Raw genomic sequence first — 57,671 nt, forward strand, 5'->3', positions numbered from 1 at the left:
TCGATACCATCTTCGCCGCGCAGTCGATGGCCAAGCTGCTGACCAGCGTGCTGGTGATGCAGCTGGTCGATGAGGGCAAGGTGGATCTGGATGCACCGGCCAGCCGCTACGTGCCGGACTTGCCCGCCGCATGGCAGGCGATCCGTGTGCGTGATTTCCTCAACCACAGCTCCGGTATCGGCGAGTACTACGAGCGGGTGGACAACCGCTGGGTGAGCAAGGGCTACAACGGCCTCGCACCCGATCTCGCCGCCGCACTGAAGGTCGCTGGTTCGGCGCCGATGCAGTTCGCCACCGGCAGCCGCGTGCAGTACACGCAGGCCAACTATCTGGTGCTGACCGCCTTGCTGCAAACGCATTACGGCAGGCCCTACCCGGCGATCGCCCGCGAACGCATCCTGCAGCCGTTGAAGATGGCCAGCACCTCGTGGGGTGTCGCCAGCGTGCCAGCCCAGCGCGCGGCCGTGCCGTACATCGGCAAGGATGGGCAGCTGCAGCCGGCCAACGAAGACCCGTGGCCGGACTACGGCTGGGGCCATGCCGATCTGCAGACCAGCGTGGGCGACATGAACCGTTTCCTGCAGGCGCTGGCCACCGGCAAGCTGCTGCGTACGGCAACACTGGAAAAGCTCTGGCAGCCGCAGAGGCTGACCGATGGCCGCAGCAATTTCTTCTCCACCGGCTGGGATACCACGCGCAGCGATGGCTACACCCAGGTCGGTCACGACGGTGGCACCCGCGTGCGTGCGCGGCTGGCGTACAAGGACACCCTGGCCAGCGGCTACTGGCTGTTCGTGTACCTCACCAACGGCAGCGCCCGCAACGTCTGGTCGAGCACCCTGGTGGAGAGCACGATGGCCGTCGCCGCACCCAAGGTGTTTCCGCACGCTGCGCTGTCCGAACGCCTGATTGCCTATGCGTTGGACGATGATGCAGGGGCTGCACAGGCAATGCGGGCCTGGTTGCGCGACGACCACGGCATCAGCGGCAGCGAGCTGGAACGTGCGATCAACAGCGATGGCTATGGCATCCGCGAGGGCCTGGGCGCGCGCAGGGCGTTGAAGGTATTCGCCCTCAACACCGAGCTGTATCCGGATTCGGCCAATGTGTGGGACAGCCTGGCCGAGTGTCATGCGGCATTGGGTGAGACGGATGTCGCAGAGCGGCTGTATGCGAAGTCGAAGGCGCTGGCGAAACCGTCTTTGTAGAGCCGAGCCGATGCTCGGCTTCGTAAAAAAAGCAGCCGAGCATGGGCTCGGCTCTACAGGTGCACCTGCCCCATACGCCGGTGATGGGTGACGTGGCGCCGTCGACCTGTTAACTTGCGCGCCACTTTCGTGGTTTACAGCATTTCCGCATGTCCCTCTCGTCGTACCGCCCCACCCCGTCGCTGCTGATTCTGGCCGTTTCCTTCGGCCTTTCCTCCACCGCCGCCGCGGCCCCGCAGGCCACCACGCTGGACGCGGTGCAGGTCACCGCTGCCGCCGATGCCAGCGCCCAAGCGCGCGAAGCGCTGAAGCGCGTACCCGGCGCCAGCAACGTCATCGACGTGGCCAAGGCCGACAGCCGACTGGCCAGCAGTGCCGATGTACTCGCCTTCCAGCCGGGCATCAGTGCGCAATCGCCCGGCAACGAAGGCACCAAGGTCTCGATCCGTGGCTCGGGCATCAATCGCGGCCCGGGCGCACATGCCTCGGGCATCGCCGTATCGATCGACGGCCTGCCGTTGACCGGCCCCGGCGGCACGCCCTACGAACTGCTGGAACCGCTGTGGCTGTCGCGGGTAGAGGTGCTGCGCGGGGCCAACGGCTTCGAGCGCGGCGCGCTGGCGCTGGGCGGTGCCATCGACTATGTAAGCCGCAGCGGCCGTGATTCGGCCGGCGTGCAACTGCACTACGAAGCGGGCAGCCGTGGCTACCAGAAACGCGGCATCAGCTGGGGCGGTGTCAACGGAGATCTCGATTACTTCCTGGCCTACACCGATACCGAGTTCGATGGTTATCAGCGCCATGCGCGCGGCGACGGCAAGGGCGCGATGGCCAACATCGGCTGGCAGATCACGCCCGACCTGCAGACGCGTTTCTTCGTTCGCTACCGCGAAACCAATCACGAAACGCCCGGTCGCTTGACCCGCGATCAGATCCGCAACGATCCGCATGCGGCGAACGCGGCCAACCTGGCCATCGATGCGCGCCGCCCGCAGCCGGGCAGTACCTGGGTCGGTAATGTCACCACGCTGCAGATCGATGAGGACGCCTCGCTGCAGGCCGGGCTGGTCTATCACACGTATCCGATGGACTTGAACGAAAGCCTGTACCGCCAGCAGCTGGACTACGCCAACCTCAATGCCACGCTGGACTACCGCCACCGCCACCGGCTGTTCGGCCTGGACAGCCAAACCACGATCGGTCTGCGCGTCACCCACGATCTGGACGCCGATGTGCGCGAGTCGCTGCGCTTTGCCAGCAACGGCTATGCCGCCGGTACGCGCACGCGTGACTTCCGCCACCACGGCACCGACAGCACACTGCACGTCAGCAATACCCTCGCCTTCAATGACCGCCTGCGCATGCAGACCGGGCTGGCACTGATCAACACCCGCCGCGATGTGCAGGTGACCTGGCCGAGCAGCGGCGGCCGCCTGCGCGACCACGACTGGGACTACGCACCGCGACTGGGCTTCACCTGGCAGCACAGCGCGCAGACCCAGTGGTTCGGCAACCTCAGCCGCTCGGTGGAAGCGCCGCATCCGTGGTCGATGATCTGGGGCTCGAACCAATACTTCGGGCCGGGCAATGGACCGTCCAGCGGCCGCCAGCGCGCGCCGGTACCGATGCAGAACCAGACCGCCACCACGCTGGAACTGGGCGCGCGCGGTAACACGGCGCTGGGTCGCTGGGAACTGACCGGCTACTACGCGCACGTAAACCACGAACTGCTCAGTGTCGAACTGCAACCGGTGCCGAACCTGTTCATCGCCGAGAACAACGCCAGCCCCACCGTGCACCGTGGCATCGAAGCCGGTCTGGACAGCACGCTGTGGCAGGCCGCGCCGGGGCGCCTGTCGTTGCGCCAAGCGTACACCTTCAGTGATTTCCGTTACCGCCACGACGCTCGCTTCGGCAGCAACCGCCTGCCGGGCCTGCCGCGCCACAGCTACCAGGCCGAGCTGCGCTTCGATCATGCCTCCGGCCTGTACGCCGCGCTGAACACCGAATACGCCTCGCGCATCGCCGTGGACTACGCCAACAGCTACTGGGCCGACAGCCACGTGATCTTCGGCAGCCGCATCGGCTACGACGCACCCGGTGGCCGCTGGCAGGCGTGGGCGGAGATGCGCAACCTCGGCAACCGCCACTACGCGGCCACGGTCACGCCGGGCTACGACGACGCCGGCAAGGATGTCGCCCGCTCCACGCCTGGCGAAGGCCGGGGCATCAATGCAGGCGTGCGCTGGCGTTTCGACTGATCGCCCCGGGCGGCGCCGGGTGTGATCCGGCGTCGTCGTTTCAGCCACTTCGACGACGTACCCGGCAGCGTCCCACCGCGCGAACCATCGCTGGCGCGAGCTGCTGCATGCGCTTGTGCTTGTCAGCGTGCGGGCGCAGCTGCGCGTTCGCGTTGATTCTAGCGTGCAGGTGGCGCGACGGCCCTGAGCAGCTGCGCGGCGACCTGGTCAAACGGAGCAATATCCTGCAGCGCGCGGCACATCGCCACCGCGCCTTCCACGCTGGCAATCACCAGGCTGGCCAGCTCACCCGCGGCGGCTGGCGCATGTCCTTCGGCGACGAGCGCGGTGGCGAGATGATCGTGCCAGCGCGCGAACACCTCGGCAGCTGCTGCGCGGGGTTGGCTCGGCACTGCGTCCATCGGTTCCTCAACGGCAGCGGCCAGCACCGGGCAACCCGCGCGGAACCCGGAGCGCAGCAGGCGCTCGCGCCACATCGCCAGGAACTGCTGCAGGCCCTGCACTGCGCCGCCCTTCAGCAGCGCCACCAGCAGCGCTTCTACCTTGTCGCCGGCCACAAGCGTGGCGCGCGCCAGCAGCTCCTGCTTGCCGCCGGGAAAGTGATGGTAGGTGGAACCCAGCGGCGCTTCGGCCAGCTTGGTCACTTCACGGATGCTGGTTGCGTTCAGCCCGACCCGAGCCAGCATCTGCGCGGCGGCATCGATCACGCGCTGGGGAGCGTCGGAAGTTCGCGGACTCATGGCTGCGCCTTGCTAAGACAGTCGTCATAGACTAGCGTACCGTCGATTCTATAACACTCGTAATAATCATGAATCTCTGGTTCCGCCTGCTCCATCTGCTGCTGTGCAGTCTGTTCCGGCCCAGGCTGGAGGCGCCTTTCGGCGTGTCGCGGCTGCAGTTCCGGGTGCTGCCCAACGATCTGGACAGCAACCTGCACATGACCAACGGCCGCTACTGGAACATCTTCGATCTGGGCCGGTTGGACCTGATCCTGCGCATGGGCCTGGGCAAGGTCGCGCTGCGAGAGAAGTGGGCCCCGATCGTCGGTGCCGGCACCATCCAGTTCCGCCGCGAACTCCGGCCATTCCAGCGCTTCACCCTGGAAACACGCCTGGCCGGCTGGGTCGGCACGCGCGTGATCATGGAGCAGCGCGTGCTGGTCGGCGACGGCCAGAAGATCGCTACGCGTGCCCTGCTGGTCACCGGCATTTATGATCGCCGCGCACGTGCATTCGTGGGCATGCAGCAGATGATGGACGCCATCGGTTCGCCGTTGCCGCCCTCCCCCGCACTCAGCGCCGCCGCCGAAGCTCTGCTGGCTGCCGACGCCGCGCTGAAGCGCGACGACGACTGACCTTCTGCCAGCACTACCCGACCTGCGGCATGTTCTTGGTCACGCAGTGGATCCCGCCGCCGCCCCCGGCGATCGCATCGATGTCGACCTGCTCGATCGACCGGCCCGGATACAGGTTCTGCAGCAGTTCGCGGCACTGCGCGTCGGCACGTCCATCGCCGAACTGCGGTGCGATCACCGCACCGTTGATCGGCAGATAGTTGATGTAGCCCAATGCCAGGTCCGCGTTGTCACGTGTATGTACGTTGTCGCGCGGGTGCAGTGGAGGTGGCAGGGTATGCACCTGCAGGTGGCGTCCTTCGGCGTCGGTGGCCTCTCTCAGTATCTGCAGATGCGTGCGCGTCACTTCGTAATCGTAGGAGCCGGGATCGTTGTCGAGGTTGGCGATCAGGACTCCGGGGCGTACGAAGCGTGCATAGAAGTCCACGTGCGCGTCCGTGATATCACGGCCGCGGATGCCTGGCAGCCAGATCACCCTGCGCAGGCCGAGCTGATGCTTCAACTCCGCTTCGATCCCGGCGCGCGACCACGCCGGATTGCGGTTTTGGTTTACCCAGCAGCTCTCGGTGAGTACTGCGGTGCCCTGCCCATCGACCTCGATGCCACCGCCTTCGCCGACGAGGTCACTTTCCAGCAACGTCGCGCCCGTGATACGGGCAAGCCACGGTGCCACCCTACCGTCATTGCGCGCAGTCTGTTTTCCACCCCAACCGTTGAAGTTGAAATCGACCAGGCCCAGGCCCCCCTTGCCATCGGTGACAAAGCAGCCGCCGTAGTCGCGGACCCAGATGTCGTCCAGCGGGACATCGAGAAACTCGATGTTGTCGCGGCCGCACCGATTCTGCGCCTGCGTCCGCTGCGCCGGGCAGCACAGCACGGTGACCGGCTGGTAACCGGCGATGGTGCGCGCCAGGCGTGCGATCGCGTTGTTCACCGCGTCGGCCTGCGAACCCCACACGCGAGGTTGCGCGGCGAAAGCCAGGAACACCCGCTCCTGCGGGCCATGCTCGTCCGGCATGCGCCAGCCCGCCGGGCCAGCAGCAACGGCGCACTTGGCCATCCCGGTCACGCCCATCGCAGTGACACCGCCTAGGGCGGCCGCACCGGCCAGTTGGCTGAGGAAACCACGGCGGGTGGACATGTTCGGCTCCGGACGAAATGGGATGGCTCATGCTGCGCTTGCCATTCAATAAGCACAAACGATAGATTCAGCCGCATTATCAACACTTTTACTTATCAATCATGCTCAAGCACTGGCCCTCGCTGACCGCCCTGCGCGGCTTTGAAGCCGCTGCACGCCTTGGCAGCTTCCATCGCGCTGCGCAGGAACTGCACCTGAGCCAATCCGCCATCAGCCAGCAGATCCGCGGACTGGAAACATCACTTGAGCAGCCGCTCTTCTTCCGGCAAGGTCGCAGCGTCACGCTCACCGATGCCGGCATCGATCTGCTGGAGACCACCCAGGCCTTGCTCCGCAGCTTGGCCAGTGGCGTCCGCCGGCTCGACCAGTACCGCAAGCCCAATCAACTGATCGTCAACACCAGTCCCGCATTCGCCAGGCACTGGCTGGTGCCGCGCCTGGCCGACTTCCGCCGCCAGCACCCGCAGGCCGATCTGTGGCTGTTGACCAGCGAGAACGCGCCGGACATGGGCACGCAGACGCTGGACATTGCCGTACGCAACGACCTGGAGGCACAGGCGCACTGCACGCACCGCGTGCTGCTGCACGATCGTCTCTATCCGGCATGCCACCCCAGTCTGCTGGACGTACCGGTGGCGCAACGGCCTACCCTTCATGGCGAACGCGAAATGGACTGGAGCCAATGGCAGGTCCAGGGAGGTGTCGACGTCGGCCAGCGTAGCGACGGCCTGAACTTCTCCGAGCCTGGACAACTGCTCGACGCAGCCTGCCAGGGCCTGGGCATCGCCTTGGTCAGTGAACTGCTGGCCACAGCTGCGCGCGCGCAGGGGTTGTTGCAGCCGCTGGACGATGCCCGCGTGCGCGGGCCCCGCTGGAGTTGGCTGCTGCACGACGACAGCGCGCGCGATCCGCTGGTGATCAGCTTCTGCGAGTGGCTGTTGGGCGCCCTGCCTGCCACGCCATCGCGCTGACCATCACCGAGCGGCGCGCCTCGCCAGCGCCTGGTTGATCGCAGCCTCGGCCAGCGGTGCCATCACCGCGTAGCCTTTCGTGGTGGGATGCACGCCGTCGCCGGCCAGGTCGGCATCCAGACCGCCCTGCGCGTTGGCCAACGGCGTGTGGTAATCCAGGTAGACCAGCTGTTGTTCGTCGGCATGGCGTTTCAGTGCACGGTTCAATGCGCGCACCTTCGCGGCGGGCTCGATACCAGGCATCCAGGGGTACTCGCTGACCGGCAGCACCGAGGCCAGCACCACGCTGATGCCCTGCGCTTTCGCCAGCGCCACCATCGCCTGCACGTTGTCTTCGATCATCGCCTGCGTGGCCTGGCCGGTATTGCCGGCGATATCGTTGGTGCCGGCCAGGATCACCACCACCTGGGGATGCAGCGCAAGCACATCCTGCGGGAAGCGCACCAGCATCTGCGCCGTGGTCTGGCCCCCGATGCCACGATTGAGATACCCCTTGCCGGGGAAGAAGGTGGCACTGCCCTCAGCCCCCCAGCCTTCGGTGATCGAGTCGCCGTAGAACACCACGCGTGGGTGTCCGGGCCGGGCAGCAGGCAGGGCTGCGTTGGCGTCACGATAGCGCTGCAGCTGTGGCCAATCCGCCAGACGCTGCTGCATGAAACGGACTTCGTCCGGCCGCAGCTGGTTCACTGGCCGCGTCAGCAACGGGTTGATGGCGGGTGCATCGGCCGCGCTCACGCCGCCGGTCATCGCCAATGCCAGCGCGATGGCGCCGGCCGTCAAAGGAATGCGCATGCCGATCTCCCGTAGCGTTCTGTTCCGCACTCAGCGTGCCGCAGCGCGCGCGGCCACGCCAGTCACCTTCGCCGGCATCCACATGCCCGGCGTCCAGCCACTGGCCGCCAGGATCGCCTTCGGATCGTCCTGTTCGATCAGCGCGCGCACCGCTTCGCGCTTGTCCCTGGCCTGGAGGTAGTAGGCCTTGGCGATGCGGTAGCCCACCCAGCAGCCCAGATCGTAGGGCGCGTCGGAGCCGGGCGTGTAGTTGTACAGCCAGGGCGACAGGTCGGTACTGTCCAGGTCCAGCGCGAATGCACTTTCGATGTGCACTTCCCTGCCGCGGGTCCATGCCGCGTGGCGTCCGTTGCCGACGTTGCCGGAAACCAGTTCGGTGATGAACTCGGCCACGCCTTCGGCCAGTGAAAGGCGCAGCACCGTCGCACGCGGATCGCCCTGCTCGAAATCGATCGCACCGGTCTGCTGGATGTGCACGTACTCGTGCGCGATCACGTGCACGAAGCGGTCCTGCACATTGGGGTTCATGAAGTCAGCCGCGCAAAGCGCTTCCAGCCCGATCAGCACGCCTCCCGGATGGGTCAGGCCGACCGGGCGGCCGCGCCCGACCATGATCGCGACCGGTGGAAACCTCGCCTGCGGATAGATCGCCTGCAGATTGGCGAACACCTGCACCAGCCGCTGGCGTACCGCAGGCAGTTCATCCAGGCAGGTCCGGCCGTTGGCGTACATCGCAGGGTCGCGACGCATGGCGTCGGCGATGCGCTCGGCGGTGACCCGTCGCCGGCTCGCGAACTCGCCCAGGCTGGGCGTCCCTTCGGCCAAGTACTGCGCCAGCTGCGCCACGCTGGGCTGACCATCGGTTGCGTCGTAAAGAGCATAGAAGCGGCTGGCGTCGGCAATCAGGATCTCCGGCCCGGGCGCTGCACCATGGGCCACGCCGGCCGTCCCGGCCAGCGCCAGGACAAGCAGGCCACGCAGGGAAACGAACATCGATCCGTCCTTGGTGGAGACAATGCCAGGCAGGCAATCTATCACTGCGCCCGCCTCGCCGCAGCAGGCGGGTGCGGCCGTTACGCCCCTGTGCCAGACTCACCCCGGCATCTGCCATGGATGATGGCGCACCGCACGATGATGATCGTTCCCGCGTACTGGGCCGAAGCCCGCCTGCAGGCCCGTTTCCGCGGCCGGCCGGTGGTGGTGCGTCGCTTCGGATGGTCCGACACAAGCCCTGCCGATGCCCAGGCACATGCCGAGCGCCGGGCCAACGAAGCGCTCAATGCCATCCTCGCCGGGCAGGCACTGCCGCGCCGCGAGGTCCGCAGCAACTATGGCGTGGAAGGCGTGCCGATCCGCGAGCAGATCGTGCAGCGCGATGGCGGCGTTGTGATCACCCGCAACAGCTACGGTGCGCTCTGCCTGAACACCCCGGACGTGCTGTTCGCCGACATTGACCACCCGCAACCACCGGCAGGATGTGTGATGCCCGTCGTCATCGCGGCGGCCCTGCTGCCCGCCGTCGCCCTCATCGGCACCCTGCTCTGGCACTGGCTGGTGGGGCTGGTACTGGGCGTGGCAGCCGTGGCTCTGGTGAATACCGCGATGCTGATGCAACGCAGGCGTCGCCTGGCCGCCGCCGGTGGCGCCGAGGGCGTGGCCCTGCAGCGGGTTGCGGACTTCAGCAGGCAGCATCCGGACTGGCATCTGCGCGCGTACCGGACGCCGGCCGGGCTGCGGATACTGGCCATGCATGCCACGTTCTCCCCCGGCGACGAGGCGCTGCAGGCGTTCTTGGACACACTGGGCACCGACACGCTGTACGCGCGCATGTGCCGGCTGCAGCACTGCTTCCGGGCCCGGCTGACACCGAAGCCATGGCGTGTGGGCCTGAAGTACCGCATCCGCCCGCCCGCCGCCGCGTGGTCGGCCGAGCAGGCCGACAATCCGGACCGACTGGCCTGGATTGCGGAGTATGAAAGCAAGAGTGACGGCTTCGCTGCCTGCGCCTATCTGCGCAGCTTCGGTGACACCACCCGGGTACATGCCAAGGCCGAGCATGTGCGCGACCTGCATGATCGCCTCTCGCACGCGCAGGACCGCCTGCCACTGGCGTGAGCGCGGATGGCCAGGCAGCGCTCTCCACGGACAACTTCCCTGCTGGGGCGCCTGTCCGGCCGCACCGCGATCGACCTGTCGCTATCGAGTCTGCACCGTTGATCGCAGAGCATCCGTGGATGATCAATCTGCGGTGTCCTTGCGCAGCGTCCCACAACGCAGCGCCTCCTGGGCAATGTCGTCTCGTAATCTGTTCTGCAACCAGCCGATCCTGAAACGTTCGCGGCTGGGTTCCCCCGCAGGCAGCAGCGCCATCAGTGCATCGCTCAATGCCGGACGCCACTGCTCCTGCGCGCCTGCCAGAACGTGCTGGTCGAAGTTCGTCGATGACACGCGCTTCCATGGCAGCATCATTGCGTACTGGGAAGTGGACACCAGCACGGTTTCCGGGCGGCCCGGACGGCTTACGACCACGGTCATGCTGGGATGGTCGTCAGTCCAGAGGCCGCGGAAATGCGCTGCAACGCGCTCCTGCAGACCATGCCCGGCCAGCGCCCGGCGTGCCCAGGCCTGCTGCTGGGCGAACGAGCATCTGGCCGGCGGCGTGCTGCGCAACTGTGGATCCAGCTTCAGCATGGTTGACCGGTCCATACGCGAAGCAATCAGATCCACCGTGGCATCCCGGGTCAACGGCGCTGCCTGCAGCGCAGCCTCGAACGCTGACATCGCGCCGAACGGCAGCAGCTCCGGCACCCGCGGTTGCACGTCGGGCGGGTCAACCACCTGTACACGGGTGGTCACGCCGTAGGCATCGCGCCGGATGACCCAGCGCTCAGATACGGAACCCCAGCCAGACCGGTCGTACGTGACGTGCACGCTCATCGGCCGCTCGACCGCCATGGCCACAGGAGAAACCAACAGCGGAGCGAGCGCCAACATCCATGCCTTCATGTGACTTCCCCGGCTCTGTACTACAGCAGCCGACCATGGCTCGGCTCCACAGGATGCAGGAAGGCCGCCCGAGGGCGGCCTTTCCATTCCTTACTTGGCGTTCTTCACGTAGGTGTCGAACCAGTTGAGCATCTCCGCCACCAGCTGCTCGTTCGACTCCAGCGCCGTATACCAGTGCGGCTCGTTCGGCAGCATCACCAGGCGGGTGGTGCCGCCGTTGCCACGGATCGCCTGGTACAGCTTGCGCGACTGGAACGGCTCGGTACCCGGATTGGCATCGTCCTCGCCATGCACCAGCAGCAACGGCAGCTTGATCTTGTCGGCGTAGAAGAACGGCGATGCCTTCAGGTAGACATCCTGTGCCTGCCAGACCGAACGCCGCTCGTTCTGGAACCCGAACGGAGTGAAGGTCTTGTTGTAGGAGCCGCTGGTCGCCACGCCCGCCTTGAACAGGGTGGTATGCGCGATCAGGTTCGCGGTCATCAGGCCGCCGTGGCTGTGGCCGGTCACGCCGATCCGGTTGCGATCCACCACGCCCATGTCGACGGCCTTGTCCACGGCCGCCTTGGCATCGGCTTCCAACTGCTCCAGGTAGGTGTCGTAGGCGTTCCTGGGATCACCGACAATCGGGAACGAGGCATTGTCGATGATCGCGTAGCCGGCGAGCAGCATCAGGCGGTACGGCTGCAGGCGGGTGAACGTCTGCTGCGAACCGGAAACCTGCCCGGCCTGCGCGGCATTGGCGAAGTCTGCCGGATAGGCGTAGAGGATGGCCGGCACGCGCTGGCCTTCCCGGTAGCCGGGCGGCGTGTACAGGGTGAACGACAGGTCCACGCCGTCGGCGCGCTTGTAGGTCACCAGCTGCTTCTTGATCTGCCGCACTTCAGGCGTGGGGTCGACCAGCTTCGTCAGCGCCGTCGCGGTGGAGGTGTACTGCGCCTCGCCCTGCTTGGCGTCCGCCACCGCATCGCCCTGCTGGCGCAGGAAGGCGTTCGGCGGGTCCATCACCGACTGGTGCCACGTCAGGTAGCGGCCCGGCGTATTGCTGAAGCCCAGGAACTGCTCGTAGGCATCGGCATCGCTGCGGAACAGGCGCTCACTCTTCAGTGTGGACAGGTCCAGACGGTCCAGGAACGGGCGATCCCCCTGCGGCGAAGCGCCCTGCCCGCGCAGGAACACGTACGTCCCCTCCTGCCGCACCACAGGTGCGCCATTGGGCAGGCGCTTGAACACCAGGTTGCCCGGATCGCCGTACAGCTCGTCGCTGGACATGTCCCACAACAGGCGGCCCTCCTGCCGGGGCTTGTCCACATCGACGATGCGGGTCTGCACCCAGTGCCGGTTCTCGTCATTCTCGAACTGGAACGACACGGCCGGGTCCGCCGTCCAGGCAATGCCTTCGAAGCGCTGCGCGGTACGCGCGATCTCCACCGGCTTGCCGGTGAACGGCGCCTTGAGCATGAGCACGCGGTCACGGTGCGGCACACTCACTTTCCAGTCGCCCTTGTCCAGTGCTTCGGCATACACCAGCGTCGCCGGATCGGTGGAGCGCCAGTCGAAACCGCGCGGCCCCTCCGGCACGCCGTGCACCGGCACGCGGTCGGCCAACGGCAGGCGGGCGATGGGGGTCGTGCGCCCACTGCTGACATCCAGTACCGCAACGTCGTTGGCGAAACGCTGGTAGGTAACCGCGTGCGAGAATGGTGGCTTGATCGACTCGGTCAGCACATGAACGCCGTCTGGCGCCGCACTGACATCGTTGTAGATGGCCGGCTGGCCGACCGTTCGCACGGTGCCCGCCGCGGTATCCACCACCGCCAGCTGCGAGGCCCCGTAGTAGGCGAACAACGCTTCATCATGCACGCTGGTCAGCGTGTCGCGTGCCTCGTAGGTGCTGCTCTCGCCACTGCTGCCGAGCGACTCCTGTGCATCGGGTCCGGTCGGCACGCCGCCAGTGGACGGTGCCGCCCCCTGGTTGGCCGGTACCAGCTTCACCAGCAGTGTCTGGCTGCCACCCAGCCACTGCACGGTGCTGCCGAAAATCGGGTTCAACTGGACGTTCGGTACCTGCTTGACCTGACCGGTGGCGGCATCGCCCACCCACAGCTGCACGCTGGTCTCGACCGCATTCTGGAATGCGAAGTGGCTGCCGTCGGCCGACCACAGCGCGCCACCGGCACAGCCCTGGGGCAGGTTGACCCGGGTCTGCTTGCCGCTGCCGATCTCGACCAGGGTGAAATCGGCCACGCAGGCCGGTATGCCATAGCCTCCGGGCGTGTCATGGCGGCTGCGGTTCTTCGGCTCCAGGCGCACGCCGGCCAGTTTCAGGTAGGGCTGCGCCACCCGGCTGATCGACGGATAGGTCTGCGCGGTGGTCAGCAACAGACGCTGGCCACTGGGGTCCACGTTCGGCATTGGCGGCGGCGGTGCCTTCAGCACCTTCAGCAGATGCTCCGGCGGCTTGGCATAGTCGGCCCATGCCGGGCCTGCAGACAACAGCGTGACGGCAACGACGGCAATGGCAGCCGCCAGAGAGGTACGACGGATGAGCATCCTTATCCCCTGGTAGTGTCGGGCTGCCCGCGAAGCGGGCATGCGCCGAATCTAGCACCGCCCGGCCCGCGTTCAATGGGCCGGATGGGCTAGTCACCGGATAAGGCAAAGCGCAGGCCGGGCCACTACTGCCGGGCGTGCAGGTCCCAGGTGGCCAGATAGTCCGGGTCCACGACGATCATCCCGGTGGAGCGCATGCAGTACTCGCCCGGCTGGGCTGGCAGGTACTGGTCGAGCATGGGCGGCAGGTAGCGCTCGTGGCCATCGTTCTCGTCGGCAAGCACCACGCCTTCGAACGCGCTGATGCGCAGCACCGTGCCGGCATACTGCTCCAGCCCTTGAACCTGCCCGTCACCGCCATAACGGGTCACGCCCACCAGCACTACCTTGCCGATCATTTCTTCGGCCTTGGCATCATCCAGAGGCGGCAGTGCCGCATTCAGTTGGTCGCTCATCCCTGTACCTCCGCATCTGGTGGAGACATCGTGGAGCAGGATCCGCGCGGCGTTTCGGCGAACGCCATGGGCAGGATGTTGCCCGCGCCGTCCGGAGGATCGTGTGAAGCGTGGCACGTTGCGCAGCGTGCATTCAGCATTGCCTGCGTTGCGTCGGCATGCGCGGCGTGCGCTCTGCGGCGCATGCGATGCAGCACCGCATGCCACGCTAGAATGCGTGCATGCGCACCGTGAATGCTCTTCGTTACATTACGCCCCTGCGGGAGGGCGGCTCCCTGCCGGCCGTGGTCGAGACCGACGACGACGGCATGGCCGTGCTCAAGTTCCGGGGTGCGGGCCAGGGTCCCAAGGCCCTGATCGCCGAACTGATCGCAGGTGAAATGGCCCGTACCCTGGGCCTGCCGATTCCCGAACTGCTGTTCGTCGAACTGGACAGCGAGTTCGCGCGTACCGAACCGGATCCGGAGATCCAGGAACTGATCCGCGCCAGCGAGGGCCTGAACCTGGGCCTGGATTACCTGCCCGGCGCGATCAACTACGACCTGGCGGCCATGCCGGTGGACGCCGACCTGGCCTCGCGCATCGTCTGGTTCGATGCGTTCACCAGCAATGTCGATCGCACCACGCGCAACCCGAACCTGATGGTGTGGCACCGCCAGCTGTACCTGATCGACCACGGTGCAGCGATGTATTTCCACCACGACTGGGCCAACGCCGGCGATGCCTGCGAAAGGCCGTTCGTGCTGATCCGCGACCACGTGCTGCTGTCGTTCGCCAGCCGCATCGCCGAGCTGGATGCCGAGCTGGCGGCTCGCCTGACCGATGCCGAGATCGAGCGGATCGTCGGCCTCGTGCCAGACAGCTGGCTGGTCAACGAGCCGGCGTTCGACAGCGCTCAGGCCTACCGCCAGGGCTACATCGACTATCTCAAGCATCGCCTGAAGGTGCGTGCGGTGTTCGTGCAGGAGGCCATCCGTGCCCACGCTGCACACGTATGACTATGCGGTCATCCGCGTTGTACCGCGGGTGGAGCGCGAGGAATTCATCAACGTCGGGGTGATCGTGTCCTGTCCCGGTGCGCGTCATCTGGAAGCGGCGATCGAGATCGACCCGGCACGCCTGCAGGCGTTCGCACCGGCGCTGGACCAGCAGGCGCTGCAACCGTGGCTGGATGCCATCGTGGCCATCTGCCGCGGCGATGCCACCGCCGGCCCCATCGCGCAGCTTCCGGCACGCGCACGCTTCCATTTCCTCACCGCCAAACGCAGCTCGATCGTGCAGATGTCCAGCACGCATGTGGGCCGCACGGCCAACCCGGCGGGTGTGGTCGAACATTTGATGACGAAGATGGTACGGGTGCCGCAGTAACACGGCAGCCCGCCACTACCGCGCAATCGCGGCGTCCTGCAGCGGCCAGCGACACCAGCCATGGGGATACTCGCCCACCTGCCCGGCCAGCCCCGCACTGACCGGGTGAGCGAGCACCTGCCGGGCCCGCACAGGCAACGAAACATCATTGTCGATCACCTGATCGAAATAGCCGGCCTGCCAGACCGCTCCGTTGCGGCCACGATGGCGGTTGATCAGGAAGCTGCTGCGCGCCTTGAAGCGCTGTACGCAGTATCCGGGTGGATGGCCACGCAGCTGCGCCAGCCAGCGCACATGGTCGGGCATGACAAGCCAGGCCAGCGAGGTGGTCAGCCCCTCGCGGTCCATCGCAGCCAACAGCTGCATCGCGACATCCGCATGCGCCGCGTTCTCGAACAGGCGCTGCCGATTGCAGCAGGTCAAGGTGAGCAGATGGACATTGCCCATGATGGGCTCGCGGCTGACAGGGTTCGACAGGCTGGGCATGCGCAACAGCGTGCCCGCCGGCACACCGCTGTTGCATCGGTGGACACCACGTCATCGGGTGGGAAATGGCCGCTTCCGGGAATCGGCGGACAGGCCCCGCCGCGAACGATGCTCAATGTTCGGGCAGGGCAAACGCCATCACGTAATCGCCGGGACGGGTCTCCATGAAGTGATGGCCTGCCGCGACGATCACCACGTACTGGCGTCCCCCCTGCTCGTAGATCATCGGGGTGGCCTGGCCCCCGGCAGGCAGCCTGGCATGCCACAGTTCCCGGCCCGTCTTCAGATCGATGGCGCGCAGCAGATCGTCGGTCGCGGCGGCGATGAACACCAGGCCGCTGGCAGTGATCACCGCACCACCATTGTTGGGCGTTCCGATCTCGATCGGCAGGCCGGAGCGGATGCCGAACGGGCCGTTGCCGCGCGCGCTTCCGAACGGCCGGTCCCACAGCAGCGTGCCCGTGCGCAGATCGATCGCGCGGATGCCGCCATACGGCGGCTGTTTGCACGACAGGCCGGTCAATGGCAGCCGCCATCCTGCATTGACGTCGATGGCATACGGCGTACCCATCTGCGGGTCGCCTGCCCCTTCGCCAGCGCCGCGGTCGGCGCGGATCTGCTCACGCGGCAGCCATCCCCGCCGGTCGGCCTCGGCACGCGGTACCAGCCGGTTGTAGTTGGGCATGTCGTTGTAGTTGGCCACGATCACGCCCCGACGGGTATCGATGGCCACGCTACCCCAGTCCGAGCCGCCGTTGTAACCGGGATACTCGATGGAATGGCGATCACTGGTGGGCGGCGTGTAGAAGCCCTGGTAGTGCGCTCTGCGGAACTGGATGCGGCAGACCAGCTGATCGATCGGCGTGATGCCCCACATGTCACGCTCGGTCAACGGCTGCTCGCGCCGCAGGGTGTGATAGAGCGAGAACAGCTGCGTCGGCGAGCGCTGCTCCGGTTCCACGCCGCCCTGCGGAACCCTGCGCTCTTCCGCGGGTGTCAGCAGCCGGCCGTTGCGCCGGTCGAGGATGTACAGGTCACCCTGCTTGGTCGGCAGCAGGATCGCGGGCACCTTGCCTGCCGCGGTCGGAAAATCGATCAGGCTGGCCTGCGAACCGAGGTCGTAGTCCCAGACATCCTTGCGTACGGCCTGGAAATGCCAGACCGGCTTGCCGGTGGCCACGTCGAGTGCCACCAGCGAGGTGGCATAGCGGTTCTGCTGCTCGCTGCGCGAGCCGCTCCAGTAGTCGCCGGCGGCATTGCCCAACGGCAGGTAGACCAGGCCCAGTTGTTCATCGCCGGTGGCGGTGGTCCACGTGTTCGGCGTACCCCGGGTATAGACCTGCTCGCGGGGTGGCGGACCGGTGCGCTCGGGCCGCTCCATGTCCCACGCCCAGCGCAGCTTGCCGGTGATCGCGTCATAGGCCTGGATCACGCCGGAAGGCGCGTCACGGCGCTGCCCGTCCAGCACCTGGTGGCCGGTGACGATCACGCCGCGCACGATGGCCGGCGGCGAGGTGATCGAGACATAGCCCGGCGGCACCTCGCCCATGTCGAGGGTGATGTCGATCTGGCCGTTGTTGCCGAAATTGACGCACGGCCGACCGCTGTCGGCATCCACTGCGATGATGCGTCCGTCCAGCGTGCCTTCGATGACGCGCGCCCAGCAGGCAGGCCGCGCGCCCGCCGCCGCGCCCGGTCGAACGCTGGGAGGTGGCAGGGGCAAGGCGAGATCGGCAGCCACATCCGCCAATGCCGCATCGGCGAACACCGGCACGGCGGGCTGCTCGTAGTAGGACACCCCACGGCAAGCGGCGGTGTACGGAATGGAGGCGTCCTTCACCTTTGGATCGAACTGCCACAGCGCCTTGCCGGTGCTGGCCTCGAGGGCGATCAGGCGGTTGCGTGCCGTGCACAGGTACAGCCGGTCGCCGATCTTCAACGGCGTAGTCTCGGCCCCCCAGCGCTTCTTCGGCAGGTCGCCGGTGCGGAACTGCCAGGCCAGTTGCAGGGTAGCCACGTTGGCGGGCGTGATCTGCTGCAGCGGCGAGAAGCGGGTGGCGGCGTTGCTGCGGCCCCAGGCGGGCCAGTCACCCTCGGCGGGCTGGTCGGCCGGCTGCAGGCCGGTGGTGTCGCGGGTCGGCTCCAGGCCCGCGCTGAAGGCTGCTTCCGGGAACGGCGCATGGCCATCCACGCTGCCGTGCGGACTGAACGCCAGGGCAAACGCGCCGACGAACACCAGCAGCAACACGGCGGCGATGCTGCGCGACAGCCGTTTGGACAGCGGCGCGCGCAACGTCGGCGTCAGCAGCGCCAGAACGATGCCCAGCGCGGTGACCAGCCCCAGCCGTGGCACCCAGCGCCAGTAATCGCTGCCCGATTCCCACCCCGTCCACAGCAGCGTGCCGACGAACACCAGCGCGTACAGCAGCGCACCGCTGCGACGGTTGAGCCACAGCAGAATGCCGCTGGCCAGCAGGCCACAGCCGGCGATGAGGTAATAGGCCGAGCCCCCCAGCTGGAACAGCCATGCACCCAGCCCGCCGATCACCAGGCCCAGGATGACCAGCAGCAGCGACAGGACCGTGACCAGGGGGTGGCGGCGCACGGGCGCCGGCGCGGACTGCGGCGTGGCGGACATCGTCGATCTCCGGGAGCAGCATGCTGCCCTTATCCCACCGCCGCCGTGAAGCGCGTGCGTATTCCATGCTCCCGCATACGACGACGCCGGCACGGGGCCGGCGTCGTCGGGTACCTCGTCAGCGCGACCGGATCACTCCTGCGCGGCATCCTCGCTGCCGGTGGCAGCCGGGGCGCCTTCGGCCGTGGCCGGGGCGACCGCGGCCACCTCGTCCTCGTCCTCGTCGATCGAGGCATCCATGCGCTCCACCGCCTGCAGCTTCTCGTCCTTGGACAGGCGGATCAGGGTGACGCCCTGGGTGTTGCGGCCCACGCGGCTGATTTCCGAACCGCGCGTGCGCACCAGCGTGCCGCCATCGGAGATCAGCAGCACTTCATCGCTGGAGCCCATCAGCACCGCGGCGACCAGCTTGCCGTTGCGCTCGGTGGTCTGGATGCCGATCACGCCCTGGGTACCACGCCCCTTGCGCGGATAGTCCGGCAGCGGGGTGCGCTTGCCGTAACCATTCTCGGTGGCGGTGAGGATGTACTGCAGGTTGGCGTCGTCGGCACCGTCGATCACCGCATCGCCATTGGCGACCGCTTCCTCGATACCGTTGTCGTCCTCGTTCTCGTCCTCGGCACCACCGGCACTCTCGGCCACGATCAGGCTGACCACTTCCTCGCCGGGCGGCATCCTGATGCCGCGCACGCCGGTGGCGGTACGGCCCATCGAGCGGACCTTGTCCTCGCCGAAACGCACGGTCTTGCCGTTGGAGGCGAACAGCAGGATGTCACGCTCGCCATCGGTCAGGCCGACGCCAACCAGCGCATCGCCCTCGTCGAGGTTGATCGCGATCTTGCCGCGGGCCAGACGGAAGGCGAATTCGCCCAGCGGGGTCTTCTTGACCGTGCCGTTCTTCGTGGCGAAGAACACGAACTGGCCATCGGCGTATTCGCGCACCGGCAACACGGCCTGTACGCGCTCACCCGGTTCCAGCGGAATCCAGTTGATGATCGGCCGGCCGCGTGCGTTGGAGCCGGCTTCGGGCAGCTGGTACACCGGCAGCCAGAACACCTTGCCCGAACTGGTGAACGTCAACAGGGTGTCGTGCGTGTTGACCAGCCACAGCTGTTCGATGAAATCCTCTTCCTTGGTCGCCGCCGCGCTGCGGCCACGGCCGCCACGACGCTGGGCGCGGTAGGCGCTGACCGGCTGGCGCTTGACGTAGCCGGCGTGCGACAGGGTGACCACCACGTCTTCCGGGGCGATCAGGTCGAGGATGTCCAGGTCTTCTTCGCTGTGGCGGATCTCGGTGCGACGCTCGTCGCCGAACTCGGCCTTGACGCTGACCAGCTCCTCGCGGATCACCTGCAGCAGGCGATCGGGATCTTCCAGGATGTGGATCAGACCGGCGATCACTTCCAGCAACTGCTTGTACTCGTCGGTCAGGCGATCCTGCTCCAGCCCGGTCAGGCGGTGCAGGCGCATTTCCAGGATCTGGGTGGCCTGGATCTCGGTCAGCTGGTAGCCGCCCTCGATCAGGCCCACGCCCTTGGGCAGGTCCTCCGGGCGCGAGGCCTCGGCACCGGCAGCACCCAGCATGGCCCCGACCAGGCCCGGCTCCCACAGGCGGGCGAGCATGCGTTCGCGCGCCTCGTTGGGATTGGGCGAGGTCTTGATCAGCTCGATCATCTCGTCGATGTTGGCCAGCGCGACGGTCAGGCCTTCCAGCACGTGGGCACGGGCACGCGCCTTGCGCAGCTCGAACACGGTGCGGCGGGTGACCACCTCGCGACGGTGGCGGACGAATGCCTCCAGCATCTGCTTGAGGTTCATCAACTGCGGTCGGCCATCGACCAGCGCCACCATGTTGATGCCGAACACCGATTCCATCTGCGTCTGCTGGTACAGGTTGTTCAGCACAACCTCGGCAGATTCACCGCGCTTGATCTCAATGTAGATGCGCATGCCGTCCTTGTCGGACTCATCGCGCAGCTCGCTGATGCCTTCGATCTTCTTTTCCTTGACCAGCTCGGCGATCTTCTCGATCAGACGCGCCTTGTTCACCTGGTAAGGAATTTCAGTGACGATGATCGATTCGCGGCCGTTGTCGGCCACTTCGATATCCGCCTTGGCGCGGATGCGCACGCGGCCACGGCCGGTACGGTAGCCGGCGACGATGCCGGCGGTGCCGTTGATGATGCCCGCGGTCGGGAAATCCGGGCCCGGGATGTACTCCATCAGGCCGTCGACGTCGATTTCCGGGTTGTCGATCAGCGCGATGCAGGCATTGATCGATTCGCTCAGGTTGTGCGGCGGGATGTTGGTCGCCATGCCCACCGCGATACCGGCCGAACCGTTGACCAGCAGGTTCGGGAACCGGGTCGGCATGACCGTCGGCTCCAGTTCCTTCTCGTCGTAGTTGGGCTGGAAATCGACGGTTTCCTTGTCGATGTCGGCCATCAGCTCATGCGCGAGGCGTGACATGCGCGCTTCGGTGTATCGCATCGCCGCGGCGGAGTCACCGTCGATCGAACCGAAGTTACCCTGACCGTCGACCAGCATGTAACGCAGCGAGAACGGCTGGGCCAGGCGCACCAGCGTGTCGTACACCGACTGATCGCCATGCGGATGGTACTTACCGATGACGTCACCGACGATACGCGCCGACTTGAAGTAGGGCTTGTTGCTGTGCGCGTTGAGCTCGTTCATCGCGTACAGCACGCGGCGATGCACCGGCTTGAGGCCATCGCGCGCATCCGGGAGCGCGCGGCCCACGATCACGCTCATGGCGTAATCGAGGTAGCTCTTGCGCATCTCGTCTTCCAGGTTGACCTGGATGATTTCCTTGGCGGTTTCTGCCATTCGGGTTCCGTTGTCTGGTAGCGGTCCAGTCCGGCGCGGACACCTGCGGGGGTGACCATGCCGGAACCTCGATTCAACCTGTGGATACTACCACATCGGACCATTTCCCGCCTGTGTTTACAGGGGTTTTACCGGCACAAATCAGGAACTTAGGGGCAGGACCGGGCCCATCGGGCCACGCCCGGGGCCGGCCGCGGCGGACCCGGCAGAGGCGCCCGGCTTCCGCGGTGCAGACCGCCTGTGCGTCTCAACCGCCGAAGGCGGCGCGCATGTTCTCCACGGTCGGGTTCAGGATCACGCCGCGCTCGGTCACGATGGCGTCGATCAGCTCGCCCGGGGTGACGTCGAACACCGGGTTCCAGGCGGCGATGCCTTCGGCCACCGTGCGCGTCCCGCCCACGCCGTACAGCTCGCCCGGATCGCGCTGTTCGATCTCGATCTGGCTGCCGTCGACGGTCTCCATGTCGACCGTCGAGGACGGCGCCACGACCATGAATTTCACGCCATGGTGGCGCGCGGCGATGGCCAGCTGGTAGGTGCCGATCTTGTTGGCGGTATCGCCGTTGGCGCAGATGCGGTCGGCGCCGACGATCACCCACTGCACGGCCCCGGTCTTCATCAGGTGCGAGGCGGCCGAATCGGCGATCAGGGTGGCGTCGATGCCATCCTGCTGCAGTTCCCAGACAGTCAGGCGCGCGCCCTGCAGCCACGGACGGGTCTCGCCGGCGAACACGCGGGCGATCCGGTGCTGGGCCATGCCGGCGCGGATCACGCCCAGCGCGGTGCCGAAGCCGGCGGTGGCCAGCGAGCCGGTATTGCAGTGGGTCAGCACGCCGCTGCCGGCATCGATCAGGCCGGCGCCGAGCGCCCCCATGTGGCGGTTGGCGGCCAGGTCTTCCTCGGCGATGGCCCGTGCTTCCGCTTCAAGCAGCGTCTTCCAGTCCGCACCGGCGCTGCCCAGGCAACGACGCATCCGCGCCAGTGCCCAGGCCAGGTTGACGGCAGTCGGGCGTGAGGCGTTGAGCCGCTGCAGCGCCGGCTCAAGCTGCTGCAGGGCGAGCGGGCCATCGGCCGCCTGCAACTCACGCGCCGCCAGCACAACGCCCCAGGCCGCCGCGATGCCGATGGCCGGGGCGCCACGTACGGTCAGGGCGTGGATGGCCGCGGCGACTTCATCGCTGTCCCGGCATACCACATGCTCGACCACGAACGGCAGCTTGCGCTGGTCCAGCAGTTGCAGGGCATCGCCGGTCCACAGGATCGGGCGGATGTGGTCGTAGCGGGCGTAATCGAGGTCGGTGGCAGTGTTCATGGGCCCATTGTAGGGCCACGCCCCCTCGCGCAGGCACCCGGCCGGATTCAATTCACCGAGAATTCGGCGCGGCAACCGCCGTCCACCCAGATGCCGTTGCGGCTCCAGCCCCAGGTGCTGCCCTCCACGCACTCGGTGCTGGACAACTGCTGTCGCACTGCGGCACCGACGGAGATGCTGGCGCCGCAGAACCGGCGCTTCTTCGATTTGGATTCGCAGGTCAGCCTGCGCGGCACGTCGACGAAACGGCCCTGCTCATCGGCCACCTCGAAATCGCCCTGGCAGCCACGGCTGGTCCACACCTCGTTGCGCTTGTAACCCCAGCCCTGCCCTTCCCGGCATGGCAGCACCGACAGCTGCCGCAGCAGGCGCACCGGTGCGCCGTCCAGACGCACCGGACAACTCTGCGGACGGCCATTGGATTCACAGCGGACCACGCGGCGCACCTTGCGCTTGCTGCCTGGCTCGGCCGCAGCCACTCCCTGCGCCGGGCGGGCCCGGAACTCGGCACGGCAGCCGAGCGTGACCCACACGCCGCTGCGGTCGGTGCCCCATTCGCTGCCACGGATACAGCTGTTGCTGGACAACTGACGGACCAGATCGACGCCGTTGCTGACATCGATATCGCAGTGCACCCAGGCCATGTCGCGTGACTCGCAGGTGACGACTTCGCCGTCATAGCCGGCCTGCTGCGCCGATGCCGGCAACGGCGTCAGCACTCCCCACATCGCGATGGAGTAGACCGGTGCCGCCACAACCGCAAACCACTTGACCAAAGCCTTCCCCATAGGACTGGACGAACTGCCATGCCAGTGTCTGGCATCGGGAGTGATGAGAGCATCATCGAGCTTGCTGAATCAAGCGCGCGGACGCGGCAATCCGTTCAGTCTGTCTGGTTCAGAAAGCCGCGTGTGCTCAGGCGTCGGCGAAATCAAAGGCCAGCACGTCGGCGATGCGGGGCGTGCGGTTCATCGCCATCAACAGGCGATCGATGCCGACCGCGACACCCGCACACGCGGGCATGGCAGGCAACGCCGCCAGCAGTGCCTCGTCCAGCGCCGGCTGCACCTGCCCGCGCGCATGACGGCGCTGCAGGTCGTGCTGGAAACGCGCCCGTTGTTCGTCGGCATCGTTCAGTTCGTGATAGCCATTGGCCAGCTCCACGGCCCCCAGGTACAGCTCGAACCGCTCGGCCAGCGGCGGCGTACCGGGGCGGATGCGGGCCAGTGCTGCCTGGCTCGCCGGCCAGTCGTGGACCACAGTCATGACCGCGTCATCGAAATGCGGTTGGATGCGATGGGTCATCAGCAGATCCAGCCAGTCGTCGCGGGTCAGCCCGACCGGGTCGATATGCACGTCACCCAGCGCAGCGCGCAGCCCGGCCTCATCGGTCTGGAACGGATCCACGCCCACCTGCTGCTGGAACAGCTCGCGGTAGCTCAGCACACGCAGGCTGGCGCTGCGTCCAACCAGGCCCAGCGCTAGGCGGACCAGCTCCGCGGTTTCCTGCACCAGCCGGTGATGGTCCCAGCCAACCCGGTACCACTCCAGCAGGGTGAACTCCGGGTTATGGCGCCCGCCGGCCTCGCCGTTGCGGAACACCCGCCCCAGTTCGTAGCAGTCGCCGACACCGGCAGCGAGCAGCCGCTTGAGCGGGTACTCCGGCGAGGTACGCAGCCAGCGACGGCGGCCGCCGGCGTCGACATGGCCGCTGAAGTCGGTATGGAAGCTGTCGATGTTGGGCTCGGTATTGCCCGCCACCGACAGGATCGGTGTCTCCACCTCCAGCACGTCACGCTCTGCGAAGAAGCGGCGCACCAGCGCGTTCAGCGCGGCACGCTGCTGCAGTTTGCGCCGCAGGGCGTCGCTCACAGGATGCCCTCCGGGCGCGGGTGATCCAGCGGCAGGGTCAGCAGGTCGCGGGTGTCATCGATGTAGCCGCTGGCCAGATACAGCCGACGCGCCAGTTCGTTGTGGTGGTTCACCTCCAGGCGCAGGCGGCTGACCCCGCGTCCGCGCGCACGCTGTTCGCAGATGGCCAGCGCCTGCTTGCCCCGGCCACGGCCGCGCGCCCGCGGCCCCAGATAGAGCTCGTCAAGCAGCATGAAATGCCCGCCCTGCTCCAGGCTGAAGCCCATCGCGATCACCGCATAGCCGACCACCTGACCGGCCTCGTCCAGCCACAGCAGCACTTCGCCGTTGCGCGGATCGGCCAGCAGTGCATCGACACCGCGACGCACGCGCACGTCATCGAACTCGATCCTGTCCTCGGCGTAGAACGCGCGCATCAGCGAGATCAGCAGTTCCTCGTCGGCGCGGGTGGCCAGTCGGAAGTCCAGCGGGGCAGTCTGCATCGGGAATCCCTTGCTGTTTCGGGCCGGGCGCATGTCATGCCCGGCGGGGTCATCATTCGTGGTCGGCGAGGAAGGCCAGCAGACGCGCTTCGTCCCACACCGGCACTCCCAGGGCCAGCGCCTTGTCCAGCTTGGAGCCGGCTTCGGTACCCGCCACCACGAAGTGGGTCTTCTTCGACACGCTGCCGGACACCTTGGCTCCCAGCGCCTCCAGTCGCTCCTTGGCCACATCGCGGGTGAGCTGGGCCAGGGTGCCGGTCAGGACCACGGTCTGCCCGTCGAGCGGACCGGCGACGATTTCGGTCAGCGCGGGCGCCTTGGCCAGGATCTGCTGCATCGCCTCCTCGGCAGCCAGCAGCATCACGCCATGGCTGTCCGCTTCCAGCCACTGGGCAAGGCCGCGCGCGGTGTCCTCGGGCAATCCGGCATTGACGAACTGGCCATGCTCGGCATCGAGCACGGCCTGCGCGCTGGGCAGCACCGCCACCAGCTTTTCCGCGCGCAGGCGGGTGATGCCGGGGATCTCCGATTCCACCAGCAGCTGAGCCAGGTCCAGCCCCTCACGCAGCTTCGCACTGGGCGGATGCACGTCGCTGATGCGCACCTGGCCGACCTGCAGCAGATCGTCAATGGCCTGCTGGTTGCCCTGCTGCTCGAAGAAGTGACCGAGCGAACGTGCCACTTCGCCACCGATGTCCGGCACGCGCTTGAACAGTGGCCAGGGCAGTCGTCGGATCAAGGCCAGATCACCGAACCACTGCGCCAACGCCTTGGCCGTGCTTTCGCCGACATGTTCGATGCCCAGCGCGAACAACAGCCGTTCCAGCGTGGTGGCACGACTGGTGTCGATCGCGGCGATCAGGTTGTCGGCCCAGCGCGTCGCGATCTTCTTCGTGTTCCACTCGAAGCTGGCCGGCTGCGCCAGTGCCTTCGCGCGCCAGGCCACGTCGTTGCCATCGAGCTTGAGCACGGCATTGAGCACGGTGCCGCTGCCTTCGGCCGGCAGGTGCGGCGCCAGGCTCGCGGCCAGCGCGGACGGATCTTCCGCGTCGAGCACCAGCTTCAGGTGCAGCAGCTGGTCGCGGGTGAGCCGGTACAGGTCCGCCACGCCCTTGACGATGCCGGCATCCACCAGGGTTTCGATGTACTTGTCACCCAGGCCATCGATATCCATCGCGCGACGTGAAGCAAAATGGGCGATGGCCTCCTTGCGCTGCGCCGGGCACGACAACTCACCGGAGCAGCGCCACGCGGCCGCGCCCTCTTCGCGCACGATCTCCGAGCCACAGACCGGGCAGCGCGTGGGCATCTGCCACGGCGTGGTGCCCGGCGGCCGGCGGTCGAGGATGACGCTGACCACTTCGGGAATCACGTCGCCGGCACGGCGCACGATCACGCTGTCACCCACCCGCACGTCCAGGCGCTCGATCTGGTCCGCATTGTGCAGGGTTGCGTTGGAGACGATCACGCCGGCCACGGCGACCGGCGCCAGGCGCGCGACCGGAGTGGCGGCGCCGGTGCGGCCGATCTGGATCTCGATCGCTTCCAGCGTGGTGCTCTGTTCCTGCGCCGGGAACTTGTGCGCGATGGCCCAGCGCGGTGCGCGCGAGACGAAACCCATCGCCTGCTGGCCGGCGCGGTCGTCCAGCTTGTAGACCACGCCATCGATGTCGAAGGGCAGGCCATCGCGGCGTTCGCCGATATCGCGATAGTAGGCCAGCAACCCGTCGGCACCTTCCACCACCCTGCACAGATCGCTGACCGGGAAGCCCCAGGCACCCAGCTGCGCGAGCGTGCCCGAATGGGTATCGGGCAGTTCGCCGCCCTGCACTTCTCCGGTGCCGTAGGCGAAGAAGCTGAGCTTGCGCTGCGCGCTGATCTTCGGATCGAGCTGGCGCAACGACCCGGCCGCCGCATTGCGCGGGTTGGCCAGTACCTTGCCGCCATGCAGCCGGGCGCGATCGTTGTAGGCTTCAAAGTCGGCACGGGCCATGTAGACCTCACCGCGCACTTCCAGCACGTCCGGCCAGCCCTTGCCGTGCAGACGCCGGGGGATGTCGCCGATCTCGCGCAGGTTGGCCGTCACGTCTTCGCCGGTCGTGCCATCGCCGCGGGTCGCACCCAGAACGAAATGTCCATCCTCGTAGCGCAGGCTGATCGCCAGCCCGTCCATCTTCGGCTCCGCCGAAAAGCGCGCGGCACCGCGCCGCAGGCGTTCGTCGATGCGGCGCACGAAGTCGGTCACCTCCTCATCGCTGAAGGCATTGGACAACGACAGCATCGGCACCGCGTGGCGGACTTCAGCGAAACGCCCGGAGGGACGCGCGCCGACCTGCTGGGTCGGGCTGTCCGCGCGGGCCAGTTCAGGGTGCGCACGTTCCAGTGCTTCCAGCTCGCGCACCAGCCGGTCGTAATCGACGTCGGGGATCTCCGGCGCATCCAGCTCGTGATAGGCGCGGTTGGCCTGGGCGATCTGCCGGCGGAGTTCATCGACGCGTTCGGCGGGGCTGGGGCTCATCGTGATCGGTGATTCTGGGGCGGCTGGGGATTCTACCGCGCCCGGCCGTCATGCCCTGTAACGTCCCCGCCCCGGCAGCGCCGGGCACCGCTCCACGAAAGACGGGCTTGCCGCCCTCCACCGGCAGCGCTAGCGTGCGTCGGCCGCCCTCAGGAATCCTGCCCATGACCCCGCCCGCCTCCCGTCGTCGCTTCCTGCAGCTGGCCGGTGCCGGCCTCGCCGTCGCCGGCAGTGGCCTGCCGGGCCTGGGATACGCGCAAACCGCCCCGGCTGCGGCTCCCCCGTCGCCGCGCGCCGATGGGCCGGTGCTGCTGAACTTCAATGAATGCCCGTATGGGCCTTCCGCCGCTGCGCAATCGGCCGCTCGCGACAGTATCGCGCGCTGCGGCCGCTACCGCTTCGAGCTGGCGGCGCAGGTCCGTGATGCGTTCGTCGAACACAGCGGCGTCAGTGCCGATCACCTGCGCCTCTACCCGGGCTCCAGCGAGCCCCTGAACCGCGCCGCCGCAATCTGGACCGGCCCGCAGCAGGGCCTGGTCGTGGCTGATCCGACCTTCGAGGCGATTGGCGACGTGGCCGCCGCGCGGGGCGCACACGTCAGCAAAGTGCCTCTGCGCAGCGACGGCGCGCACGACGTGCGCGCGATGGTGGCTGCCGCGCACGCGCGCCCGACCGGGCTGATGTATGTGTGCAACCCCAACAACCCCACGGGTTCGATCAGCCCGCCCGCCGAGCTCGCCTGGCTGCTGGCCAGCAAGTCCGCCGGAACACGGGTGCTGGTGGACGAAGCGTACCTGCAGTACAGCGACCAGCCGAGCCTGATCGCGCAGGTGGCGGAGCGCGATGACCTGATCGTGCTGCGGACCTTCTCCAAGCTGTATGGCATGGCCGGACTGCGCCTGGGCGTGGCAGCGGCCCATCCCGATCGCCTGCGCGAGCTGGGCAGCCTCGGCGACAACCCGTTGCCGGTGCCGGCGCTGGCCGCCGCCCTGGCCAGCCTGCACGATCCGCAGCTGGTTCCGCAGCGCCGTCTGCAGAACGCGAAGATCCGGCAGGCGACCATCGCCTGGCTGGGCAAGCGTGGCTTCAGCTGCCTGCCGTCGGAAGCGAACTGTTTCGTGGTGGACGTCCAGCGCGACGGTGCCGCCTTTGCCAGGGCGATGGCCGCACAGGGTGTGGTGATCGGTCGCAGCTGGCCGATCTGGCCGCAGCGCGTCCGTGTGACCGTTGGCACCGAGGAGGAGATGGCCGCGTTCCGCGCCGCGTTCGCCCAGGTCGCCGGGGTGCCTTCCTGACTTCATCCACGCAGGCGATGGATCTGCTGTGGTGGTGGGTGCCGACCGTGGGTCGGCATACCCGGGATGACCGCGCTTACCAGCGCGGGGTCTTGGTCAGGGGCGGCGCCTGGTGCTGGCGGTCATAGGCACGCAGCTCGTCACGGATGTGGGCGATGCGCTGGCGGCCGAGCGCGTTGCGGCTGTCGTCCAGCACCACGCCGTCCAGCAGCTCGGCCATGCGCTGCACGGTCGGCAGCATCTTCTCCCAGGCATCGAGCGCGGTCAGCGGCGCCGGCAGGGTCAGGAAGAAGGCGATGGCCGGCGTCTCCATGGCACGGATGTTGGCCATGTCGAAACTGCCCGGCTTCATGATGCTGGCCATCGAGAAGATCGGCCCCCGTTCCGGATGGCCCTCCACCAGACGGTGGAACACGTTCATGTGGCCGAACACCAGACCGGTTTTCTCGGCCGCCACGACGATGTCCTCGCCCCGCAGCTGCTCGCCGGCCCGTGCGGCCACGAACAGCGAGACGATCTTGTCGAAATCCTGGGTGGCGCGCTTGCCCAGGTCGCTGGCCGCGCCGGCTTCGGTGTCGGCCAGGCCCAGTTCGGCCTGCTGCCCCTCTTTGCCCAGTGCCGGATCGAGGCGGGTATCGGCCAACGGTACGCCGTCCTCGCCCAGGACCGGTTCGCGGCGCTCGCTGCTGGTCGGTTCGGTGCCTTCCACGCGGCGGCCCTGGGGCTTCTTCTTCGGACGGCCAAACAGGAAGATCGCGGCGATCAACAGCAGGCCGGCGGCCAGGATGCCGATGCGCAACAGTGCCGTGTCGGACATTCGATAGGTTCTCCGGCTAGTTCATTCAGGTAGCTAGGATGGCACGTCAGGCCGCGCCCGCCAATCGCGCGGCCTCTTCCAGGTCCACGCTGACCAGGCGGCTGACGCCCGGCTCGCGCATGGTCACGCCCGACAGCTGCTGCGCGGCTTCCATCGTCGCCTTGTTGTGGCTGACGAACAGGAACTGCACCTTCTCGCTCATTTCCTTGACCATGTTGGCCAAGCGGCCGACGTTGGCCTCGTCCAGCGGTGCGTCCACTTCGTCCAGCAGGCAGAACGGCGCCGGATTGAGCTGGAAGATCGCGAACACCAGCGCCACCGCAGTCATCGCCTTCTCGCCGCCGGACAGCAGCGAGATGCTGGATACGCGCTTGCCCGGCGGACGCGCCATGATGGTCACGCCGGTGTCGAGCAGATCTTCACCGGTCAGTTCGAGATAGGCATGGCCACCGCCGAACAGGCGCGGATAGAGGGCCTGCACACCGGCGTTGACCCGGTCGAACGTATCCTTGAATCGGCCGCGGGTTTCGCGGTCGATCTTGCGGATGGCGTCTTCCAGGGTCTCCAGCGCCGTGGTCAGGTCCACATGCTGCGAATCGAGATACTCCGACCGCTGCGATGCCTCGCCATACTCGTGGATCGCCGCCAGGTTGACCGGCTCCAGCCGGCGCATGCGACCGTCGATCTGGTGCACGGCCTGCTCCCAGTCCCCCAGGCGGGCGTCCTCGGGCAATGCGTTGAGCAGGTCGGCCATCACGAAGCCGGCCTTCTCCACCGCAGCCTGCAGGGTGTCAGCACTGAGCACCAGGGCCTGCTGGTCCAGCTTGCGCTGGGAAATACGCTCGCGCTGCGCCAGCGCCTGCTCATCACGCTGGTGGCGGGTCTGTTCGAAATTGCGCAGCTCGGCGTCGATGCCATCAAGCAGAGTACGCGCTTCGGCCAGCACACGGTCGGCACGCACGCGCTCTTCCAGCGCATTCTGGTGCTCGGCCTGCAGCGATTCGACCGGCGAATCACCCTCGTCCAGCTGCGAATGCAGTTCGCCCAGGCGCGAATCCAGCTGCCCGCGCTGGGTGCTCATGCGCTCCAGCGCCTGGCTCAGCGATGCCACCTGTGCGCGCTGCGATTCCAGGGTCAGTGCCAGCGAATGCGCGCGTTCGCGCACCGCCCGTGCGGCTTCGCGGGCGAGGTCGCGTGCTTCGGCCAGCTGCCGGCGTTCGCTTTCCAGGGCCTGCCGGGTCGATTCCAGGTCGCCCATGCTGCTGACGGCACTCTCCAGCCGCGAACGTGCCTCGCGCGCCTGCTCGCGGTTGACCTCGAGGGTCTCCAGCAGTTGGCTCAGCTCGCCTTCGATGCGATCGATGCGCGCGCGTGCGGCCTCCACCTTTCCCTGCTGGCCCTGAAGCTGACCCGCCAGCTCGGATACCGCACGGTGCGCGAGGTACAGCGCCCGTTGCGCATCTTCGCGTTGCTGTTCGGCGGCCAACAGCTGCTCGCGGAAGCCGGACAGCTGATCTTCCAGCTCGACCTCACGGTTCTGCAGCTGTTCGATCTGCTCGCGCAGCTCATTGATCTCGCGCTCGCGCAGCAGCGCACCCTGCTTGGCCGCACCGGAGCGCGACACGCGCACCCAGCCCTGGCCGAGACGCTCGCCGCGCTGGGTGATGATCGAATCACCGGCGGGCAGCCGGGCCTGCAGGGCACGGGCCTCGTCCAGATCCCGCGCGCCATGCAGATGCGCCAGCAGGCGTCGGATCGCCGTCGGTCCGCGCACGCGCGCGGCCAGCGATGTCGCGGCGACGTCCAGATCGCTGGCATCGTCAGACACCAGTGCGATGCGGCCTTCGCCCAGTTCGCCCAGCGCATCGACCAGCGCTGCCGGGTCGTCCACCAGCACGCCTTCGATCAGCTGGCCGAGGGCGCTTTCCACCGCGTTTTCCCAACCGGCATCGACATCCAGGCGCTCGCCCACGCGCGCGGCCGAATCCAGCCCGCGCGCCTTCAACCAGGCAACCGCGGCGCCCTGCTCCTGGCCGAGTGCGGCCTGCTGCAGGGTTTCCAGCGATGCCAGGCGACCGCGCAGGCCATTGACCTGCTTGCGCAGCTCGGCCAGTTCGTTCTGACCGTTGCGCTGCTGTTCCTGCACGGTGGCCACGCCCTGCTTGCGCTGCTCGACCTGTTCGCTCAGCTCGTCCAGTGCGGTCTTCTGCGTGTCGTGCTGCAGGTGCAGCTGCTCGAAGGCTTCTTCCAGCGCGTCCACGTCCAGCCCGGCACGCTCGGCGGCCAGCGCCTCGCGACGCCGGTCGGCATCGAGGATCTGCCGGTCCAGGTAGTCCACGCGGGTGCGCTCGACATCGCCGGCGCGCGAGGCCTCGGAACTCTGTGAGGTGTGCTGTTCCCAGCGGTGCTGCCAGTCGGCCAGGCGGGCTTCGGCCTCGCGCAGGCTTTCCTGCTTGATCTCGTTCTCTTCCTGCAGCGCCTCCAGCTGCGGGGTCGCGGCGTCCACCGCCTCGCGCAGCACCATCAGCTTGGCCTCATCGCCACTGATGTGCTGGCCCAGCTCGGCCAATGCCTGCCGCGTCTCGTCGCGGGCCTTGTGCAGGCGCTGCGACAGCTCGCGCTGGTGCTGGATCTGCTGCTCCAGGCGGGCCAAGGTACTACCGACCTGGTAGACCGTGGCCTGCGCGGTATTGAGTGCGTCGGCCGCTTCCTCGCGGCGCATGCGCGAGGTCTCGATGCGGGCCTCGGCGTCGCGCTGGTCCGCGATCAGCTGCTGAAGCCGGGTTTCTTCCTGCGACAGGCCCTCGCGAAGCTTCGACAGGCGCCCATCGAGGCCACGGAACTCCAGCGCCTTCCACTCGGCATCCTTGACCCTGCGCTCTTCCTGCAACGCCTGGTACTGCTCCGCCTGCCGGGCCTGGCGCTTGAGGTGCTCGAGCTGCTTGCTGATCTCCTCACGCAGGTCGCCCAGGCGATCAAGGTTCTCGCGGGTGTGGCGGATGCGGGTTTCGGTTTCCTTGCGCCGCTCCTTGTACTTGGAGATTCCGGCCGCCTCTTCCAGGTAGACGCGCAGATCCTCGGGACGCGCCTCGATGATCTGGCTGATCATGCCCTGTTCGATGATCGAGTAGCTGCGCGGGCCCAGGCCGGTCCCCAGGAAAAGATCGGTGATGTCGCGGCGGCGGCACTTGGTGCCGTTGAGGTAGTAGTTGCTGGTGCCGTCGCGGCTGACCGTGCGCTTCACCGAGATCTCGTTGAACGAGGCGTACTCGCCGGAGATGGTGTGGTCGGAGTTGTCGAAGATCAGCTCGACCGTGGCCTGCGAGACGGGCTTGCGGGCGTTGGAACCGGAGAAGATCACGTCGGTCAGCGAGTCGCCGCGCAGGCGGCTGGCCGAACTCTCGCCCATGACCCAGCGCACGGCGTCGATGATGTTCGACTTGCCGCAGCCATTGGGCCCCACCACGCCGGTCATGTTGGTCGGCAGATGCAGGGTGGTCGGATCGACGAAAGACTTGAAGCCGGACAGCTTGATCGTGGAAAGACGCATAGGGGTTCCGGACTGGGGCCGGCAAGCGGCCTGCGTTTACCCTCCAAGTCATTGATCCTGCTGGGATCGCCGACCGTGGAACGGGTGTGACGCCCTGAGTATACCGATGTGGCCGTGTTCTACGAATGGGCGTGGAACATCGGGGCCCGCGCGCCCGTCGGGCGGGCCGACAAAACAAAACGGGCACCCTCGCGGGCGCCCGTTCTGCGGTGATGCCAGGCCTTGCGGCGTGGGATCAGGCTTCGGCTTCGACGACGACCTTGACGGTGGTCTCGACGTCGGCGTGCAGGTGGATCAGCACGTCGTACTCGCCGATGTTGCGGAACGCGCCTTCGCCCAGGATGACTTCGCTCTTTTCCAGCGGCAGGCCGGCGGCGGTGAAGGCCTCGGCGATGTCGCGCGGGCCGACCGAGCCGTACAGCTTGCCTTCGGTCGAAGCATTGGCGGCGATGGTGACGCTCGCGCCTTCCAGCTTCGCCTTGCGGGCTTCAGCCTCGGCGTGGATGGACTGGGCCTTGGCTTCGTACTCGGCGCGCTTGGCTTCGAACTCAGCCTTGTTGCTCTCGGTGGCCGGCACGGCCTTGCCCTGCGGCACGAGGAAGTTACGGCCGTAGCCCGGCTTGACGGTGACCAGGTCACCCAGGTTGCCGAGGTTGGTGACCTTCTGCAGGAGGATCAGCTGCATGGTTTTACTCCAGATAAGTTATTCGTTAGCGAGGCGATGCCCCGCAACAAAGGCTGTCCGAATAGCTGGCACAACGGGGCGGCACGCGGCCACCCCGCCGGGCATCAGACGTCGTGGTTGTCGGTGTACGGAATCAGGGCCAGGAAGCGAGCGCGCTTGACGGCGGTCGCCAGCTGACGCTGGTACTTCGACTTGGTACCGGTGACGCGGCTCGGCACGATCTTGCCGTTCTCGGTCAGGTACTGGCGCAGGGTGTTGAGATCCTTGTAGTCGATCTCCTTGACACCTTCAGCCGTGAACTTGCAGAACTTGCGGCGACGGAAGAACTTGGACATGGGAAGGCTCCTTAGGCGGCGGAAGCGGCGTCTTCGCCGGCTTCGTTGTCAGCGGTGGTGGTGGACTCGCCTTCTTCGTCGTCACGACGACGGCGCTCACCGCGCTCCGGCTTGTCACCCTTCTCGTCCTTGCTCTTCATGATCAGCGACTGCTCGGTGTCAGCCTCGTCACGCTTGATGACCAGGTTGCGCAGCACGGCGTCGTTGAAGCGGAAGCTTTCGGTCAGCTCGTTCAGCACGGCCTGGTCGGCTTCGATGTTCAGCAGCACGTAGTGCGCCTTCACCAGGTTCTGGATCGGGTATGCCAGCTGGCGGCGGCCCCAGTCTTCCAGACGGTGGATGGTGCCGTTGCCGTTCTCGACCAGCGACTTGTAGCGCTCGATCATGGCCGGGACCTGCTCGCTCTGGTCCGGGTGGACCATGAACACGATTTCGTAATGACGACTCATGTTTTTTCTACCTTTCGGATGTGGCCTTGCGGCCGGACAGCCCCCCGCCGTTGAGACCGCGGTGGGGCAAGGGTTCCCGCCAGGAAGGCAGGAAGCCGCGCATTATGGCGCAGATGGGGGTGGCGGGCAACCAGGCGGCCCGCCGGCAACCTGAACCCGGCAGCGTATTCAGCCCAGATCGACGTGAAGGCGGTGCTGGCCACACTCCAGGCACTGGAACAGGCAACCGACCATCTCACCATCACGGGTCAGGTGTTCCAGCACCCAGTCGGCCTCGCCCGGGTTGACCTCCGCCACGTCCGGCCGGACCTGATCCCGGATGGGCAGCAGGTCCTCGCTACCGGCGAATCCGAGGAACGCGCAGGGCCGTTCACAATGGCTGAGCCAGACCGACTGCTGCCAGGACCGATAGCCCGGCGTGCGCTCGCAGATCTCCAGCAGCATCTCACGGGGGATGGTCGGCGGCGGGTCGGCCGGGTCCGGCGACACCCCCTCGATATCACTCCAGCCGGTGAATTCGCCCCCGAAGCGTGCAGACGCACTGCCATCGGCAATGCACCACGGGCACAGGTAATCGGGTTTCAGGGCGGTGTAGAACGGCCCGCAGTAGCGCAGCGTCCGCGGCTGGCCGCAGCCGTCACAGACCCCATCGACCGCTTCGAAGGCGGTCGCGTAGGCGTTGGGGTGATAGGTGAAAACCGGGCGTTCCATCCGTGGGTCCTTCGTGCCGGGCCATGCCCGACGGGTGCCGCAACCGTGCGTCAGGCCTTGTCGGCGTCGGTGGTGAAGCTTTCACCGCAACCGCACTCGGCGGTGGCGTTGGGGTTGCTGAACGTGAACGTCTCGCTCAGGCCGTGCTTGCCGAAGTCGATCACGGTGCCGTCCACCAGCGCCAGGCTCTTGGCGTCGACATAGATCTTCACGCCGTCCTGGTCGAACACGGTGTCGCCCTCGCGCTCGTCGCGGGCCAGGTCGGTCACGTGGCCCCAGCCGGAACAGCCGGTCTTGGTCACGCCGAAGCGCAGGCCGAGCGCGCCGGGGGTCTGGGCGACAAAGCGCTGCACGCGCTCGAAGGCAATGGGGGTCAGGCTGACAGCCATGGGGCTACTCCAGAGGTACGGGGACATTATAAGGAGCCGTTGCCACGAAAAATGCCTCGCAAGCGGAACGCTGCAACCGGTAAACTCCCGTGTTCACAGATCGAGTCGATCAGCAGAGGATTCAAGTCATGACGGTGGTCAGCGTTGAACATGCGCTTGCCGGGAAGATCCCGGAAGGCGGCGAAGTCACGGTACGCGGATGGGTGCGCACGGTGCGCGGTTCAGCGAATCTGGCCTTCGTGAATGTGACCGACGGCTCCTGCTTCGCCCCGATCCAGGTCGTAGCCAACGACACCCTGGCCAATTTCGACGAGGTCAAGCGCCTCACCACCGGCTGCTCGCTGGTGGCCACCGGCATCCTGGTGAAATCGCAGGGCAAGGGCCAGTCGTTCGAGATCCAGGCCAGTGCGGTCGAGGTGGTCGGCTGGGTCGAAGACCCGCTCACCTACCCGATCCAGCCCAAGCCGATGACGCCGGAGTTCCTGCGTGAAGTGGCGCACCTGCGCCCGCGCACCAACCTGTTCGGCGCGGTCACCCGCATCCGCAACTGCCTGGCCCAGGCCGTGCACCGCTTCTTCCACGAGAACGGCTTCAACTGGATCAGCACCCCGATCATCACCACCTCCGACGCCGAAGGCGCCGGCCAGATGTTCCGTGTGTCCACGCTGGACATGGTGAACCTGCCGCGCGATGAGAAGGGCGCGATCGATTTCAGCCGCGACTTCTTCGGCAAGGAGACGTTCCTGACCGTGTCCGGCCAGCTGAACGTCGAGGCCTACTGCCTGGCCCTGAGCAAGGTGTATACCTTCGGCCCGACCTTCCGCGCCGAGAACAGCCACACCACCCGCCATCTGGCGGAGTTCTGGATGATCGAGCCGGAGATCGCCTTCGCCGACCTGGCCGAAGATGCGCGCCTGGCCGAGGAGTTCCTCAAGTACCTGTTCCGCGCGGTGCTGAACGAGCGCAGCGATGATCTGGCCTTCATCGCCGAGCGCGTGGACAAGAACGCGATCACCAAGCTGGAAGACTTCATCAACGCGCCGTTCGAGCGCATCGACTACACCAATGCGGTCAGCCTGCTGCAGAAGTCTGGCCGGAAGTTCGACTTCCCGGTCGAATGGGGCCTGGACCTGCAGACCGAACACGAGCGCTGGCTGACCGAGGAACACGTCGGCCGCCCGGTGGTGGTGACCAACTACCCCGAGCACATCAAGGCGTTCTACATGCGCCTGAACGACGACGGCAGGACCGTCGCCGCGATGGACGTGCTGGCGCCGGGCATCGGCGAGATCATCGGTGGCAGCCAGCGCGAAGAGCGCCTGGACGTGCTGGACGCGCGCATGGCCCAGTTCGGCCTGGACCGTGAGCATTACAGCTGGTACCGCGATTTCCGTCGCTACGGCTCGGTGCCGCACGCCGGCTTCGGCCTGGGCTTCGAGCGCCTGGTGGTGTACGTCTGCGGCCTGTCCAACATCCGCGATGCGATTCCTTACCCGCGCGCTCCCGGCAGCGCGGACTTCTAAGCCCCACCACCGACCACGGAGGTACTGCCCCCATGACCCTGTTCTTCGCCCTCTGCTTTGTCGGCGTCGCAGTGGCCGGGTTCAGTGCCTTCGTGATCTTCTGGCCGCTGACCCTGGTGCACGTGCGTGACCGCCATCCGGCGCTGGCACAGCGCTTCGGCAGCGGCGCCTTCCTCAAGCCCGATGCCCTGGCCTGGCTGCTGCGCCGCGACTACCGGCAGCAGCCGGATCGCTCGCTGTCCGGGTTGGCCACGCCCGCCTGGGTTTCGCTGCTGACCCTGCTGGCCGGACTGGGCATGGCTGCCCTGCTCTGGCTGGCTTCGCTCTGGTAACGCCTACATGAACGATCTCTCCGCCCCGCACGACAGCTGGTGGCTGGCCAGCCTCGGCAACACCCTGATCTGGGCCCGCCTGCGCGTGCGCCCGGCCGGCACGGCCGAAGTGCTCGACAGTGATGGCAACACCCTCAGCTACGACAGCGAGGACACTGCCCGCGCGCAGCTGTTCGACGCCGATTTCGTCGAATTCGACGGCCTGGACGAAGAAGATGCGCTGGTGCGCGGCTTCAGCCTGCATGAGGTGCAGCCACCGCACGCCGACAGCGACGAGGGCCTGCGTGGCCGCATGGTGCAATCGCTGGGCGGGCGCGCCTGAGCCCAGGCCGATGTTCACTCCGCGCGCCTTCGCCGAGACCGATCTGATCTGGCTGGACCGCCTGCTGGCGCGCGATCCGTTCGTCACCGTGCTCACCACCGGTGACGACGGCCTGCCCGAGCTGACCCGCGTGCCGGTGCTGTACCGGCGTGATGGCCAGCGCATCGAACTGCGCGGCCACTGGGCGCGGGCCAACCCGCAGTCGCGTCGCCAAGGCACCGCCAAGGTGCTGGTCGATGGCCCGCATGGCTACGTCTCGGCCAGCTGGTATCCGGACAAGGAACCGGCGGCACGCGTTCCGACCTGGAACTATGCCGCTGCCGAGCTGCGCGGACAGCTGCAGCCGTTCGACGGCACCGATGCGCTGGCCCAGCTGGTCGGCGACATCAGCGACCGCTTTGAGGCCAGCGTCGGCCAGCAGTGGCGGTTCGAGGCTGACCGTCCCGAACACGGCCCGGAGCTGCGCGCCATCGTCGGGTTCCACTTCCACGTCGAACAGGTACAGCTGAAACTGAAGCTCAGCCAGAACCATCCTGATGCCAACCAGCAGGCGGTGATCGACGCGTTGGATCGCCTGCACACCCCTCCTTCCACCGAACTGGCGCAGTGGATGCGCTGGTTCCGCGATGAGGCCGCCGCCGGCGGCTGAACGCACCGACTCCCGCGACGACGCGGCCGGACAGCCGCGACTTGCCCCCACCGAGGTCAGGGACCCGAACATGAAAGACATCCACAAGCTGCTGCAGAACAACCGCGACTGGGCCGACCGCATCGAGAAGGAAGATCCCGAGTTCTTCCATCAGCTGGCCAAGCAGCAGCACCCGGAATACCTGTGGATCGGCTGCTCCGATTCGCGCGTGCCGGCCAACCAGATCATCGGCATGGCACCGGGCGAAGTGTTCGTGCATCGCAACGTCGCCAACGTGGTCGCCCACACCGACCTGAACTGCCTGAGCGTGGTGCAGTACGCGGTGGACCAGCTGAAGGTGAAGCACATCCTCATCGTGGGCCACTACGGTTGCGGCGGCGTGCATGCCTGCCTGCACAACACCCGCGTCGGCCTGGCGGACAACTGGCTGCGCCACGTCGGCGATGTGATGCAGAAGCACGCGGCGATCATCGATGCGCTGGAGACCGACGAGCTGCGTCATGCCCGCCTGTGCGAGCTGAATGTCATCGAGCAGGTCGCCAACCTGTGCCGCTCGACCATCGTGCAGGACGCCTGGGCACGCGGCCAGAAACTGATGGTGCATGGCTGGGTCTACAGCCTGAAGGATGGCCGCGTGCGCGAAATGGGCATCGATGTCGGCTCGCCGGACGATCTGCAGCCGGCTTACGAGAAAGCGCTTTCCTATGTCCCCCGCAAGGGCAAGCGCGACTGATCCCCCACGGAGCCCGACCATGCTCGCCTCGCCGATCAACCTGCACGCCTGGATCGAAGAACATCGTCACCTGCTGAAACCGCCGGTGGGCAACAAGATGATCGACAACGGCGACTTCATCGTCATGGTGGTCGGCGGGCCGAACTCGCGCACCGATTATCACTACGACGAAGGTCCCGAATGGTTCTACCAGCTCGAAGGCGAGATGGTGCTGAAGGTCCAGGAGGATGGCGCGGTCCGCGACATCCCGATCCGTGCCGGCGAGATCTTCCTGCTGCCGGCGAAGGTGCCGCACTCGCCGCGCCGGCCACCGGGCGGCGTCGGGCTGGTCGTGGAACGCAAGCGGCTGCCGCACGAGATGGACGGTGTGATCTGGCATTGCGAGCGCTGCAACCACAAGTTGCATGAGGAGTTCTTCGCGCTGCAGAACATTGAAACCGACCTGCCCAAGGTCTTCGCGCGTTACCACGCCAGCCTGGAACTGCGGACCTGCGGCAAATGCGGCCACCTCGACCCGTTGCCGACACCGGCGGCGGACTGATCGATCGCCGGGCATGGCGATTGCTGATGCATCCGCCGGGCATGGCCCGGCGCTACCGGTGTTGCGATGGCTGATGCACCCGCCGGGCATGGCCCGGCGCTACCGGTGTTGCGATGGCTGATGCACCCGCCGGGCATGGCCCGGCATGGCCGATGCGCGTGATCTCCGGGTAGCGCCGGGCCATGCCCGGCGAGCGCAACGCGCGGCATCACGCAGGCCCCAGGCGCTACACTGGCAGCCCCGTTGCAGCCTGTTGCCCGACCATGTCCGACCTGCTGAACCGCACCCATGCCATCGCTCTCGACGCCGCAGATCCGTTGCGGCCGCTGCGCAGTGAATTCCTGATTCCGCGCCACGGCGGTGGCGAGCAGACCTACTTCGTGGGCAACTCGCTGGGACTGCAGCCGCGCGGCGCACAGGCGGCGGTGCAGGAAGTGATGAAGCAATGGGCTGAACTGGCAGTGGAAGGCCACTTCACCGGCCCCACCCAATGGCTGTCCTACCACCGCCTGGTCAGCACGCAGCTGGCGCGGGTGGTCGGTGCGCTGCCCAGCGAAGTGGTGGCGATGAACACGCTGAGCGTGAACCTGCACCTGATGATGGTCAGCTTCTACCGGCCAACCCGGGAACGACCGGTGATCCTGATGGAAGCCGGCGCCTTCCCGACGGACCGTCACGCGGTGGAAGCGCAGATCCGTTTCCATGGCTTCGACCCGGCCGACTGCCTGGTGGAGGTGCAGCCGGACGAGGCCAGCGGCACGATCTCGATGACCGCGATCGAACGTGCGATCGCCACGCATGGCCCACGCCTGGCTCTGGTGCTGTGGCCGGGCGTGCAGTACCGCACCGGCCAGGCCTTCGACCTCGATGCGATCACCCGCGCCGCACGCCTGCAGGGCGCGCGCATCGGCTTCGACCTGGCGCATTCGGTCGGCAACCTGCCCCTGCGCCTGCACGATGTGGCGCCGGACTTTGCCGTGTGGTGCCATTACAAGTACCTCAACAGCGGCCCGGGGGCCGTCGCCGGGGCGTTCGTGCACGAGCGTCACCACCGTGACAGCACCCTGCCACGCTTCGCCGGCTGGTGGGGCCATGACGAAGCCACCCGCTTCCAGATGTCCCCGCAGTTCACGCCCGCCACCGGCGCCGAAGGCTGGCAGCTGAGCAATCCGCCGATCCTCGGCCTGGCGCCGCTGCGCGCTTCACTGGACCTGTTCGAACGGGCCGGCATGGACGCCCTGCGCAGCAAGTCGCTGGCACTGACCGGCATGCTCGAAGCCCTGGTGCGCGCGCGCCTGGCCAACGTGCTCGACATCGTCACCCCGGCCGAGCCGGACCGGCGCGGCTGCCAGCTCTCGCTGCGGGTGATCGCCGGCCGCGAGCGTGGCCGCGCACTGTTCGAGCACCTGCGCTCGGTCGGCGTGCTCGGCGACTGGCGCGAGCCGGATGTGATCCGCATCTCCCCCACCCCGCTCTACAACCGCTACCTGGACGTCCACCATTTCGTCGAGGAAGTGGAAGCCTGGGTCGGCCTCTGAGCCGGCACCTCCCCTCCTGCTGGACAGTTCGTTGATCGCACATGCCTCCCGCTCGTTGAGCATCATTGGTGCCGGCCTGGCCGGATCCCTGCTCGCCATCCTGCTGTCGCGGCAGGGCTGGCGGATCACGCTGTACGAACGCCGTGGTGACCCACGCGTGGCCGACTACGAAAGCGGCCGCTCGATCAACCTGGCGCTGGCCGAGCGCGGGCGCAACGCGCTGCGGCAGGCCGGCGTGGAGGACGAGGTGATGGCCCGCGCGGTGATGATGCGTGGACGCATGGTGCATCCGCGCGAAGGCGCCGCGCAGCTGCAGCGCTATGGCCGCGACGACAGCGAAGTGATCTGGTCGATCCATCGCAGGGACCTGAACACCACGCTGCTGACACTGGCCGAGCAGGCAGGTGCCACCGTACATTTCCACCGCCGGCTGCATACCGTCGATTTCGATGCCGGCCATGCGCGCTTCATCGACGATCGCGACGACAGCCCGCACGACATCCACTTCGACAGCCTGATCGGCGCTGACGGCGCCGGCTCGGCGCTGCGCGCGGCGATGAACCGGCGCGCGCCGCTGGGCGAGGACATCGCCTTCCTCGATCACTCCTACAAGGAACTGGAGATTCCACCGGACCGTGATGGTGGCTTCCGCATCGAACGCAACGCATTGCACATCTGGCCACGGGGCCACTTCATGTGCATCGCCCTGCCCAATCACGAAGGCACGTTCACGGTCACCCTGTTCCTGCCCAACCAGGGCGAGCCCAGCTTCGCCACCGTCAATACCGGCGCCCAGGCCGAAGCCCTGTTCGCGCGCGAGTTCGCCGATGCGTTGCCGCTGATCCCCGACCTGCGCACGGACTGGGAGCAGCATCCGCCAGGCCTGCTCGGCACGCTGACGCTGGAGCGCTGGCACCAGCAGGGCCAGGCCGTGCTGATCGGTGATGCTGCGCATGCGATGGTGCCCTTCCACGGGCAGGGCATGAACTGCGCGTTCGAGGACTGCGTGGCACTGGCCCGCCATCTGATGGAAGCCGACGACCTGCAGAGCGCGTTCGCCGCCTTCGAGGAAGAACGCAAGCCGAACGCGCATGCGATCCAGCAGATGGCCCTGGAGAACTACCTGGAGATGCGTGATCGCGTCGCCGACCCGGCCTTCCTGCTGCAGCGCGAGCTGGAGCAGGCGCTTCAGCATCGCTGGCCGACCCGCTTCGTACCGCACTACACCATGGTCACGTTCCTGCACACGCCCTACGCCGAGGCACTGCGCCGGACCGACATCCAGCGCGACATGCTGGTGGCCGCCACGATCGGCCATACGTCGCTGGAGAACATCGACTGGGCAGCTCTGGAGGCACAGATCCATGCCCGGCTGCCGGTCCTGGAGGGCGCACACTGATGGCTGACAGCTTCCTGTTCTACGACCTGGAAACCTTCGGACAGGACCCACGGCGAACGCGCATCTCGCAGTTCGCGGCGATCCGCACCGATGCCGATCTGAACCAGATCGACACGCCGGTGAGTTTCTTCGTGCGCCCCGCCGACGATCTGCTGCCCTCGCCGATGGCCACCCTGGTCACCGGCATCACGCCGCAGCGGGCACTGGCTGAAGGCATCAGCGAAGCGGAAGCGTTCGACCGCATCAACGAACAGCTGTCGCGCCCGGGTACCTGTGCCCTGGGCTACAACACCCTGCGCTTCGACGACGAATTCATCCGCTACGGCCTGTTCCGCAACTTCCATGACCCCTACGAGCGCGAGTGGCGCAACGGCAACTCGCGCTGGGACCTGCTGGACATGCTGCGGCTGATGCGCGCCCTGCGTCCCGAAGGCATCCACTGGCCACTGCGCGAGGACGGCGCCACGTCGTTCAAGCTCGAGCACCTGGCCGAAGCCAACAATGTGCGCGATGGCGATGCGCATGAGGCGCTGTCGGACGTGCGCGCCACGATCGGCATGGCCCGCCTGTTCAAGCAGTCGCAGCCGCGGTTGTGGGAGTACGCGCTGAAACTGCGCGACAAGCGTTTCGTCGGCAGCCTGCTGGACGTGGGCGCGCTGAAGCCGGTGCTGCACATTTCCATGCGATACCCGGCAAGCCGGCTGTGCGCGGCGCCGGTGCTGCCGCTGGCGGTGCATCCGACGATCAACAACCGGGTGATCGTGTTCGATCTGGAAGGTGACATCGACGACCTGCTGCAGCTGCCAGCCGAAACGATCGCCGAGCGGCTCTACCTGCGCGCCAGCGAACTGCCCGAAGGCGTGGCTAGGGTGCCGCTGAAGGAAGTACATCTGAACAAGGTCCCCGCGCTGGTCGCCTGGAACCACCTGCGGCCCGACGATCACGCCCGCCTGGGCCTGGATGTCGCCGCCATCGAAGCCAAGGTCGAGCGGCTGCGTGCATTCGCGCCGCAACTGGCCGAGAAGGCACGGCAGGTGTACAACCAGCCACGGGACGCCGTCGTGGCCGACGTCGATGCTTCGCTGTACGACGGCTTCCTCGGCAATGGCGACAAGCCACTGCTGGCCCTGGCGCGGACCACGCCGCCCGCAGAGCTCGCTGCGCTGGAAGGCCGCTTCCGCGATCCGCGCCTGCCCGAACTGCTGTTCCGCTATCGCGCCCGCAATCATCCCGACACCCTGGCACCGGCCGAGCGCCAGCGCTGGCAGGACTACCGCCGCCAGCGCCTGCTCGGTGACGGCCGCCTGGGCGAACTCAACCTGCCCCAGTACCAGCAGCAGCTCGATGCACTGGCCGCCGAGGCGCCGGACGACGATCGCCGCCTGGCCCTGCTGCAATCGCTGCGCGACTGGGGCCAGCACCTGCAGGAGAGCTTGTGAGCACCTATTTCAGCGACGCCAGTTTCAGGTTCCTGCGCAGCCTTGCGCGGCACAATGAAAAGGCCTGGTTCAACGACCATCGCCAGCAGTACGAAGACCATGTACGGCAGCCGTTCCTGCGCCTGCTGGGCGACCTGCAGCCCGCGCTGGCCGAGGTCAGCGCGCATTTCCGTGCCGATACCCGTGGCGTCGGTGGTTCGCTGTTCCGCATCCATCGCGATGCGCGCTTTTCCAACGACAAATCGCCGTACAAGACCTGGCAGGGCGCGCGCCTGTTCCATGAACGCCGCCGCGAAGTGGCCGCTCCGTCGTTCTACGTGCATCTGCAGCCGGGCGAGAGCTTCGTCGGTGCCGGCCTGTGGCACCCCGAACCGGACACCCAGCGCCGCGTGCGCCATTTCATCCTGGACAACCCCGGCAGCTGGAAGGCCGCAGCGCATGCACCCGCCCTGCGCCGGCGTTTCGATTTCGAGCAGAGCGAGAAGCTGGTCAGGCCGCCGCGTGGCTTCCCCGCCGATTTCGAGTTCATCGACGATCTCAAGCATCGCAACTGGGTGATGTGGCGCTCGCTGGACGATGAGACGATGACCGGGCCGCGCCTGCTGTCCACGCTCGGCAAGGACCTGGCCGCGCTCGGCCCGTTCGTCGACTATCTGTGCGCGGCACTGGATCTGGAGTTCTGATGCCACTGGCCCGGCAACGCCGCCCGCTCGGCCGCACCGGCCTGTCCGTATCGCCGGTCGGGCTGGGCTGTTCGGGCTTCTGGGGCCATCGCCGCTTTGCCGAGCATGCCGCCGCAGCGATCGTCGAGCACGCGCTGGCCCAGGGCGTGAACCTGTTCGACACCGGCCACAACTACTCCGGCTTCCATGCCGAACCGCGCCTGGGCCGCATCCTGCGACCGCTGCTGGCCCGCTACCCGCGTGAGTCACTGGTCATCTCCAGCAAGGGCGGCACACTGACCGGACAGGCCGGCATCAGTGGCGCAGAACAGCGCGATTTCTCGCCTGCGGCCATCACCGCCAGCTGCGAAGCCTCGCTGCGCAACCTTGGCCTGGATTACCTGGACATCTACCAGCTGCATGGCGCCACCGCGCACGACATCAACGACGATCTGCTCGATGCGCTGCAGCGCCTGCGCGAACGTGGCCTGATCCGCGCCACCGGCATCAACACCCACTCGGCCTCGACGCTGCACTGGATGCTTGCGCATCCACAGGCATTCGACGTGGTCCTGCTGGACTACAACGCGCTGCAGCAGGATCGTGCGCCGCTGATCGACCAGCTGCATACGGCCGGAATCGGCGTACTGGCAGGCACCGTGCTCGCACAGGGCCACCTGCTGCCCAGCCAGCCTCGCCGGCCGAGGTTGGCCGATGCCTGGTACCTGGCGCGCGCGTGGCTCAAGCCCAGCAGCCGCCGTCTGATGCGCAGCGCACGTGCGATGCGCCGGGCCATTGCGGCGATCGACAGCCAGCGTCCGGCCCAGACTGCGTTTGCCTACGTTCTGGGCCACCCCGGCGTGGCCGCCGGCATCCTGGGCACTACCCGCGTCGGCAGTCTGGAGGAGGTGCTGGCCACGCGACCCGAAGCACTGCGCCCCGCCGACCGGCAACGCCTGGTCGCGGCCTATGGCGACGGCAGCGGTTCGCCCAGTCATTGAGTCTTCACCCCGCCCGGCCGCACTTGCGGCAGTCTGGCGGCATGAAGAAGCTCACTGCGATCGTGGTCCTGTTGGTGATTGCCCTGGCCGGCGTGTGGTTCGGCGGCCCCTACCTGACCATACAGGGTCTGTCCAAGGCCATCGAACAGCGCGATACCGCCGCACTGGAACGCTACGTCGACTTTCCGCGCGTGCGCGTCAGCCTGCGTGCGCAAGTCAATGATTACCTCGTGCGCCAGGCCGGCCCCGATGTGGCCAGCAGTCCGTTCGGCGCCCTGCTCTACGGCCTCGGCGACCAGCTTGGGGGCGCGGCGGTGGACACCCTGATGACCCCGACCGGCATCGGTGCGATGCTGCAGGGCCATGTGCTGTGGAAGCGTGGGCGCAACGAGCTGCAGGGCGGAGATGCCTTCGCGGCGACCGAACCGGCACGGCCTTTGAAGAACGCCCGCCACCGTTTCGAAGCGTTCGACCGCTTCGTCGTCGACGTTGATCGCGGCCCGGGCCAACCACCGTTGAAGGTCGTGCTGGAACCGCAGGGGCTGCGCTGGAAAGTGGTTGACGTGCAGTTGGGAATGGCCGGCACCCCATGATGCAGAACGCCGGGCGTGGCCCGGCGCTACCGCGTCATCCCTCGTTGGCGACACCGTGCGGCACATGGCCCGCGGCAACGTGTTCGCGGGCACTGTCGATGTTGTGCTGCGAATCATCGAAGAAGATGTCGGCACCGAAGGCCTGCAGGAACGGCCCCTTGTGGCGGCCGCCCAGGAACAGCGCCTCGTCCAGGCGCACGCCCCATTCGCGCAGCGTGCGGATCACCCGCTCGTGCGCGGGCGCAGAACGGGCGGTGACCAGCGCCGTGCGGATCGGCGCACTGTCACCGGCCGGGAACACCTCCTGCAGCGTGTGCAGCGCGGACAGGAAGCCGCGGAACGGGCCACCGCTGAGCGGTTCGCGCGCACGTTCGCGCTCGTGGCGGCCGAATGCCTCAACCCCCTGTTCGCGCGAGATGCGCTCGCTTTCATCACCGAAGATCACCGCGTCACCGTCAAAGGCAATGCGCAGCTGGCCGGACGGTCGGCCGGTGTCGATCTGGTCCGCGGCGGCCGCAGCGGTCTCGCCGGGTGGCTTGGGCAGGATCGTCGCAGCGGCGATCCCGTGGCGCAGCGCACTGCGGACCGACTCCGGATTGGCCGACAGGAACAGATCGGTGCCGAACGGTTTCACGTAGGGCCAGGTCGGCTCACCGGCGGTGAAGGTGGCACGGATGATGCCCAGGCCGTAGTGCTGGATCGAATTGAAGATGCGCAGGCCGGTATCGGCCGAATTGCGCGACAGCAGGATCACCTCGACGCGCGGGTTCTCCGGGCTGGCGCCCTGGTTCAGCGCCAACAGCTTGCGCACCACCGGGAAGGCCACGCCGGGACCGAGGATGTCGTCCTCGTGCTGGCGCTGGTACTCCGCATAGGCCGCCACGCCATCGGTCTCGAACAGCGCGTGGCTTTCCTCGAGATCGAACAGGGCGCGCGAGGTCACCGCGACGGTCAGCAAACGGGGGGAGTTGTCGCCCATCGGTGGGGTCCTTCTGGCGGTCGACGGGACCGGCAGCCTATTGTCCTCAAAAAACGAACTGTTCGCTCAGGATCCGGTCTTCCAGATTGTGTTCCGGGTCGAACAGCAATGTCACCCGGCGGTCGCGCGACTCGCGGATGGTCACCTCGACCACGTCGCGCGTCTCGTGCGAATCGGCGGTCACGCTGACCGGCCGCTTGTAGGGGTCCAGCACGCGGAAGCGCACCTCCGTATCCGCCTTGAGAATGGCACCACGCCAGCGTCGCGGGCGATACGGTGCCAATGGCGTCAGCGCGATGGTGTGCGAGCCCAAGGGCAGCACGGGTCCGTGGGCCGAATAGTTGTAGGCGGTGCTGCCTGCGGGCGTGGCAACCAGCACGCCGTCGCCGATCAGTTCGGCCACCCGCTCCTGCCCATTGAGGTCGATGCCGATATGCGCAGCCTGGCGGGTCTGCCGCAGCAGGGACACGTCGTTGTACGCAAGCGAACCGGTGCTGGTGCCCGATTCGGTCAGCGCCACCATCTCCAGCGGACGCAGGTTGGCCGGTTCCGCGCGGGCGATGCGTGCATTGACGTCGTCGTCGCCCCGGTACTGGTTCATGAGGAAACCTACGGTGCCCAGCTTCATGCCGAACACCGGTTTTCCCAGGTGGCCGTGACGATGCAGCGTCTGCAGCATGAAGCCATCACCACCCAGCGGGCAGAGCACGTCGGCCTGCTCGGGGGCATGGTCACCAAAGCGCGCGACCATGGCCGCGCGGGCCATCTGCGCAGCTTCGGTGGTGCTTGCCAGGAAAGCGATGCGGGGGGTGTCGCTCATCGGTGGATCCGGGGGGAAGGCGTGAGGGAGAGCATAACCGAGCGCCGCTACGCTCGCCGGGCATGGCCCGGCGCTACCCGGCTCCGCGCTCCCGGTAGCGCCGGGCCGTGCCCGGCGCAACCCCAATGGCCAGAAACAGAACGGCCCCGCTTTCGCGGGGCCGCTCCGTTTCACGCAGGCCGGGCGTGGCCCGGCACTACATCAGTCACGCACCGTGTGCGGCCAGCTGGCCCAGGCGCTGGACCGCGACCGAGACGGTCGGGTAGTCCAGGGTCTTCTGCTCGGCCAGTTCCGCCAGCATTGCCAGGGTGAAGCGCAGGCTGTTGTCATCGCGGCCCATCCATGCAGCCACCTTGGCCTCGGCACTGCCGCCCTTGGTGGCGAGCACCTGACCGGCCAGGTTGCGATGGTTGGCGGCCAGCTCGTCGCGCAGCACGCCGCGTGCCACCGCATGCCAACGGCCGTTGACTTCCAGTGCATCGACCTGCTCGAACAGCCACGGCAACTGCAGCGCATCGCCCAGGCGGAAGTGCACCTTGGACACGTCCACCGGCTTCAGCTTGCGGGTACGGGCCAGTTCGATGATGTCGAACGCCGGTTCCAGGAAGTGCAGCTCGGACAGCTGCTGTGCCAGCGCGGACGGCAGGCCCTTCTCCTTCCACTCGGCCACCAGCGCCTCGTAGGTCGGACGCTGCGAATCCGGCAGCACACCCGACGCGACACGGATGTCGTTGAACGGGCCCTGATAGCGGTTGACCGCTTCAGTGATGCCCGGCATCGCACCCGGACGCGACAGCAGCCAGCGCACGAACGAACGCTGCAGCTTCCAGATCACCTCCAGCGCGTCGATCTGCACCGACTCCGGCACCTTGCCGTCGAGGGCGTCGATCTGCGCCCACAGCGCGCGCGCATCCAGCGTTTCGCGGCTGATGGTGTAGGCCTTGGCGACCTCGGCGATGGAACGGCCGGTGTCTTCCTGCATGCGCATCAGGAACGTTGCGCCCATGCGGTTGATGGTCTGGTTGGTCACCGCCGTGGCGATGATCTCGCGCTTCAGGCGGTGACGCTCCATCGCATCGGCGTACTTCTTCTGCAGCGGCGTGGGGAAGTAGCGCAGCAGCTCCTTGGACAGGTACGGATCTTCCGGAATATCCGACTCCAGCAGCTGGTTGAACGCCACCAGCTTGGAGTAGGACAGCAGCACCGACAGCTCCGGGCGGGTCAGGCCCTGGCCGCGCGCCTTGCGCTGGGACAGCTCGGCATCGGACGGCAGGAACTCGATCTGCCGGTCCAGCAGACCCTGCTGTTCCAGGGTACGGATGAAGTGCTGCTTGGAGCCCAGGCGCTTGACCGCCATCCGCTCCATCAGGCTCAGCGCCTGGTTCTGGCGATAGTTGTCGTTGAGCACCAGGTCGGCGACTTCATCGGTCATCGAGGCGAGCAGCTTGTTGCGCTGGTCGACCGTCAGCTTCTTCGCCCGCACCACATCATTGAGCAGGATCTTGATGTTGACTTCATGGTCCGACGTATCCACGCCGGCCGAATTGTCGATGAAGTCGGTGTTGAGCAGTACGCCGGCCTGCGCGGCCTCGATACGGCCCAGCTGGGTCATGCCGAGGTTGCCGCCCTCGCCCACCACCTTGCAGCGCAGCTCGCCACCGTTCACGCGCAGTGCGTTGTTGGCACGGTCGCCGACATCGCTGTGCTGCTCGCTGGCGGCCTTCACGTAGGTGCCGATGCCGCCGTTCCACAGCAGGTCCACCGGTGCCTTCAGGATCGCGCTCATCAGGTCGTTCGGCGACAGCGCCTTGACGTTCTCGTCCAGGCCCAGCGCTTCACGCACCTGCGGGGTGATCTCGATCGACTTCAGGCTGCGCGGGTACACGCCGCCGCCCTTGCTGATCAGCTTGGCGTCGTAGTCTGCCCAGCTCGAACGCGGCACGGTGAACATGCGCTCGCGCTCGACGAACGAGGTCGCCGCGTCCGGGTTCGGGTCAAGGAAGATATGGCGGTGGTCGAATGCCGCGACGAGGCGGATGTGGCGCGACAACAGCATGCCGTTGCCGAACACATCGCCGGACATGTCGCCGACGCCGACCGCGGTGAAGTCCTGGCTCTGGCTGTCACGGCCGAGCGCACGGAAGTGGCGCTTGACCGACTCCCATGCACCGCGCGCGGTGATGCCCATGCCCTTGTGGTCGTACCCCACCGAACCACCGGAGGCGAACGCATCGCCCATCCAGAAGCCGTGCGCGATGGCCAGGCCGTTGGCGATATCGGAGAAGGTCGCCGTGCCCTTGTCGGCGGCCACCACCAGGTACGGATCGTCCATGTCGTGCCGCACGACATCCACCGGCGGCACGATCTTGTTGTTGACGATGTTGTCGGTGATGTCCAGCAGGCCCTGGATGAACAGCTTGTAGCAGGCCACGCCGTTGGCGAAGATCGCGTCACGGTCGCCGTTCACCGGCGGGGTCTTGGCGAAGAAGCCGCCCTTCGCACCGACCGGCACGATGACGGTGTTCTTGACCATCTGCGCCTTGACCAGACCCAGCACTTCGGTACGGAAGTCTTCGCGACGGTCCGACCAGCGCAGGCCGCCACGGGCCACCGCGCCGAAGCGCAGGTGGGTACCTTCCACGCGCGGACCGTAGACGAAGATCTCGCGGTACGGACGCGGCTTCGGCAGGTCCGGCACCAGCGCCGAGTCGAACTTGAAGCTGATCACATGGCCGTGCTGGCCATTGGCGTCGGTCTGGTAGTAGCTGGTACGCAGGGTGGCATCGATCACGCCCATGAACGAACGCAGGATGCGGTCTTCGTCCAGGCTCGACACGCGGTCCATCAGCTTCAGCAGCGCATCGCGCGCGGCCTGCATCTGCGCGTCGCGGTCACCCTTGCGGGCGTCGACCACGGTCTTGAGCACCTTCAGGGTGGCCTCGTCGCCGGCGGCCAGCACATCGAAGTGGGCCTTCAGCTGGGCCTGGCCGGCCGCGATGTCGTCCTTGCTCTCGTGGCCGGTGGCCGGATCGAAGCGCGCTTCGAACAGTTCGACCAGCAGGCGCGCCAGCAGCGGATAGCGGGCGAACGTGCCTTCCACGTACGCCTGCGAGAACGGCACGCCGGTCTGCAGCAGATACTTGCAGTAGCCGCGCAGCATGGCGACCTGGCGCCAGTGCAGGCCGGCGGCCAGCACCAGGCGGTTGAAGCCATCGTTCTCGGCATCACCGTGCCACACGCGGGCGAAGGTCTCACCGAATGCTTCGTCGACGCTGGCGGCATCGATCGCACCGGCCGTCGATTCGACCTCGAAGTCCTGCACGTATACCGGGGCGTTGTCGACCGACAGGCGGTACGGACGCTCGGCGATCACGCGCAGGCCCATGTTCTCCATCATCGGCAGCGCGTCGGACAGCGGAATGTCGTCCAGCTGGCGGTACAGCTTCAGGCGCAGACCATCGCCGCTTTCGCGCGGCACCGCCTGCAGGCTCAGGCGCAGATCGTCCGGACCGGTCAGCGCGTCAAGCTGGCTGACATCGTTGGCGGCAACGGCGGTGCTGTTGTCTTCGATGTAGCCGGCCGGCAGTGCCTTGCCGATGCGGGCCGCGATGCGCAGGCCTTCGCTTTCGCCGTGACGGGCCACCAGCGCTTCGCGCAGGTCGTCCTGCCAGTTGCGCAGCACCTGGGCGAGCTTGCGCTCCAGTTCGGCGGTATCCACGTCAAGCATCTCGCCCGGCTTCGGGCGCACGATCAGATGCACCTGCGCCAGCGGCGATTCGCCCAGCACCACCGAGCTGTCGACGTACTCGCCATGCAGCGCTTCCTTCAACATCGCCTCGATGCGCAGGCGCACGTCGGTGTTGAAGCGCTCGCGCGGCAGGTAGACCAGTGCGGAGATGAAACGGCTGTACTTGTCACGGCGCAGGAACAGGCGGCTGCGCACGCGCTCCTGCAGGCCCAGCACGCCCATCGCGGTGCGGAACAGTTCGTCCTCGCTGGACTGGAACAGTTCTTCGCGCGGCAGGGTTTCCAGGATGTGGCGCAGGGCCTTGCCGCTGTGGCTGGACGCGGCCAGGCCGGACTGCTTCATCACGTATTCGTGGCGCTGCCGCACCAGCGGGATTTCCCACGGGCGGCGGTTATAGGCACTGGAAGTGAACAGGCCGAGGAAGCGCTGCTCGCCGATGATCCTGCCCTTGGCGTCGAATTCCAGCACGCCGATGTAGTCCATGTAGCCGGCGCGGTGCACGCGGGAGCGCGCATTGGTCTTGGTCAGGATCAGCGCGTCCTTCAGCCCCGACGTGGCATTGAGGCCCTGGGCGGCGAGCGTCTTGACCGGGCGTGCGGCGGACTTGTCCTTGCCGCGCATCAGGCCCAGGCCGGTCTCGTTCAGCGGCGCCAGCACGTCTTCCTTGCCCTGCTTCTCGACGCGGTACTCGCGGTAGCCGAAGAAGGTGAAGTGGTTGTCGGCGGCCCAGCGCAGGAACTCCTGCGCTTCCCTGCGCGAGGCATCGTCGACCGGCAGCGCACGGCTGCCCAGATCGTCGGCCAGTGCCAGTGCCTTGTCCTTCATCGGCTGCCAGTCGCGCACGATCGCCCGCACTTCGTCCAGCGCCTTGCCGATGGCCTGCTCGATGGCGGCCATGGCATCGGCCGGCTGGCGGTCGATCTCCAGCAGCATCACCGATTCGGCCTCGCCCTCGCCGACCTTGACCAGCTTGCCGGCCTTGTCGCGGGTGAAGCGCAGCACCGGGTGGCCGAGCACGTGCACGCCCACGCCCTGTTCGGCCAGTGACATGGTCACGGTGTCGACCAGGAACGGCATGTCGTCGTTGATGATCTGCAGCACGGTGTGCGGCGATTCCCAACCGTTCGCCTTCACCGTCGGATTGAACACGCGCACGTTGGCCTTGCCGGCCTTGCGGGCACGGGCGAACTCCAGCGTCTCGGCCGCGAGCGCGGCCCACTCTTCAGCGCTGTGGTGCGGGAACTCGTCCGCCTCCATGCGCTTGTAGAAGTCAGCGGCAAACGCCACTGCTTCGGCCTGGGCGGCCGCCGGGTAACGCTTGCGCAAGGCCGTGTATACCGGCTCCAGGGAGAAACCAGCGGTCACTGCGACCTCCGACTCAGCTGGTTTGGTCTTGTTTTTCACGGTCTTGGCTGCGGTTTTTTGCGGTTTCATGGCAGAGCGATGCGCTTGCTCAGTTGGGAAAATGAAATTGTAGCCCTACCGCACGAAAAGGCCTTGCTGCAGGACGGAATAAGCAGATTCGGGTTTGCTGCGGTTTAGACGCCTATTCAGTTCGCCCAGGTACGGAGCGAGCGGGGGGCGGCCGCCTTGCCGACAGGATCGGCAAAGCGTGTTACCGGAAGACACACGCGGCAACGTCGTTTCGATTCCACAATCCTGAACTGGACGGTATAGTCCACCGCGTGAACCCGGCCTACTTCCCCGTTGCCCTCGATGCGCGCGATGAGCGCGTGTTCGATGCCGTGCGCGAACTGCTGGCCCGGCAGGGCATGCAGATGAGCATGGATGCGGTGGCCCAGCAGGCCGGCTGCTCCAAGCAGACCCTGTACTCGCGCTATGGCAGCAAGCAGGAACTGCTGCGGCGGGTGATGCAGCGGCATGTGGGACACGCGACGGGGGCAATGCTGCGTGCACTCCGCAGTGACGACCTGCGTGCCAGCCTGTTGCAGTTCGCCATCGACTTCCTGGAGCATTTCAACCAACCGCATGTCGGCCAGGCCTGCCGGCTGATCGCTGCAGATGCCGCCCAGTTCCCCGAAGAGGCCCGGGCGCTGTACCGGCATGGTGCTGGCGCGCTGACACTTCATCTTTCTGAATGGATTGAAACCGTTTGCAGGCGTGGCCTGCTCCGGCATGACGACCCGCACTTCATGGCCGAACTGTTGCTGAGCATGATCGCCGGTCAGGATTTCGACAAACAGCGCTTCCATACCGCCCATCGTGATGACGCGCTCCTGCGTCGGCGCTGGGCAGAGTTCTCCGTCGACAGCTTCCTGCGCGCGTTCGCGCCGCAGCCGTCGCCGGCCCCGTCTACAAACCAACCCCGGAGTTCCTCCTGATGACCGCCCCACTCCGCACCCTTGCCTTGACGTGCGCCGTTGCTGTCGCGCTGGCTGCCTGCAAGAAACCGGAACAGCAGACACCCCCGCCGCCGGAGGTGGGCGTGATCGATGCGAAGCCGCAGACCCTGCCGCTGCAGCGCGAGCTGGTCGGCCGCCTGTCGCCGTTCCGCAGTGCCGATGTGCGCGCACGCGTGCCGGGCGTGCTGCTCAAGCGCGTCTACCAGGAAGGCTCCCAGGTCAAGCAGGGGCAGACCCTGTTCCTGATCGACCCGGCACCGCTGCGTGCCTCGCTGAACGCGTCCGAGGCCCAGCTGGCGTCGGCGCGCGCCACCTACGCCAACGCCAAGGTGGCCGCCGATCGTGCCCGCTCGCTGGCGCCGCAGCAGTTCGTCTCCAAGTCCGACCTGGACAACGCCGAATCGGCCGAGCGCACTGCGCTGGCCGCGGTCAAGCAGGCCGAAGCGGCGGTGACCTCCTCGCGGATCAACCTGGGCTACGCCGAAGTGACTGCGCCGATCAGCGGCGTGGCCAACAAGCAGCAGGTGACCGAGGGCGCACTGGTCGGCCAGGGCGACGTGACCCTGCTGACCACCGTTGACCAGCTCGATCCGCTGTACGTCAACTTCTCGCTCAGCGTGGACGAGCTGACCCAGCTGCGCGCGCAGCAGGCCAAGGGCGCCCTGGCCCTGGCCGGCGACGGCAAGGCCACCGTCAACGTGAAGCTGGCCGATGGCAGCACCTACAGCGAGCCGGGAACCCTCGACTTCTCCTCGACTACGGTTGACCCGGCCACCGGCGCGGTGTCGCTGCGTGCGCTGCTGCCCAATCCGCAGCAGATCCTGCTGCCGGGAGCCTTCGTCAGCTTCCAGGCCAACCTCGGCGAGCGCAACAATGCCTACCTGGTGCCGCAGCAGGCGCTGCTGCGCGACACCACGGGCGGCTACGTGATGGTGGTCGGTGCCGATGGCAAGGTGGCGCGCAAGAACGTCAAGACCGAAGGCGCACAGGGCGGCAACTGGCTGGTCAGCGATGGCCTGGCCGCCGGCGACAAGGTGATCGTGGCCGGCGTGCAGAAGGTCAAGGAAGGCAGCCCGGCCGTCGCCAAGCCCTGGACCCCGGGGCAGGACGCCGCCGGCAAGCCCGCGGCCGGCGGTGCCGGCCCGGCCGCACCCGCCGCTGCCGCCGACAAGGCTCCGGCCCAGACCGACGCAGCCGACAAGGCCGCGCCGGCCGCCACCGACTCGAACAAGCAGTAACGGGAACCTTCCGTCATGCCTAAATTTTTCATCGAACATCCAGTCTTCGCCTGGGTGGTAGCGATCCTGATCTCGCTCAGCGGTGTGATCGCGATCCTCAACCTGGGCGTGGAGTCCTATCCCAACATCGCTCCGCCACAGGTGACCGTCTCGGCCACCTATCCGGGCGCCAGCGCGGACACCACCGAAAAATCGGTCACCCAGGTGATCGAGCAGCAGCTGACCGGTATCGATCACCTGCTGTACTTCAGCTCTTCGTCCTCGTCCAATGGCCGCGCGCAGATCACCCTCACCTTCGAGACCGGTACCGATCCGGACATCGCCCAGGTGCAGGTGCAGAACAAGGTGTCGCTGGCGACGCCACGACTGCCGTCGGAGGTGACCCAGCAGGGCGTGGTGGTGGCCAAGGCCAATGCCGGCTTCCTGATGGTCGTGGCCCTGCAGTCGGATACGGCGGCGATCAACCGTGACGCGCTGAACGACATCGTCGGTTCCCGTGTGCTCGACCAGGTCTCGCGCATTCCCGGCGTCGGCAGCACGCAGCAGTTCGGTTCCGAGTACGCCATGAACATCTGGCTGAACCCGGAGAAGATGCAGGGTTATGGTCTCTCGGCCAGCCAGGTCCTGGCTGCCGTGCGCGCGCAGAACGTGCAGTTCGCCGCCGGTGCACTGGGTTCGGACCCGTCGCCGGAAGGCCAGCACTTCACCGCCACCGTGTCGGCTGAAGGACGTTTCAGCTCGCCGCAGGAGTTCGAGAACATCATCCTGCGCGCCAATGCCGATGGCTCGCGCGTGCTGCTCAAGGACATCGCCCGCGTCGCCTTCGGTGCCAACAACTACGGCTTCGACACCCAGTACAACGGCAAGCCGACCGGTGCCTTCGCCATCCAGCTGCTGCCGGGCGCCAACGCCCTGAACGTGGCCGATGCGGTGCGCGCCAAGATGGACGAACTGCAGCCCAGCTTCCCGGCCGGCGTGACCTGGTTCTCGCCGTACGACAGCACGACCTTCGTCAAGATCTCGATCCAGGAAGTGGTCAAGACGCTGTTCGAAGCGGTGCTGCTGGTGTTCCTGGTGATGCTGATCTTCCTGCAGAACTTCCGCGCCACCCTGATCCCGACCCTGGTCATCCCGGTCGCCCTGCTGGGTACCTTCCTGGGCATGTGGATGATCGGATTCACGATCAACCAGCTGACCCTGTTCGCGATGGTGCTGGCGATCGGCATCGTGGTCGACGACGCCATCGTGGTGATCGAGAACGTCGAACGCATCATGAGCGAGGAAGGCCTGGCACCGAAGCCGGCCACGCAGAAGGCGATGACCCAGATCACCGGCGCAGTGGTGGCGATCACCGTCGTGCTGGCAGCGGTGTTCATCCCGTCCGCACTGCAGGGCGGTGCCGCCGGCGAAATCTACAAGCAGTTCGCGCTGACCATCGCCATCTCGATGGCGTTCTCGGCCTTCCTGGCGCTGGGCTTCACCCCGGCGCTGTGCGCGACCTTCCTGAAGCCGACGCACAACGACAACCCGAACATCGTCTACCGCACCTTCAACAAGTACTACGACAAGATCAGCCACACCTACGTGGGCCACATCACCTCGGCGGTGCGCCATGCCCCGCGCTGGATGATCCTGTTCGTGGTACTGACCGCGCTGTGCGGCTTCCTGTTCACGCGCATGCCGGGCAGCTTCCTGCCGGAAGAAGACCAGGGCTATGCGCTGGCGATCGTGCAGCTGCCCCCGGGCTCGACCAAGGGCCAGACCAACGAGGTGTTCGCGCAGATGCGCGGCATTCTGGAAAAGCAGGATGGCTTTGAAGGCATGCTGCAGGTGGCCGGCTTCAGCTTCGTCGGTTCCGGCGAGAACGTGGGCATGGGCTTCATCCGCCTGAAGCCGTGGGAAGAACGCGAGTTCACCGCGCCGGAGTTCATCCAGAACATGAACGGCGCGTTCTACGGCATCAAGGAAGCGCAGATCTTCGTGGTCAACCTGCCGACCGTGCAGGGCCTGGGCCAGTTCGGTGGCTTCGACATGTGGCTGCAGGACCGCAGCGGTGCCGGCTACGAGCAGCTGACGCAGGCCCGCAACATCCTGCTTGGCCAGGCGGCGCAGAAGCCTGAAGCACTGGTTGGCGTGCGTCCGAACGGTCTGGAGAACGCTCCGCAGCTGCAGCTGCACGTGGATCGCGTGCAGGCACAGTCGATGGGCATGTCGGTGTCTGACGTGTACAGCACCATCCAGCTGATGCTGGCACCGGTGTACGTCAACGACTTCTTCTACGAAGGCCGCATCAAGC

General features: G+C 66.9%; 48 protein-coding genes (2 of these 48 only partly in view). 23 read left to right on the forward strand and 25 right to left on the reverse strand.

The genetic code is table 11. From position 1 onward, the window contains the following. Together ACVOKU_RS08700 and ACVOKU_RS08705 are read left to right on the forward strand one after the other, a co-directional pair. Nucleotides 1-1,208, forward strand: partial view of a serine hydrolase domain-containing protein gene (locus tag ACVOKU_RS08700; protein ID WP_481559661.1) — the 3' portion only. The gene continues 226 nt to the left of window position 1, outside the view; 1,208 of the gene's 1,434 nt are visible here — the last part of the coding sequence; its start codon lies off the left edge, out of view; its stop codon occupies nt 1,206-1,208. A gap of 149 nt (nt 1,209-1,357) precedes the next feature. Continuing rightward, a complete protein-coding gene (locus ACVOKU_RS08705; RefSeq protein WP_481559662.1) occupies nt 1,358-3,469 on the forward strand; it encodes a TonB-dependent receptor family protein in 2,112 nt (703 codons plus the stop codon). Between the two features lie 158 nt (nt 3,470-3,627). Here the strand turns inward: ACVOKU_RS08705 and ACVOKU_RS08710 are convergent, their stop codons facing one another. Continuing rightward, nucleotides 3,628-4,209 carry a TetR/AcrR family transcriptional regulator gene (locus ACVOKU_RS08710; protein WP_481559663.1) on the reverse strand — a complete coding sequence of 194 codons (582 nt, stop codon included), beginning with the start codon at nt 4,207-4,209 and terminating at the stop codon, nt 3,628-3,630. 68 nt (nt 4,210-4,277) lie between these two features. Here ACVOKU_RS08710 and ACVOKU_RS08715 point away from each other — a divergent pair, with 68 nt between their 5' ends. Beyond that, nucleotides 4,278-4,823 (forward strand): thioesterase family protein, encoded by a 546-nt coding sequence (locus tag ACVOKU_RS08715; protein ID WP_065176034.1) that lies wholly within the window; start codon nt 4,278-4,280, stop codon nt 4,821-4,823. A 13-nt stretch (nt 4,824-4,836) separates the two neighbouring features. Here ACVOKU_RS08715 and ACVOKU_RS08720 read toward each other — a convergent pair whose 3' ends face one another. Continuing rightward, the gene (locus ACVOKU_RS08720; RefSeq protein WP_481559664.1) at nt 4,837-5,964 is read right to left on the reverse strand and encodes an agmatine deiminase family protein; all 1,128 of its coding nucleotides are present in this window, start codon (nt 5,962-5,964) and stop codon (nt 4,837-4,839) included. A gap of 101 nt (nt 5,965-6,065) precedes the next feature. Here ACVOKU_RS08720 and ACVOKU_RS08725 point away from each other — a divergent pair, with 101 nt between their 5' ends. Further along, nucleotides 6,066-6,935, forward strand: a complete 870-nt coding sequence (locus tag ACVOKU_RS08725) for a LysR family transcriptional regulator (protein ID WP_481559665.1) — start codon at nt 6,066-6,068, stop codon at nt 6,933-6,935. Between the two features lie 3 nt (nt 6,936-6,938). Here the strand turns inward: ACVOKU_RS08725 and ACVOKU_RS08730 are convergent, their stop codons facing one another. Together ACVOKU_RS08730 and ACVOKU_RS08735 are read right to left on the reverse strand one after the other, a co-directional pair. Then, nucleotides 6,939-7,727 carry an SGNH/GDSL hydrolase family protein gene (locus ACVOKU_RS08730; RefSeq protein ID WP_481559666.1) on the reverse strand — a complete coding sequence of 263 codons (789 nt, stop codon included), beginning with the start codon at nt 7,725-7,727 and terminating at the stop codon, nt 6,939-6,941. 30 nt (nt 7,728-7,757) lie between these two features. Continuing rightward, nucleotides 7,758-8,720 (reverse strand): DUF2268 domain-containing putative Zn-dependent protease, encoded by a 963-nt coding sequence (locus tag ACVOKU_RS08735; protein ID WP_481559667.1) that lies wholly within the window; start codon nt 8,718-8,720, stop codon nt 7,758-7,760. 138 nt (nt 8,721-8,858) lie between these two features. Here ACVOKU_RS08735 and ACVOKU_RS08740 point away from each other — a divergent pair, with 138 nt between their 5' ends. Further along, nucleotides 8,859-9,842, forward strand: coding sequence for a hypothetical protein (locus tag ACVOKU_RS08740; protein WP_481559668.1), 984 nt, complete (start codon nt 8,859-8,861; stop codon nt 9,840-9,842). Nucleotides 9,843-9,965: 123 nt separating this feature from the next. On the opposite strand, the gene ACVOKU_RS08745 is transcribed toward ACVOKU_RS08740, so the two are convergent. From ACVOKU_RS08745 to ACVOKU_RS08755, 3 genes are all read right to left on the reverse strand, one after another. Further along, the gene (locus tag ACVOKU_RS08745) at nt 9,966-10,721 is read right to left on the reverse strand and encodes a hypothetical protein (protein WP_481559669.1); all 756 of its coding nucleotides are present in this window, start codon (nt 10,719-10,721) and stop codon (nt 9,966-9,968) included. 102 nt (nt 10,722-10,823) lie between these two features. Beyond that, complete coding sequence (locus ACVOKU_RS08750) at nt 10,824-13,286, reverse strand: S9 family peptidase (RefSeq protein WP_481559670.1); 2,463 nt, start codon at nt 13,284-13,286, stop codon at nt 10,824-10,826. Between the two features lie 125 nt (nt 13,287-13,411). Then, nucleotides 13,412-13,741, reverse strand: coding sequence for a hypothetical protein (locus ACVOKU_RS08755; protein WP_053515479.1), 330 nt, complete (start codon nt 13,739-13,741; stop codon nt 13,412-13,414). 221 nt (nt 13,742-13,962) lie between these two features. Between ACVOKU_RS08755 and ACVOKU_RS08760 the strand changes: the two genes are divergently transcribed. Both ACVOKU_RS08760 and ACVOKU_RS08765 read left to right on the forward strand, forming a co-directional pair. After that, nucleotides 13,963-14,739, forward strand: a complete 777-nt coding sequence (locus ACVOKU_RS08760; RefSeq protein ID WP_481559671.1) for a HipA family kinase — start codon at nt 13,963-13,965, stop codon at nt 14,737-14,739. Further along, nucleotides 14,717-15,109, forward strand: a complete 393-nt coding sequence (locus tag ACVOKU_RS08765; RefSeq protein WP_053515475.1) for a DUF3037 domain-containing protein — start codon at nt 14,717-14,719, stop codon at nt 15,107-15,109. Before ACVOKU_RS08760 ends, ACVOKU_RS08765 begins: the two co-directional genes overlap by 23 nt. Nucleotides 15,110-15,124: 15 nt before the next feature. Here the strand turns inward: ACVOKU_RS08765 and ACVOKU_RS08770 are convergent, their stop codons facing one another. The 8 genes from ACVOKU_RS08770 to ligA all read right to left on the reverse strand — a co-directional run bounded on the left by ACVOKU_RS08770 (nt 15,125) and on the right by ligA (nt 27,270). Next, nucleotides 15,125-15,595 carry an REP-associated tyrosine transposase gene (locus tag ACVOKU_RS08770; RefSeq protein ID WP_481559672.1) on the reverse strand — a complete coding sequence of 157 codons (471 nt, stop codon included), beginning with the start codon at nt 15,593-15,595 and terminating at the stop codon, nt 15,125-15,127. 112 nt (nt 15,596-15,707) lie between these two features. Next, entirely contained in the window at nt 15,708-18,233 is a 2,526-nt protein-coding gene (locus tag ACVOKU_RS08775) for a membrane-bound PQQ-dependent dehydrogenase, glucose/quinate/shikimate family (RefSeq protein ID WP_481559673.1), read from the reverse strand. A gap of 132 nt (nt 18,234-18,365) precedes the next feature. After that, nucleotides 18,366-21,080 carry a DNA gyrase subunit A gene (gyrA, locus tag ACVOKU_RS08780; RefSeq protein ID WP_065182897.1) on the reverse strand — a complete coding sequence of 905 codons (2,715 nt, stop codon included), beginning with the start codon at nt 21,078-21,080 and terminating at the stop codon, nt 18,366-18,368. Between the two features lie 247 nt (nt 21,081-21,327). Further along, nucleotides 21,328-22,392, reverse strand: a complete 1,065-nt coding sequence (gene mtnA / locus ACVOKU_RS08785; protein WP_481559674.1) for an S-methyl-5-thioribose-1-phosphate isomerase — start codon at nt 22,390-22,392, stop codon at nt 21,328-21,330. A gap of 47 nt (nt 22,393-22,439) precedes the next feature. Further along, nucleotides 22,440-23,168, reverse strand: coding sequence for a DUF3011 domain-containing protein (locus ACVOKU_RS08790; protein ID WP_081279796.1), 729 nt, complete (start codon nt 23,166-23,168; stop codon nt 22,440-22,442). Nucleotides 23,169-23,307: 139 nt separating this feature from the next. Further along, on the reverse strand, nt 23,308-24,264 hold the full coding sequence (epmA, locus tag ACVOKU_RS08795) for an EF-P lysine aminoacylase EpmA (RefSeq protein WP_065176043.1): 957 nt from the start codon (nt 24,262-24,264) through the stop codon (nt 23,308-23,310). Beyond that, nucleotides 24,261-24,746: a GNAT family N-acetyltransferase gene (locus tag ACVOKU_RS08800; RefSeq protein WP_053515463.1), complete on the reverse strand. Its 486-nt coding sequence runs from the start codon at nt 24,744-24,746 to the stop codon at nt 24,261-24,263. Before ACVOKU_RS08800 ends, epmA begins: the two co-directional genes overlap by 4 nt. Nucleotides 24,747-24,798: 52 nt before the next feature. Then, nucleotides 24,799-27,270 (reverse strand): NAD-dependent DNA ligase LigA, encoded by a 2,472-nt coding sequence (ligA, locus tag ACVOKU_RS08805; RefSeq protein ID WP_481559698.1) that lies wholly within the window; start codon nt 27,268-27,270, stop codon nt 24,799-24,801. Nucleotides 27,271-27,428: 158 nt separating this feature from the next. Between ligA and ACVOKU_RS08810 the strand changes: the two genes are divergently transcribed. Then, nucleotides 27,429-28,559 (forward strand): pyridoxal phosphate-dependent aminotransferase, encoded by a 1,131-nt coding sequence (locus ACVOKU_RS08810; RefSeq protein ID WP_481559675.1) that lies wholly within the window; start codon nt 27,429-27,431, stop codon nt 28,557-28,559. A gap of 76 nt (nt 28,560-28,635) precedes the next feature. Here ACVOKU_RS08810 and zipA read toward each other — a convergent pair whose 3' ends face one another. The 7 genes from zipA to ACVOKU_RS08845 all read right to left on the reverse strand — a co-directional run bounded on the left by zipA (nt 28,636) and on the right by ACVOKU_RS08845 (nt 35,495). Then, nucleotides 28,636-29,376, reverse strand: a complete 741-nt coding sequence (gene zipA / locus ACVOKU_RS08815) for a cell division protein ZipA (protein ID WP_481559676.1) — start codon at nt 29,374-29,376, stop codon at nt 28,636-28,638. A 46-nt stretch (nt 29,377-29,422) separates the two neighbouring features. Further along, nucleotides 29,423-32,926 (reverse strand): chromosome segregation protein SMC, encoded by a 3,504-nt coding sequence (gene smc, locus ACVOKU_RS08820; RefSeq protein ID WP_481559677.1) that lies wholly within the window; start codon nt 32,924-32,926, stop codon nt 29,423-29,425. A gap of 235 nt (nt 32,927-33,161) precedes the next feature. After that, a complete protein-coding gene (gene rplI, locus ACVOKU_RS08825; protein WP_053515452.1) occupies nt 33,162-33,611 on the reverse strand; it encodes a 50S ribosomal protein L9 in 450 nt (149 codons plus the stop codon). 104 nt (nt 33,612-33,715) lie between these two features. Beyond that, on the reverse strand, nt 33,716-33,946 hold the full coding sequence (gene rpsR / locus ACVOKU_RS08830; RefSeq protein WP_002804494.1) for a 30S ribosomal protein S18: 231 nt from the start codon (nt 33,944-33,946) through the stop codon (nt 33,716-33,718). An 11-nt stretch (nt 33,947-33,957) separates the two neighbouring features. Continuing rightward, nucleotides 33,958-34,395 carry a 30S ribosomal protein S6 gene (gene rpsF, locus ACVOKU_RS08835; protein ID WP_053515451.1) on the reverse strand — a complete coding sequence of 146 codons (438 nt, stop codon included), beginning with the start codon at nt 34,393-34,395 and terminating at the stop codon, nt 33,958-33,960. 168 nt (nt 34,396-34,563) lie between these two features. Next, entirely contained in the window at nt 34,564-35,106 is a 543-nt protein-coding gene (locus tag ACVOKU_RS08840; protein ID WP_481559678.1) for a CbrC family protein, read from the reverse strand. A 50-nt stretch (nt 35,107-35,156) separates the two neighbouring features. After that, the gene (locus ACVOKU_RS08845) at nt 35,157-35,495 is read right to left on the reverse strand and encodes a HesB/IscA family protein (RefSeq protein WP_006452998.1); all 339 of its coding nucleotides are present in this window, start codon (nt 35,493-35,495) and stop codon (nt 35,157-35,159) included. A gap of 128 nt (nt 35,496-35,623) precedes the next feature. Between ACVOKU_RS08845 and asnS the strand changes: the two genes are divergently transcribed. The 12 genes from asnS to ACVOKU_RS08905 all read left to right on the forward strand — a co-directional run bounded on the left by asnS (nt 35,624) and on the right by ACVOKU_RS08905 (nt 46,227). Beyond that, nucleotides 35,624-37,018, forward strand: a complete 1,395-nt coding sequence (asnS, locus tag ACVOKU_RS08850) for an asparagine--tRNA ligase (protein WP_481559679.1) — start codon at nt 35,624-35,626, stop codon at nt 37,016-37,018. Between the two features lie 32 nt (nt 37,019-37,050). Beyond that, nucleotides 37,051-37,350, forward strand: coding sequence for a hypothetical protein (locus ACVOKU_RS08855; protein WP_053515445.1), 300 nt, complete (start codon nt 37,051-37,053; stop codon nt 37,348-37,350). A gap of 7 nt (nt 37,351-37,357) precedes the next feature. After that, nucleotides 37,358-37,672, forward strand: coding sequence for a hypothetical protein (locus tag ACVOKU_RS08860; RefSeq protein ID WP_053515443.1), 315 nt, complete (start codon nt 37,358-37,360; stop codon nt 37,670-37,672). Between the two features lie 10 nt (nt 37,673-37,682). Beyond that, entirely contained in the window at nt 37,683-38,321 is a 639-nt protein-coding gene (locus ACVOKU_RS08865; RefSeq protein ID WP_481559680.1) for an FMN-binding negative transcriptional regulator, read from the forward strand. 70 nt (nt 38,322-38,391) lie between these two features. Then, nucleotides 38,392-39,054, forward strand: a complete 663-nt coding sequence (gene can, locus ACVOKU_RS08870; RefSeq protein WP_065176047.1) for a carbonate dehydratase — start codon at nt 38,392-38,394, stop codon at nt 39,052-39,054. A gap of 19 nt (nt 39,055-39,073) precedes the next feature. Further along, nucleotides 39,074-39,595 carry a 3-hydroxyanthranilate 3,4-dioxygenase gene (locus tag ACVOKU_RS08875; RefSeq protein ID WP_481559681.1) on the forward strand — a complete coding sequence of 174 codons (522 nt, stop codon included), beginning with the start codon at nt 39,074-39,076 and terminating at the stop codon, nt 39,593-39,595. Between the two features lie 263 nt (nt 39,596-39,858). Then, entirely contained in the window at nt 39,859-41,133 is a 1,275-nt protein-coding gene (gene kynU / locus ACVOKU_RS08880; RefSeq protein WP_481559682.1) for a kynureninase, read from the forward strand. A gap of 31 nt (nt 41,134-41,164) precedes the next feature. After that, a complete protein-coding gene (locus ACVOKU_RS08885) occupies nt 41,165-42,532 on the forward strand; it encodes an FAD-dependent oxidoreductase (RefSeq protein WP_197601041.1) in 1,368 nt (455 codons plus the stop codon). Further along, entirely contained in the window at nt 42,532-43,971 is a 1,440-nt protein-coding gene (sbcB, locus tag ACVOKU_RS08890; RefSeq protein WP_481559683.1) for an exodeoxyribonuclease I, read from the forward strand. Before ACVOKU_RS08885 ends, sbcB begins: the two co-directional genes overlap by 1 nt. Further along, nucleotides 43,968-44,654 carry a DUF2461 domain-containing protein gene (locus tag ACVOKU_RS08895; protein WP_053515430.1) on the forward strand — a complete coding sequence of 229 codons (687 nt, stop codon included), beginning with the start codon at nt 43,968-43,970 and terminating at the stop codon, nt 44,652-44,654. Before sbcB ends, ACVOKU_RS08895 begins: the two co-directional genes overlap by 4 nt. Next, nucleotides 44,654-45,634, forward strand: a complete 981-nt coding sequence (locus ACVOKU_RS08900) for an aldo/keto reductase (protein ID WP_481559684.1) — start codon at nt 44,654-44,656, stop codon at nt 45,632-45,634. The genes ACVOKU_RS08895 and ACVOKU_RS08900 overlap by 1 nt, the downstream gene beginning before the upstream one ends. Nucleotides 45,635-45,675: 41 nt before the next feature. After that, on the forward strand, nt 45,676-46,227 hold the full coding sequence (locus ACVOKU_RS08905; protein ID WP_481559685.1) for a DUF2939 domain-containing protein: 552 nt from the start codon (nt 45,676-45,678) through the stop codon (nt 46,225-46,227). Nucleotides 46,228-46,261: 34 nt separating this feature from the next. Here the strand turns inward: ACVOKU_RS08905 and ACVOKU_RS08910 are convergent, their stop codons facing one another. The 3 genes from ACVOKU_RS08910 to ACVOKU_RS08920 form a co-directional block, all read right to left on the reverse strand. Further along, nucleotides 46,262-47,206, reverse strand: a complete 945-nt coding sequence (locus ACVOKU_RS08910) for a 5'-nucleotidase (RefSeq protein ID WP_053515425.1) — start codon at nt 47,204-47,206, stop codon at nt 46,262-46,264. 46 nt (nt 47,207-47,252) lie between these two features. Then, nucleotides 47,253-48,026, reverse strand: coding sequence for an NAD kinase (locus tag ACVOKU_RS08915; protein ID WP_053515423.1), 774 nt, complete (start codon nt 48,024-48,026; stop codon nt 47,253-47,255). A 205-nt stretch (nt 48,027-48,231) separates the two neighbouring features. Further along, a complete protein-coding gene (locus ACVOKU_RS08920; protein ID WP_065182907.1) occupies nt 48,232-53,208 on the reverse strand; it encodes an NAD-glutamate dehydrogenase in 4,977 nt (1,658 codons plus the stop codon). Nucleotides 53,209-53,459: 251 nt separating this feature from the next. On the opposite strand from ACVOKU_RS08920, the gene ACVOKU_RS08925 reads away from it, so the two are divergent. The 3 genes in view from ACVOKU_RS08925 to ACVOKU_RS08935 are tightly spaced (at most 15 nt apart) and all read left to right on the forward strand, a layout consistent with a single transcriptional unit that may run on beyond the window. Then, entirely contained in the window at nt 53,460-54,116 is a 657-nt protein-coding gene (locus ACVOKU_RS08925) for a TetR/AcrR family transcriptional regulator (RefSeq protein WP_481559686.1), read from the forward strand. Then, nucleotides 54,116-55,375: an efflux RND transporter periplasmic adaptor subunit gene (locus ACVOKU_RS08930; protein WP_053515418.1), complete on the forward strand. Its 1,260-nt coding sequence runs from the start codon at nt 54,116-54,118 to the stop codon at nt 55,373-55,375. Before ACVOKU_RS08925 ends, ACVOKU_RS08930 begins: the two co-directional genes overlap by 1 nt. Before the next feature lie 15 nt (nt 55,376-55,390). Then, nucleotides 55,391-57,671: the 5' portion of a multidrug efflux RND transporter permease subunit gene (locus ACVOKU_RS08935; RefSeq protein ID WP_481559687.1), read on the forward strand. The gene runs 893 nt beyond the window's last position; the window shows 2,281 of its 3,174 coding nt (coding positions 1-2,281); the start codon lies at nt 55,391-55,393; the stop codon falls past the right edge of the window.

The sequence above is a fragment of the Stenotrophomonas sp. STEN147 genome (assembly GCF_056757995.1).

What these genes read in the sequence shown, in the direction of transcription:
- ACVOKU_RS08705 (WP_481559662.1), top strand. Translation starts at nt 1,358, where the DNA reads ATGTCCCTCTCGTCGTACCGCCCCACCCCGTCGCTGCTGATTCTGGCC.
- ACVOKU_RS08710 (WP_481559663.1), bottom strand. Translation starts at nt 4,209, where the DNA reads ATGAGTCCGCGAACTTCCGACGCTCCCCAGCGCGTGATCGATGCCGCC.
- ACVOKU_RS08715 (WP_065176034.1), top strand. Translation starts at nt 4,278, where the DNA reads ATGAATCTCTGGTTCCGCCTGCTCCATCTGCTGCTGTGCAGTCTGTTC.
- ACVOKU_RS08720 (WP_481559664.1), bottom strand. Translation starts at nt 5,964, where the DNA reads ATGTCCACCCGCCGTGGTTTCCTCAGCCAACTGGCCGGTGCGGCCGCC.
- ACVOKU_RS08725 (WP_481559665.1), top strand. Translation starts at nt 6,066, where the DNA reads ATGCTCAAGCACTGGCCCTCGCTGACCGCCCTGCGCGGCTTTGAAGCC.
- ACVOKU_RS08730 (WP_481559666.1), bottom strand. Translation starts at nt 7,727, where the DNA reads ATGCGCATTCCTTTGACGGCCGGCGCCATCGCGCTGGCATTGGCGATG.
- ACVOKU_RS08735 (WP_481559667.1), bottom strand. Translation starts at nt 8,720, where the DNA reads ATGTTCGTTTCCCTGCGTGGCCTGCTTGTCCTGGCGCTGGCCGGGACG.
- ACVOKU_RS08740 (WP_481559668.1), top strand. Translation starts at nt 8,859, where the DNA reads ATGATGATCGTTCCCGCGTACTGGGCCGAAGCCCGCCTGCAGGCCCGT.
- ACVOKU_RS08745 (WP_481559669.1), bottom strand. Translation starts at nt 10,721, where the DNA reads ATGTTGGCGCTCGCTCCGCTGTTGGTTTCTCCTGTGGCCATGGCGGTC.
- ACVOKU_RS08750 (WP_481559670.1), bottom strand. Translation starts at nt 13,286, where the DNA reads ATGCTCATCCGTCGTACCTCTCTGGCGGCTGCCATTGCCGTCGTTGCC.
- ACVOKU_RS08755 (WP_053515479.1), bottom strand. Translation starts at nt 13,741, where the DNA reads ATGAGCGACCAACTGAATGCGGCACTGCCGCCTCTGGATGATGCCAAG.
- ACVOKU_RS08760 (WP_481559671.1), top strand. Translation starts at nt 13,963, where the DNA reads ATGCGCACCGTGAATGCTCTTCGTTACATTACGCCCCTGCGGGAGGGC.
- ACVOKU_RS08770 (WP_481559672.1), bottom strand. Translation starts at nt 15,595, where the DNA reads ATGCCCAGCCTGTCGAACCCTGTCAGCCGCGAGCCCATCATGGGCAAT.
- ACVOKU_RS08775 (WP_481559673.1), bottom strand. Translation starts at nt 18,233, where the DNA reads ATGTCCGCCACGCCGCAGTCCGCGCCGGCGCCCGTGCGCCGCCACCCC.
- gyrA (WP_065182897.1), bottom strand. Translation starts at nt 21,080, where the DNA reads ATGGCAGAAACCGCCAAGGAAATCATCCAGGTCAACCTGGAAGACGAG.
- mtnA (WP_481559674.1), bottom strand. Translation starts at nt 22,392, where the DNA reads ATGAACACTGCCACCGACCTCGATTACGCCCGCTACGACCACATCCGC.
- ACVOKU_RS08800 (WP_053515463.1), bottom strand. Translation starts at nt 24,746, where the DNA reads ATGCAGACTGCCCCGCTGGACTTCCGACTGGCCACCCGCGCCGACGAG.
- ACVOKU_RS08810 (WP_481559675.1), top strand. Translation starts at nt 27,429, where the DNA reads ATGACCCCGCCCGCCTCCCGTCGTCGCTTCCTGCAGCTGGCCGGTGCC.
- zipA (WP_481559676.1), bottom strand. Translation starts at nt 29,376, where the DNA reads ATGTCCGACACGGCACTGTTGCGCATCGGCATCCTGGCCGCCGGCCTG.
- smc (WP_481559677.1), bottom strand. Translation starts at nt 32,926, where the DNA reads ATGCGTCTTTCCACGATCAAGCTGTCCGGCTTCAAGTCTTTCGTCGAT.
- rplI (WP_053515452.1), bottom strand. Translation starts at nt 33,611, where the DNA reads ATGCAGCTGATCCTCCTGCAGAAGGTCACCAACCTCGGCAACCTGGGT.
- rpsR (WP_002804494.1), bottom strand. Translation starts at nt 33,946, where the DNA reads ATGTCCAAGTTCTTCCGTCGCCGCAAGTTCTGCAAGTTCACGGCTGAA.
- rpsF (WP_053515451.1), bottom strand. Translation starts at nt 34,395, where the DNA reads ATGAGTCGTCATTACGAAATCGTGTTCATGGTCCACCCGGACCAGAGC.
- ACVOKU_RS08840 (WP_481559678.1), bottom strand. Translation starts at nt 35,106, where the DNA reads ATGGAACGCCCGGTTTTCACCTATCACCCCAACGCCTACGCGACCGCC.
- ACVOKU_RS08845 (WP_006452998.1), bottom strand. Translation starts at nt 35,495, where the DNA reads ATGGCTGTCAGCCTGACCCCCATTGCCTTCGAGCGCGTGCAGCGCTTT.
- asnS (WP_481559679.1), top strand. Translation starts at nt 35,624, where the DNA reads ATGACGGTGGTCAGCGTTGAACATGCGCTTGCCGGGAAGATCCCGGAA.
- ACVOKU_RS08855 (WP_053515445.1), top strand. Translation starts at nt 37,051, where the DNA reads ATGACCCTGTTCTTCGCCCTCTGCTTTGTCGGCGTCGCAGTGGCCGGG.
- ACVOKU_RS08860 (WP_053515443.1), top strand. Translation starts at nt 37,358, where the DNA reads ATGAACGATCTCTCCGCCCCGCACGACAGCTGGTGGCTGGCCAGCCTC.
- ACVOKU_RS08865 (WP_481559680.1), top strand. Translation starts at nt 37,683, where the DNA reads ATGTTCACTCCGCGCGCCTTCGCCGAGACCGATCTGATCTGGCTGGAC.
- can (WP_065176047.1), top strand. Translation starts at nt 38,392, where the DNA reads ATGAAAGACATCCACAAGCTGCTGCAGAACAACCGCGACTGGGCCGAC.
- ACVOKU_RS08875 (WP_481559681.1), top strand. Translation starts at nt 39,074, where the DNA reads ATGCTCGCCTCGCCGATCAACCTGCACGCCTGGATCGAAGAACATCGT.
- kynU (WP_481559682.1), top strand. Translation starts at nt 39,859, where the DNA reads ATGTCCGACCTGCTGAACCGCACCCATGCCATCGCTCTCGACGCCGCA.
- sbcB (WP_481559683.1), top strand. Translation starts at nt 42,532, where the DNA reads ATGGCTGACAGCTTCCTGTTCTACGACCTGGAAACCTTCGGACAGGAC.
- ACVOKU_RS08900 (WP_481559684.1), top strand. Translation starts at nt 44,654, where the DNA reads ATGCCACTGGCCCGGCAACGCCGCCCGCTCGGCCGCACCGGCCTGTCC.
- ACVOKU_RS08905 (WP_481559685.1), top strand. Translation starts at nt 45,676, where the DNA reads ATGAAGAAGCTCACTGCGATCGTGGTCCTGTTGGTGATTGCCCTGGCC.
- ACVOKU_RS08910 (WP_053515425.1), bottom strand. Translation starts at nt 47,206, where the DNA reads ATGGGCGACAACTCCCCCCGTTTGCTGACCGTCGCGGTGACCTCGCGC.
- ACVOKU_RS08915 (WP_053515423.1), bottom strand. Translation starts at nt 48,026, where the DNA reads ATGAGCGACACCCCCCGCATCGCTTTCCTGGCAAGCACCACCGAAGCT.
- ACVOKU_RS08920 (WP_065182907.1), bottom strand. Translation starts at nt 53,208, where the DNA reads ATGAAACCGCAAAAAACCGCAGCCAAGACCGTGAAAAACAAGACCAAA.
- ACVOKU_RS08930 (WP_053515418.1), top strand. Translation starts at nt 54,116, where the DNA reads ATGACCGCCCCACTCCGCACCCTTGCCTTGACGTGCGCCGTTGCTGTC.